This window comes from Bacillus tequilensis KCTC 13622, from assembly GCF_000507145.1.
In the GTDB taxonomy this organism is placed as follows: Bacteria; Bacillota; Bacilli; order Bacillales; family Bacillaceae; genus Bacillus; species Bacillus tequilensis.
Map to the genome: position 1 here is coordinate 1 of NZ_AYTO01000005.1, position 57,671 is coordinate 57,671.

Annotated in this window: 56 protein-coding genes, 1 tRNA gene, 4 pseudogenes and 1 riboswitch (1 of these 62 running past the window's edge); of the genes and pseudogenes, 38 read left to right on the plus strand and 23 right to left on the minus strand. The window is 43.6% G+C overall.

From position 1 onward, the window contains the following. Positions 1-92: 92 nt before the first annotated feature. From maeN to maeL, 4 genes and pseudogenes are all read right to left on the minus strand, one after another. Positions 93-1,439 carry a sodium/malate symporter MaeN gene (gene maeN / locus V756_RS0100920; protein ID WP_024712991.1) on the minus strand — a complete coding sequence of 449 codons (1,347 nt, stop codon included), beginning with the start codon at positions 1,437-1,439 and terminating at the stop codon, positions 93-95. 153 nt (positions 1,440-1,592) lie between these two features. Next, positions 1,593-1,836: pseudogene (locus V756_RS1000000123170) on the minus strand (ABC transporter permease); the annotation flags it as partial. A 104-nt stretch (positions 1,837-1,940) separates the two neighbouring features. After that, a complete protein-coding gene (maeM, locus tag V756_RS0100925; RefSeq protein WP_024712992.1) occupies positions 1,941-2,648 on the minus strand; it encodes a two-component system response regulator MaeM in 708 nt (235 codons plus the stop codon). Next, positions 2,641-4,242, minus strand: coding sequence for a two-component system sensor histidine kinase MaeL (gene maeL / locus V756_RS0100930; protein ID WP_024712993.1), 1,602 nt, complete (start codon positions 4,240-4,242; stop codon positions 2,641-2,643). The genes maeM and maeL overlap by 8 nt, the downstream gene beginning before the upstream one ends. A 177-nt stretch (positions 4,243-4,419) precedes the next feature. On the opposite strand from maeL, the gene V756_RS0100935 reads away from it, so the two are divergent. Next, on the plus strand, positions 4,420-4,977 hold the full coding sequence (locus tag V756_RS0100935) for a YufK family protein (protein WP_024712994.1): 558 nt from the start codon (positions 4,420-4,422) through the stop codon (positions 4,975-4,977). Positions 4,978-4,994: 17 nt separating this feature from the next. On the opposite strand, the gene V756_RS0100940 is transcribed toward V756_RS0100935, so the two are convergent. From V756_RS0100940 to V756_RS0100950, 3 genes are all read right to left on the minus strand, one after another. After that, positions 4,995-5,408 carry a thiol-disulfide oxidoreductase DCC family protein gene (locus V756_RS0100940; protein ID WP_024712995.1) on the minus strand — a complete coding sequence of 138 codons (414 nt, stop codon included), beginning with the start codon at positions 5,406-5,408 and terminating at the stop codon, positions 4,995-4,997. 18 nt (positions 5,409-5,426) lie between these two features. Further along, entirely contained in the window at positions 5,427-7,301 is a 1,875-nt protein-coding gene (locus tag V756_RS0100945; protein ID WP_081719741.1) for a transglycosylase domain-containing protein, read from the minus strand. 91 nt (positions 7,302-7,392) lie between these two features. Then, positions 7,393-8,601: a multidrug efflux MFS transporter gene (locus V756_RS0100950; protein ID WP_370444913.1), complete on the minus strand. Its 1,209-nt coding sequence runs from the start codon at positions 8,599-8,601 to the stop codon at positions 7,393-7,395. Between V756_RS0100950 and V756_RS1000000124210 the strand changes: the two genes are divergently transcribed. Together V756_RS1000000124210 and kapD are read left to right on the plus strand one after the other, a co-directional pair. Continuing rightward, complete coding sequence (locus V756_RS1000000124210) at positions 8,504-8,707, plus strand: hypothetical protein (RefSeq protein WP_024712998.1); 204 nt, start codon at positions 8,504-8,506, stop codon at positions 8,705-8,707. The two genes, V756_RS0100950 and V756_RS1000000124210, sit on opposite strands and share 98 nt — an antisense overlap. A 75-nt stretch (positions 8,708-8,782) precedes the next feature. Next, positions 8,783-9,400: a 3'-5' exonuclease KapD gene (gene kapD, locus V756_RS0100960; RefSeq protein WP_024712999.1), complete on the plus strand. Its 618-nt coding sequence runs from the start codon at positions 8,783-8,785 to the stop codon at positions 9,398-9,400. A gap of 26 nt (positions 9,401-9,426) precedes the next feature. On the opposite strand, the gene kapB is transcribed toward kapD, so the two are convergent. From kapB to patB, 3 genes are all read right to left on the minus strand, one after another. Next, entirely contained in the window at positions 9,427-9,813 is a 387-nt protein-coding gene (gene kapB, locus V756_RS0100965) for a kinase-associated lipoprotein KapB (protein ID WP_024713000.1), read from the minus strand. Between the two features lie 45 nt (positions 9,814-9,858). Then, positions 9,859-11,145: an ATP-binding protein gene (locus tag V756_RS0100970; protein ID WP_024713001.1), complete on the minus strand. Its 1,287-nt coding sequence runs from the start codon at positions 11,143-11,145 to the stop codon at positions 9,859-9,861. Positions 11,146-11,270: 125 nt separating this feature from the next. Then, positions 11,271-12,434, minus strand: coding sequence for a cystathionine beta-lyase PatB (gene patB / locus V756_RS0100975; RefSeq protein ID WP_024713002.1), 1,164 nt, complete (start codon positions 12,432-12,434; stop codon positions 11,271-11,273). Between the two features lie 86 nt (positions 12,435-12,520). On the opposite strand from patB, the gene V756_RS0100980 reads away from it, so the two are divergent. Beyond that, entirely contained in the window at positions 12,521-12,781 is a 261-nt protein-coding gene (locus V756_RS0100980; protein WP_024713003.1) for a YugE family protein, read from the plus strand. Between the two features lie 24 nt (positions 12,782-12,805). Here V756_RS0100980 and V756_RS0100985 read toward each other — a convergent pair whose 3' ends face one another. Then, positions 12,806-13,627, minus strand: a complete 822-nt coding sequence (locus tag V756_RS0100985) for an alpha/beta fold hydrolase (RefSeq protein WP_024713004.1) — start codon at positions 13,625-13,627, stop codon at positions 12,806-12,808. Between the two features lie 148 nt (positions 13,628-13,775). Between V756_RS0100985 and V756_RS0100990 the strand changes: the two genes are divergently transcribed. From V756_RS0100990 to yugI, 3 genes are all read left to right on the plus strand, one after another. Further along, positions 13,776-14,276 (plus strand): Lrp/AsnC family transcriptional regulator, encoded by a 501-nt coding sequence (locus tag V756_RS0100990; RefSeq protein ID WP_003220765.1) that lies wholly within the window; start codon positions 13,776-13,778, stop codon positions 14,274-14,276. Further along, on the plus strand, positions 14,277-15,437 hold the full coding sequence (locus tag V756_RS0100995) for an aminotransferase (protein ID WP_024713005.1): 1,161 nt from the start codon (positions 14,277-14,279) through the stop codon (positions 15,435-15,437). A 203-nt stretch (positions 15,438-15,640) separates the two neighbouring features. Beyond that, entirely contained in the window at positions 15,641-16,033 is a 393-nt protein-coding gene (yugI, locus tag V756_RS0101000) for a S1 domain-containing post-transcriptional regulator GSP13 (protein ID WP_003228864.1), read from the plus strand. Positions 16,034-16,281: 248 nt separating this feature from the next. Here the strand turns inward: yugI and V756_RS0101005 are convergent, their stop codons facing one another. Then, a complete protein-coding gene (locus tag V756_RS0101005) occupies positions 16,282-16,518 on the minus strand; it encodes a DUF378 domain-containing protein (protein WP_003220771.1) in 237 nt (78 codons plus the stop codon). A gap of 221 nt (positions 16,519-16,739) precedes the next feature. On the opposite strand from V756_RS0101005, the gene V756_RS0101010 reads away from it, so the two are divergent. The 5 genes from V756_RS0101010 (at position 16,740) to V756_RS0101030 (ending at position 21,538) form a co-directional block, all read left to right on the plus strand. Beyond that, positions 16,740-17,903: an iron-containing alcohol dehydrogenase gene (locus tag V756_RS0101010; RefSeq protein WP_024713006.1), complete on the plus strand. Its 1,164-nt coding sequence runs from the start codon at positions 16,740-16,742 to the stop codon at positions 17,901-17,903. A gap of 103 nt (positions 17,904-18,006) precedes the next feature. Further along, on the plus strand, positions 18,007-19,179 hold the full coding sequence (locus V756_RS0101015; RefSeq protein WP_024713007.1) for an iron-containing alcohol dehydrogenase: 1,173 nt from the start codon (positions 18,007-18,009) through the stop codon (positions 19,177-19,179). Between the two features lie 111 nt (positions 19,180-19,290). Continuing rightward, a complete protein-coding gene (locus V756_RS0101020) occupies positions 19,291-20,643 on the plus strand; it encodes a glucose-6-phosphate isomerase (protein WP_024713008.1) in 1,353 nt (450 codons plus the stop codon). A gap of 65 nt (positions 20,644-20,708) precedes the next feature. Further along, positions 20,709-21,074 (plus strand): hypothetical protein, encoded by a 366-nt coding sequence (locus tag V756_RS01000000121660; protein ID WP_032681569.1) that lies wholly within the window; start codon positions 20,709-20,711, stop codon positions 21,072-21,074. 59 nt (positions 21,075-21,133) lie between these two features. Further along, positions 21,134-21,538 (plus strand): YugN-like family protein, encoded by a 405-nt coding sequence (locus V756_RS0101030; protein ID WP_024713009.1) that lies wholly within the window; start codon positions 21,134-21,136, stop codon positions 21,536-21,538. Here the strand turns inward: V756_RS0101030 and kbfO are convergent. After that, positions 21,535-22,521, minus strand: coding sequence for a potassium channel protein KbfO (gene kbfO, locus V756_RS0101035; protein ID WP_024713010.1), 987 nt, complete (start codon positions 22,519-22,521; stop codon positions 21,535-21,537). The genes V756_RS0101030 and kbfO overlap by 4 nt on opposite strands. Continuing rightward, complete coding sequence (locus tag V756_RS01000000121665; protein WP_032681571.1) at positions 22,518-22,772, minus strand: protein mistic; 255 nt, start codon at positions 22,770-22,772, stop codon at positions 22,518-22,520. Before V756_RS01000000121665 ends, kbfO begins: the two co-directional genes overlap by 4 nt. A 123-nt stretch (positions 22,773-22,895) precedes the next feature. On the opposite strand from V756_RS01000000121665, the gene V756_RS0101045 reads away from it, so the two are divergent. The 8 genes and pseudogenes from V756_RS0101045 (at position 22,896) to V756_RS0101075 (ending at position 28,837) form a co-directional block, all read left to right on the plus strand. After that, positions 22,896-23,159, plus strand: a complete 264-nt coding sequence (locus V756_RS0101045) for a YuzI family membrane protein (RefSeq protein ID WP_024713011.1) — start codon at positions 22,896-22,898, stop codon at positions 23,157-23,159. A gap of 38 nt (positions 23,160-23,197) precedes the next feature. Then, positions 23,198-23,875 carry a zinc metallopeptidase gene (locus tag V756_RS0101050; protein ID WP_024713012.1) on the plus strand — a complete coding sequence of 226 codons (678 nt, stop codon included), beginning with the start codon at positions 23,198-23,200 and terminating at the stop codon, positions 23,873-23,875. Between the two features lie 43 nt (positions 23,876-23,918). Beyond that, positions 23,919-25,208: a hemolysin family protein gene (locus V756_RS0101055; RefSeq protein WP_024713013.1), complete on the plus strand. Its 1,290-nt coding sequence runs from the start codon at positions 23,919-23,921 to the stop codon at positions 25,206-25,208. A gap of 124 nt (positions 25,209-25,332) precedes the next feature. Beyond that, positions 25,333-26,997: a glycoside hydrolase family 13 protein gene (locus V756_RS0101060; protein WP_024713014.1), complete on the plus strand. Its 1,665-nt coding sequence runs from the start codon at positions 25,333-25,335 to the stop codon at positions 26,995-26,997. Positions 26,998-27,040: 43 nt separating this feature from the next. Then, positions 27,041-27,155 (plus strand): annotated as a pseudogene (locus tag V756_RS1000000124775) (hypothetical protein). After that, positions 27,115-27,513 carry a secondary thiamine-phosphate synthase enzyme YjbQ gene (locus V756_RS0101065; RefSeq protein ID WP_024713015.1) on the plus strand — a complete coding sequence of 133 codons (399 nt, stop codon included), beginning with the start codon at positions 27,115-27,117 and terminating at the stop codon, positions 27,511-27,513. Before V756_RS1000000124775 ends, V756_RS0101065 begins: the two are co-directional and overlap by 41 nt. Positions 27,514-27,526: 13 nt before the next feature. Beyond that, positions 27,527-28,552, plus strand: a complete 1,026-nt coding sequence (locus V756_RS0101070) for a nitronate monooxygenase (RefSeq protein ID WP_024713016.1) — start codon at positions 27,527-27,529, stop codon at positions 28,550-28,552. A 30-nt stretch (positions 28,553-28,582) separates the two neighbouring features. Beyond that, a complete protein-coding gene (locus tag V756_RS0101075; RefSeq protein ID WP_024713017.1) occupies positions 28,583-28,837 on the plus strand; it encodes a protein YuzH in 255 nt (84 codons plus the stop codon). 13 nt (positions 28,838-28,850) lie between these two features. On the opposite strand, the gene V756_RS0101080 is transcribed toward V756_RS0101075, so the two are convergent. Continuing rightward, the gene (locus tag V756_RS0101080; protein WP_024713018.1) at positions 28,851-29,588 is read right to left on the minus strand and encodes a protein-glutamine gamma-glutamyltransferase; all 738 of its coding nucleotides are present in this window, start codon (positions 29,586-29,588) and stop codon (positions 28,851-28,853) included. A 157-nt stretch (positions 29,589-29,745) separates the two neighbouring features. On the opposite strand from V756_RS0101080, the gene mcpB reads away from it, so the two are divergent. From mcpB to V756_RS0101100, 5 genes and pseudogenes are all read left to right on the plus strand, one after another. Then, positions 29,746-31,734, plus strand: coding sequence for a methyl-accepting chemotaxis protein McpB (gene mcpB / locus V756_RS0101085; RefSeq protein WP_024713019.1), 1,989 nt, complete (start codon positions 29,746-29,748; stop codon positions 31,732-31,734). Positions 31,735-31,911: 177 nt separating this feature from the next. Next, positions 31,912-33,900: a methyl-accepting chemotaxis protein gene (locus V756_RS0101090; protein ID WP_024713020.1), complete on the plus strand. Its 1,989-nt coding sequence runs from the start codon at positions 31,912-31,914 to the stop codon at positions 33,898-33,900. A gap of 125 nt (positions 33,901-34,025) precedes the next feature. After that, positions 34,026-35,063: pseudogene (locus V756_RS1000000124845) on the plus strand (cache domain-containing protein); the annotation flags it as partial. Next, positions 35,058-36,008 (plus strand): methyl-accepting chemotaxis protein, encoded by a 951-nt coding sequence (locus V756_RS1000000124850; RefSeq protein WP_370444912.1) that lies wholly within the window; start codon positions 35,058-35,060, stop codon positions 36,006-36,008. The pseudogene V756_RS1000000124845 and the gene V756_RS1000000124850, both read left to right, overlap by 6 nt. Positions 36,009-36,120: 112 nt before the next feature. Then, positions 36,121-38,106, plus strand: a complete 1,986-nt coding sequence (locus V756_RS0101100; RefSeq protein ID WP_024713022.1) for a methyl-accepting chemotaxis protein — start codon at positions 36,121-36,123, stop codon at positions 38,104-38,106. 143 nt (positions 38,107-38,249) lie between these two features. Here the strand turns inward: V756_RS0101100 and iolU are convergent, their stop codons facing one another. Then, the gene (gene iolU / locus V756_RS0101110) at positions 38,250-39,236 is read right to left on the minus strand and encodes a scyllo-inositol 2-dehydrogenase (RefSeq protein WP_024713023.1); all 987 of its coding nucleotides are present in this window, start codon (positions 39,234-39,236) and stop codon (positions 38,250-38,252) included. A gap of 183 nt (positions 39,237-39,419) precedes the next feature. Here iolU and V756_RS0101115 point away from each other — a divergent pair, with 183 nt between their 5' ends. The 3 genes from V756_RS0101115 to V756_RS0101125 all read left to right on the plus strand — a co-directional run bounded on the left by V756_RS0101115 (position 39,420) and on the right by V756_RS0101125 (position 41,689). Continuing rightward, a complete protein-coding gene (locus V756_RS0101115) occupies positions 39,420-40,586 on the plus strand; it encodes an AI-2E family transporter (RefSeq protein ID WP_024713024.1) in 1,167 nt (388 codons plus the stop codon). 91 nt (positions 40,587-40,677) lie between these two features. Beyond that, positions 40,678-41,508 (plus strand): undecaprenyl-diphosphate phosphatase, encoded by an 831-nt coding sequence (locus tag V756_RS0101120; protein WP_024713025.1) that lies wholly within the window; start codon positions 40,678-40,680, stop codon positions 41,506-41,508. Positions 41,509-41,616: 108 nt separating this feature from the next. Beyond that, positions 41,617-41,689, plus strand: a tRNA-Ala gene (locus V756_RS0101125). 337 nt (positions 41,690-42,026) lie between these two features. On the opposite strand, the gene V756_RS1000000123800 is transcribed toward V756_RS0101125, so the two are convergent. Continuing rightward, a complete protein-coding gene (locus V756_RS1000000123800; protein WP_024713026.1) occupies positions 42,027-42,683 on the minus strand; it encodes a hypothetical protein in 657 nt (218 codons plus the stop codon). A 200-nt stretch (positions 42,684-42,883) separates the two neighbouring features. Between V756_RS1000000123800 and V756_RS0101135 the strand changes: the two genes are divergently transcribed. Both V756_RS0101135 and V756_RS1000000124215 read left to right on the plus strand, forming a co-directional pair. Beyond that, positions 42,884-43,282, plus strand: a complete 399-nt coding sequence (locus tag V756_RS0101135) for a hypothetical protein (RefSeq protein ID WP_024713027.1) — start codon at positions 42,884-42,886, stop codon at positions 43,280-43,282. A gap of 27 nt (positions 43,283-43,309) precedes the next feature. Then, positions 43,310-43,612: pseudogene (locus V756_RS1000000124215) on the plus strand (aspartate phosphatase); the annotation flags it as partial. Between the two features lie 404 nt (positions 43,613-44,016). Here V756_RS1000000124215 and cdoA read toward each other — a convergent pair. Beyond that, the gene (gene cdoA, locus V756_RS0101145) at positions 44,017-44,502 is read right to left on the minus strand and encodes a cysteine dioxygenase (RefSeq protein ID WP_024713029.1); all 486 of its coding nucleotides are present in this window, start codon (positions 44,500-44,502) and stop codon (positions 44,017-44,019) included. Between the two features lie 495 nt (positions 44,503-44,997). Between cdoA and V756_RS0101150 the strand changes: the two genes are divergently transcribed. The 3 genes from V756_RS0101150 (at position 44,998) to V756_RS0101160 (ending at position 47,898) form a co-directional block, all read left to right on the plus strand. Beyond that, positions 44,998-46,527 (plus strand): MFS transporter, encoded by a 1,530-nt coding sequence (locus tag V756_RS0101150; RefSeq protein ID WP_024713030.1) that lies wholly within the window; start codon positions 44,998-45,000, stop codon positions 46,525-46,527. Between the two features lie 152 nt (positions 46,528-46,679). Beyond that, positions 46,680-47,528, plus strand: a complete 849-nt coding sequence (locus tag V756_RS0101155; protein WP_024713031.1) for a glucosaminidase domain-containing protein — start codon at positions 46,680-46,682, stop codon at positions 47,526-47,528. A gap of 106 nt (positions 47,529-47,634) precedes the next feature. After that, entirely contained in the window at positions 47,635-47,898 is a 264-nt protein-coding gene (locus V756_RS0101160) for a YiaA/YiaB family inner membrane protein (RefSeq protein WP_024713032.1), read from the plus strand. Between the two features lie 34 nt (positions 47,899-47,932). Here the strand turns inward: V756_RS0101160 and ktrB are convergent, their stop codons facing one another. The 4 genes from ktrB to gbsR form a co-directional block, all read right to left on the minus strand. Further along, a complete protein-coding gene (gene ktrB, locus V756_RS0101165; RefSeq protein WP_024713033.1) occupies positions 47,933-49,270 on the minus strand; it encodes a Ktr system potassium transporter KtrB in 1,338 nt (445 codons plus the stop codon). A 6-nt stretch (positions 49,271-49,276) separates the two neighbouring features. Then, positions 49,277-49,945, minus strand: a complete 669-nt coding sequence (ktrA, locus tag V756_RS0101170; protein ID WP_024713034.1) for a potassium uptake protein KtrA — start codon at positions 49,943-49,945, stop codon at positions 49,277-49,279. 72 nt (positions 49,946-50,017) lie between these two features. Beyond that, a riboswitch (cyclic di-AMP (ydaO/yuaA leader) is annotated at positions 50,018-50,166 on the minus strand. A gap of 140 nt (positions 50,167-50,306) precedes the next feature. Next, positions 50,307-50,852, minus strand: coding sequence for a biofilm surface layer hydrophobin BslA (gene bslA / locus V756_RS0101175; protein WP_024713035.1), 546 nt, complete (start codon positions 50,850-50,852; stop codon positions 50,307-50,309). A 208-nt stretch (positions 50,853-51,060) separates the two neighbouring features. Then, positions 51,061-51,603 carry a transcriptional regulator GbsR gene (gene gbsR / locus V756_RS0101180; protein ID WP_024713036.1) on the minus strand — a complete coding sequence of 181 codons (543 nt, stop codon included), beginning with the start codon at positions 51,601-51,603 and terminating at the stop codon, positions 51,061-51,063. Between the two features lie 198 nt (positions 51,604-51,801). Between gbsR and betB the strand changes: the two genes are divergently transcribed. The 3 genes from betB to V756_RS0101195 all read left to right on the plus strand — a co-directional run bounded on the left by betB (position 51,802) and on the right by V756_RS0101195 (position 55,164). Then, positions 51,802-53,274, plus strand: a complete 1,473-nt coding sequence (betB, locus tag V756_RS0101185) for a betaine-aldehyde dehydrogenase (RefSeq protein WP_024713037.1) — start codon at positions 51,802-51,804, stop codon at positions 53,272-53,274. Positions 53,275-53,290: 16 nt separating this feature from the next. Beyond that, entirely contained in the window at positions 53,291-54,499 is a 1,209-nt protein-coding gene (gene gbsB / locus V756_RS0101190) for a choline dehydrogenase (RefSeq protein ID WP_024713038.1), read from the plus strand. Between the two features lie 86 nt (positions 54,500-54,585). Then, positions 54,586-55,164 (plus strand): MOSC domain-containing protein, encoded by a 579-nt coding sequence (locus V756_RS0101195; protein ID WP_024713039.1) that lies wholly within the window; start codon positions 54,586-54,588, stop codon positions 55,162-55,164. Positions 55,165-55,169: 5 nt separating this feature from the next. Here the strand turns inward: V756_RS0101195 and V756_RS0101200 are convergent, their stop codons facing one another. Beyond that, positions 55,170-55,658, minus strand: coding sequence for a DinB family protein (locus tag V756_RS0101200; protein ID WP_024713040.1), 489 nt, complete (start codon positions 55,656-55,658; stop codon positions 55,170-55,172). Positions 55,659-55,826: 168 nt separating this feature from the next. Here V756_RS0101200 and V756_RS0101205 point away from each other — a divergent pair, with 168 nt between their 5' ends. Further along, positions 55,827-56,351 carry an NfeD family membrane protein gene (locus V756_RS0101205; protein ID WP_024713041.1) on the plus strand — a complete coding sequence of 175 codons (525 nt, stop codon included), beginning with the start codon at positions 55,827-55,829 and terminating at the stop codon, positions 56,349-56,351. A gap of 18 nt (positions 56,352-56,369) precedes the next feature. Beyond that, a protein-coding gene (gene floT / locus V756_RS0101210) for a flotillin lipid rafts scaffold protein FloT (protein ID WP_024713042.1) crosses the window boundary here: on the plus strand, positions 56,370-57,671 show its 5' portion. Its footprint extends 228 nt past the window's final position; 1,302 of the gene's 1,530 nt are visible here — the first part of the coding sequence; the start codon lies at positions 56,370-56,372; its stop codon lies off the right edge, out of view.

A 57,671-nucleotide genomic window follows, 5' to 3' on the forward strand; every position in this document is an offset into this window, starting at 1 on the left:
TACAGGGGAATTGATATTTTAAGGGAAAAATAAAGGCTGTCGAGATTTTCTCGACAGCCTGAGTTCCGCATATAACGGAACTCTTTTTCTGATTATGAAGTGAAAAAACGAAGCAGAACTGTCGCACAAATGACGGTGCCTGCACCGCCGAGGCGGGTGGAAATTTGAGCGAACGGCATAAGGCCCATTCTTCCGGATGCTGATAAAATCGCAACATCACCAGTTCCGCCAAGACCGCTGTGGCAGCAGGTAACGATTGCGGATTCAACAGGGTACATGTTCATCAGCTTGCCCACAAAATATCCAGAAGCAATCATCGCGACAACAACTGAAATACAAATGACGACAAACGGGATAGAGATCACAGACGCTACGTCATCCAACGGAATAAAGAGGATGCCGAGGCCGACCATCAGCGGCCATGTAAAGCTAGAAGAAATAAACTTATAAAGCTGGTAAGCGCCATCCTCCATTTTTTTCGGAAGAATATTCGCATACTTGACAGCCGCCGCTGAAATAATCATTAAGATCGCGCCCGGAATGAAAATGAATTTCTCCAATAACCCGCCGAAAATAAAGAATGTACAAGCGAGCAGCACACCGGCTCCCATCAGTTTAAAATCAATTTTTGCTTCGGCTTCTTTTTGATTGAAAATCTCATTTGCTTTTTTAGATTTGACGAGACGTCCGTTCCCGTTTAGATCTGGACGCTTATCGCCAAGCTTTTTCATTAAGGCGGCACAGATGATTGCAAAAACGTTTCCGATAATAGCGGCAGGGACCAACTGTGATACAAACACATCAGCGGATGAACCGAGGATTTGTGAATACGCAATTGAGAGCGGCAAAATTCCTTCGCCTATTCCCCCGGCAATAATCGGAACAACAACAAAGAAAAAGGAATCGTAAGCATTGTAGCCAAAAATAAATCCGACAAGGATGCCGGCCGCAACGGCTGCGATCGTTCCGGCAACCAGCGGAACGAACATTCTGATAAATCCCTGTATTAAAACAATTCTGTTCATTCCAAGGATACTTCCCACAACAAGACAAGCAATATAGAAATAAAGGAAGTTAGACGTTTTCATCAAGTTGGTTACAGCGTCTAAAGATGTTGAATTCAGCACATTGTAAAAGACTAAAAATGAAGGAACAAACAACGATAAAATAGCTGGGCCGCCAATATCCTTCAATATTGGAATGCGCTGGCCGATGTCCCCAAGAAACACACCCAGAATCATGATGATGGCAAAACCGCCAAGCATATTTGCGGGCAGTTTATTGTAATAGGCTGCAAGAATAATAATAATAGCCAACACTGTGTATAATGGCAGAGGAATCACACCGATCTCCCAGGACCATATTTTTTGAAACGGATTTTTCTCCTGTGTGACTTTTTGCTCAGGTGAAATTGCCCCCTTTTTTGGAATTGCTCCCATGTCATACACCCCCATGTATTGTTTGTTACAGTCTACAAGAAAGCGTTAACATATTATAGTTTTTTAATTTAAAAAACTAATAAACAATTAAATTAATAGGGTCATTTGGATTAGGAGAATCTCCCCGAGAAGCGTCTTCCCGGGAGGAATATTTTATCGTTTTTCTTTAATATAAGGCACGCCATTTGCTTTCGGCATCTGTGCGTCCGATAAAGCCGTTCAAAACGAAAACGTTAATACACATTTGGCTTGTCTTTAAAAAGAGGGAGCAGTGGACTGATGGTGCTTAAGCAGTGCTCCAATCGGCTGCCCCGAATACAAGCGCTGCATGTATGATAAAACCTTGCCCGGAGATGGCAGAGTGCGTAAAATCAAGTGCAATCGCAGAGGCATACACACACCGCCGCCGAGACATAGCTTTTCACCAATAGAATCAATTATTATCTTGGCAAGAGATGTAATAGAAAAAAATGCACTGCTCGGAGTGAACAGTGCATTTTTTTATAAATATTGCTTAATTCCGTTAAGGTTTCCTGTGTTGACGTTGTATTGAAATACCGGTCTTCCGATTGTTCCGTACGCCATTTCCACATTCAGAACTTGAATATCTTCAAGAAATTTTAAATACTTTCTTATGGATACTTGAGAGATTTCTGTATGCTTTGCCAAGTCTTCTGTTGTAAAAGAGTCATTTTCAAACGACTGGATACTGGACCAAATCAGCTTCAGCGTGCTTTTTGTCAGGCCTTTAGGAAGCTGCACCTTTTCTGTCGCTTCTTTCTTTTGAAAAAGCTCGGCGTCCAGCTCTTTTTGGCTCATGTTGCGATGGGTTGAGTAGACCTTTTGTTTTCGTCTGTAATCAGACAGGGCAGTTTGGAAACGTTCGAATTCAAACGGTTTGATTAAATAATCAACAGCTCCGTAACGAAGTGTTTTCTTGATTACGTCCAGCTCGCTGGCCGCTGAGATGACAATGACGTCAACCGCTTCATTTTGGGCTCTCAATTCCGTCAGCAGTTCCAGCCCGTTTTTCCCCGGCATGTAAATATCGAGCAAAATGAGGTCGATGTGATGCTCTCCTAAAATATGCAGAGCGCTTTGAAAGGAAGAGGCAATGCCTTTCAGCTGAAAGCCATCTATTTGGCTTAAGTATCGTTTATTTAATTCACCCACCATGGGGTCGTCTTCAACTATTAGTACATTAATCATGATTTTCCTCCTTCGGTTCGTACGGGACACGAAGACTGAATGTCGTTCCTTCATTCTCTTCGCTTGTGAGGATCATTTGACCCTTTAAATTTTCGATGCTTTGCTGTGTAAAATAAAGGCCGAATCCCCGGTTTTTGCCCTTCGTTGAATAGCCTTGTTCAAACACCTTGGCTTGATCTTCCTCCGACATGCCGGCTCCGGTATCGGTAATTTCAATATCCAGTATGCCGCTATGAAAACGCATGGACATGGTGATTTGTTTTTTCGGCATATTGGCAACGGCATCCAAGGCATTGTTGATCAGATTTCCGATAATGGTAATGAGTTCATGAATGACTGAAGGGTCTGCCGCATTTGGGATGACACCGCTGCATTCAATATCAAGATTTGCGCCCTGCTCCCGTATGAAGCTCTGCTTTCCGAGCAGAAAACCGGCCAGTACGGAGCTTTTGACATCATTTATAATCTCGCTTGTTTCTGATTTTTGCTGAATCGCAATGTCTTTAATATACTCTCCAAGATCGTCATACTCTTTCAGCTGGACGAGACCTAATATCACATGCAGTTTGTTCATAAATTCATGAGACTGCGCTCTCAGTGCGTTTGCATACATTTTAACACCGGAAAGCTGTTCAGCTAAATGTTTTACCTCGGTTTTGTCCCGGAATGTCGCAATTGCTCCGACAGTTTGTCCTTTTAGATGGATGGGAACTTCGTTAAATACCAGCTCTAATCCGTTAATGCGGACATCTCTGTCTTGAAGCGGTTTTTTTGTCTCGATGACCTTTTTTAAGCGGCTTTTCGGCAAGATGTCATTGACATCCTGATCAACGGGATTTGTGTTGATGCCCATTTTCACGAATAGTCGCTTTGCTTCCGCGTTGGCAAGCTTGATTTTTCCGTGTTCATCAACAGCGAGAATTCCTTCCTTCGTTGATTCCAGCATCGCGCTGCGTTCTTCAAGAAGAGTCGCAATTTCATAAGGCTCAAGTCCGTACATGATATTTTTCACCGTACGGGCGACGATAACAGCTCCGATTACACCGACGAAAATGCTGACGCAGATAATAAAGTAGAGCGGACGTAAGCTATGGCTGATCACTTCATCAATTTCATTTACGGTGATGCCGACAGCGACCGCCCCGACCTGTTTTCCATTCTTCGCGTAGACAGGAACGAATGCTCTCTGCGATTTTCCGAGCGTGCCGGAGGCAGTGCTGATGTGGACATGCCCTTTTAATACTTCGGATTCATCACCGCCCCTGAATTTTTTTCCGATTTTGTTCGGGTCAGGATGTGTTTTGCGAATGCCGTTCATATCTATGACAACAACAAATTCCGTACCGGTGATTTTCTGAACCCGCTTTGTGTAGCTTTGCAGTTCCTTCTGGTTTGTTCCGCTTTCCAAAGCAGAGGCTGTTATCGGCGCTTCGGCTACCATTTCAGCAGTTTGCAGCGCTGTGGCCTTTTCCTGATCTCTAATTCGTTTAGTGGTTTGGGCACCGACTGTAAAAAATGTAATGAGCAGTGCGATTAACACAACGATACAAACAAATATGGTGAGTCTGGTTTGCAGTTTCAATGTTTTTTTCATCGTAAACTTCCTTATGTTTTATGATTCCTGCGTACTACTTTACCCTCAAAATGCTGCTTTGTGAAGATTTGGGACCGTAATTCGTAAAAAGGAGAAAAAATGGAATAATTTATCTTGTCAATGTGTTTTAAGTCCTCCATAATAAATGAGGTAGATTATAGAAAGGGACTTTTTTATATGAAAAATACTTATTTGACAGGATACTTTCCTCTGATTGCGATCCTGCTTTTTAGTTCGTCTTTATCCATTTCAACTTCACTTTATGCAATGAAGATGCTGTCCTCATTTGGAATGTATGATGGAATGCTCGATTATTTTTCAGAGAAAGGGATCAGGCTTGCGTTATTTGCGGCCTTTGCACTTTTATATTTCATGGTTCTGTCCGCTCTGAAATTAATTGCGAATACCGTGACTGAGCTGTCGTTGCTGTTTTTTGCCAATGATCCGGAAGGGAACAATCTGAAAAAAATCAGAATGGGTTCCATGATTTATTTAGGCGGCGGGATTTTATCCTTTGTGCTCTTGCACAATATCGTCTGGATTGTGATCTGGTTTGCGGTCGTCACGCTCGCTTACTTTGTGTTTATCGTATACCGGATTTATTCGACGCTTTCTCTTATGTCATTAGTCGGCTTCATTCTATTGGAACTGCTGTTTTGGTTTACCTTTGTTATCGGTATTCTGTTCATATTTATCAAGCTTTATAATAGCATAATGGCTAGCTTACCTGTGTAAGCTAGCCATTTTTTCGTTTATGGTAAAAACCTTTTTTGAATAGAAGGAGAGGGGAGCATGCATTCATTTTTTTTGCCGAACCACTTATAGCGGTTTTTGGCAATGAAAGAATAGACCATATCTCTGACAGGCTTCGGCACAGCGAAAAACAGGACGGAAAGCCGCCACGGGCCCCGCAGATGCCTGAAAACCTTAATAGCTGCAGTTGACTTTGTGTACACTTGACCGTCTTCAATAAAGACAAAGCTGTCAAACTGATCAGTCGGGAGCCCGCTTTTTTTCAGCAGGCCCTGTCCTGTTTCCGACTGCAGCGATGTAAAAGAGATCAATCCTTCTGGATCACGTGTAATGATAAATTGCACGGCGCCATTGCATAAATTGCACACACCGTCAAAGAGCAAAACGCGATTTGGAATGTGTTCTGGTGCCACCAGATCCCCTCCTATCTTTTAATAAGCCGCTTGCAGCGTTCCTTTCCAGATCGAAAGCTGAGGGCTGATACTGTGAAGATATTCAACGCTGCTCGGTGTATCTTTTCCGACCCAAACCCCCATTGTATACGTATCTGTCAGGCCGACAAACCACATATCGTGATAATCATTTGATGTTCCTGTTTTCCCGCCGATGTAAGGCGCTTTAAAATAGGCTTTTTTCCCTGTTCCGCTTTTCACAACGGAAGACATCAGTTTTTTCAGCTGCATGTTCGTGCGGACACTGAATATTTGAGTCGGCTGATCATTCCATTTATAAATCGTTTTTCCTTTAAGGTCTGTCACCTTTGTAATCGCATGGCTCGGCGTATAACTTCCGCTGTTGCCGAATGTCGTATAGGCCTTTGTCATCTCAAGAGGCGTCATGCCGTTTGTAAATCCGCCAAGGGCCGCCGGGAGAAGATAGTCGCTGTTGACAAGTTTGGCAAAATGATACGGCTCAATATAACTGAATGCTTTTTGGATGCCGACACGGTCCAGCATTCTGATGGCTGGTGTATTATATGAATTTTTAAAGGCCGTATCGACCGTTACTGTGCCGTACGTGCGGTTATTATAGTTTTGCGGACAGTAATCTTTGCTGCAAAACTTGCTGGCATCAATAGTGCTGCTTGTTGTCGCGCCGGTTTGTTCAATATAAGGGCCGTAATCAAGTAGCGGCTTAATGGATGACCCCGGCTGTCTGTATGCCTGGTAGGCGCGGTTAAAGTCATATTTTTGATAGTTTTTCCCGCCGGATAGAGCGATGATTTGATGCGTCTGGTGATTGATCACAGCCGCTCCGCCCTGTACGTCCGCATACGGGAGCTTGGAATTCATTTGTGACACAACTTGATTTTGCATGTACGGATCAAGTGCGGTATAAATTTTCACGCCGTCTTTCGTTAGCGTGCTGACTCTTGCGGACAGCTCGTTTTCGATCTTTTCTTTTTGTTTTCCTGATGCTTTTTGAAGACGTTTATCATAGCCTTCTGATTCAGACACCAGCTGAGTGAATTCATCATTGACATATGAAACGTAGTCTGGATATTTGTCTTCTTTCTTTTCAACATCCAGTTTGATTTTTTGTTTGACGGCTTTTTTCAGCTCTTTATCCGTAATGACCCCGGCATCTTTTAACCCTTTAAGCAAACGTTCTTGACGGCTTTTCGTGTAGTCAAAATGCTTGAGAGGATCATATAATGTAGGGTTATTAGGTATAGCGCAAATAAAAGCCATTTCTCCCGCTGTGAGAGATTTCAGCGGTTTGCTGAAATAGAATTCAGCCGCTGAACCGACGCCGTAAACGCCATTGTTGAAATAAATCGTATTTAAGTAAGCTTCAAGAATTTCATTTTTCGTATACTTTTTCTCTAGCTGATAAGAATACGCGAGCTCAGTCAGCTTGCGGCTGAAGGAGCGTTCGTGGCTTAAATACAAGTTTCTTGAAAGCTGCTGTGTGATGGTGCTGGCACCCTGATCAATTTTCTTGTCTTTTACGTTGGAAGCGGCTGCCCGCACCATTCCCATAAAGTCAAAGCCTTTATGCTCGTAAAAATGGCGGTCCTCAGATGTTAAGAAAATCTGTTTGACTTCCTCGGGAATCTTGTCAAATGGAACGATCACGCGGTTTTCGTGATTGCTGACGATTTCCGAGACAAGGGAGCCGTCCCTGTCATACATGTAGCTGTTTTGAACAAGGCTGATATCTTCCAGATTAATATTTTTATCAAGCACCTGATCCAGAGACTTCATTTGTTTAACTTCTTTTCCGGAAGCGATAACTGTAAATGCAAACAATGGGATTATGCAAAGGAGCAAAATCCATCCGATTATTTTTCGTAACATGGTCACTCTCTTTTCTCCTAAATTCTAGCCATATCGTACCACTCTTTTGAGTTTACGAGAAGGTTAAATTTAGAAGATTCCTCAGTTTTTCTGAGAATCAGCTTGCTTTGGCATAAGAATCCTTCCGGAATTTCTGCATGACCCAAAGCATGCAGGCGCCGGCGAAAAAGAGAAACGCTGTGACATAAAAGGCGGCCGAAATGGTAAAATGGCTCGATATGACTCCGCCGAGAAGAGGCCCGAGCACGTTTCCTAAAAAGCGGAAGCTCACATTATAGCCGAGTACTTCTCCTTGAATGCTGCCGGGAGCCTGAACGCGGATCGCTGCCGTGATGCATGGCAGCAAGCCGCCCATCGCCATTCCGAATAAAAATCTGAAAACAAGGAGCACGCTTAGTGAGGACGCGAGCGCCTGCGGAATAAAAAAGAAAGACGCGGCGAGCAAAAGTCCGATTAAAATGCGGCGGTGGCCGTAGCGGTCGCCCAGATCACCCCATTTTCTAGCCAGCAGCAAACTTCCGAGTCCCGTTGCTGAAAATGCCATACCAGAGAAAAAGGCCAGATTGACAGGTCCGTGCAGCTCATTTACATATAAAGCGAGCAGCGGCTGGATACTGAAATTGCCTGTTTGAATCAGCATGGTTAACAGCATCATGACCCAAAGCGCCGGCTGGTGAAAAATATAGGAGAGCACTTCTTTTCTCGTGTAAGACGCACGTTTGGCTGACTTCTCTGCAAGAGGCTTTTCCTTAACGCCGAATAACACGAGAAGAACAGATGAGAAAATCACAAAGGATGTGATAAAAAAGGTATACGTAAAGCCGAAACGATCAGCGAGCATGCCGCCCAATAGCGGACCGAACAAGCTTCCGGACACCTGCCCCATTTGCAGCGTCCCGAGTGTTTTGCCGGCTGAACTTTTTGGAGTCTGCGCCGAGATCATCGCTAGAGATGTCGGGATGAATCCGGTTACAAGGCCCATTGCCATACGCAGAAAAAACAATTGGTATACCGATGTAACAAAGCCCATGAATAAAATGCTGAGGGCAATGCCTGTTCCGGTTGCCATAAGGATTTTCTTGTATCCGCGTTTGTCTCCGAACCGTCCCCAAAACGGGGACACCAAAAACGCCATGAGAAATGTAATGCCGAACACATAGCCGCTCCACCTTTGCACAAAGCCGTTTGAAAAAGTGCTGAGCGTCTCAATGTATAGGGAGAGAAAAGGAACGATCATCGTTGTGCTGGCAGAGACAAAAAAGTTCGCCAGCCACACAATGACAAAGTTTTTTTTGCGGATAGAAATAACATCACCTTCTTATTATTTCGGGTTCCTTACTAATTATAAAGAAACGATGCATCATTTAAAAGAAACAAAGCGGCTGGGGAAATTCATTATTTTTAGAAAATGAAGAAAGGTCGAGAGGGTGAATTGATATACTATAAAGATAGCATTTTCTGATCGGAGGAAAGGCAGGTGTAAAGAGGTGACGACAAACAGCATACTCATTATTGATTTCGAATTTACGATGCCGGAAGGAAAGTACAGGCCGCAAAACTTTTTCCCTGAAATCATTGAAGCCGGAATTGTAAAGTCGGTTGATGATGAAGTAGTTGAGACGTTTTCTAGCTATGTCAGACCGAAAAAATTTCCGAAGCTGACAAAGCGCTGCAAATCATTTTTGAAAATAACCCAAAAGCAGGTAGACGAGGGAATGAGATTCGAAGATTTCATCCGTAAACTAAACGAGCTGGACCCTGAGAAAAACAGCACGATTATTACGTGGGGAAACATGGACATGAAAGTGCTGAAGCAAAACTGTATGTTTAACCATATTTCTTTTCCTTTTAAGGGAGAAATGAGAGATTTGTCGCTTGAATACAAAAACTTTTTTGGAGACCGGACACTGACGGGTTTATGGAAAGCTGCCGAAGAGTATGGCGATTCCGGAACCGGCACTCATCATAAAGCGCTTGATGATGCTCTAACAGCACATAAGCTTTTTAAGCTTGTTGAACAGGATAAGCAGTATCTCGAAAAACCAAAACCGCCGACAATCGGTGAAAGAATTGATTTATCCGAACTGCTCAAGCGCGCGACGTAAAAAACCCAATCTTTTGTCAGACTGGGTTATGTCCGGTTGAAATATTCCTTTTCTAACACGTCCAGATTGTGAAGGGAGCGCTTTGCCCACTCCGAACCATCCTCATTTAATTTGGCTCTCAGCTGTGCTGCCGCTTCCCGCAGAGACGCGGTATAATCCGGCACTTCACCGTCATAAGGCTTCACCATATGATGGGGGATATTGGTCTGTTCGCCGTATGCAAGCGCTTTTCTCTCATGAAAAAAAGGCACATCCGCCTGTTTTGGATGATGAAGGTCTCCTTGAGCGGGATGGGTGAGAACCGCTTTGATTTTCACTAAATAATGCTGCGGCCTGCAAGCCGTGATTTCTCCTATGTATACACCTGTTTTGTAAAATCCTTTAACGATAGAGCCTGTTTCAAACGTACTCATCTGTCATCACCTCGCATTTATTCTATAAAAGTTCCGTTCGATTTGCTAGTGAGGAAGATCAGCGGGAAGCTTAATTGTTACAGTGGTGCCTCTTTGGAAGCTGCTGTTAAATGAAATGGTCCCATGATGATGCTCAATAATTGAAAAGGTTACGGTAAGACCGAGCCCCGTTCCGTTTGTTTTTAATGAATAATAAGGTTCGCCGAGTTTTTGCATTTGATTGTCTGTCATGCCGACTCCATTATCTGAGATGTTGGTTATGATCGTATGGCCGCTTCTTTTCGCCGATATGTGGATGATCCCCTTTCCGTGGGGAACAGCTTCAATGCTGTTTTTTATCAGGTTGATGACAGCCTGCTTCAGCTTTGTTGCGTCACCATATACAAGAAGGCCCGGCTCCGCTTCGGCCTCGATGGTGACAGACTTGTAATTGGCATACGACACCATAAGGGAGCTTGTCTCTTTGATAAGAGTTGATAAATCAAAAACTTCTTTTTCGTACAATTGCTGTTTAGCCATATCAAGATAGTTTGTAATGATGCCTTGCGCCCGGTCAAGCTCTGACAGTACAAGCTTTTTGTAGTCTGCACTTGATTTGGTCTGAAGGGTTTCGTCATTAAACAGAAGCTGGACAAACCCGCGGACAACTGTCAGCGGATTCCTGACTTCGTGAGCGACGCTCGCTGCCAGCTCACTGACAATCGTCATTTTTTCTGAATGGATAAGCTGTGAACGCAGGGCGATATTTTCGGCGATGCTTTCGATTATATAGATGCTTAATAGAAGAACGATGGAGCGGAACAGCCCTGAGACAGCTGCCTCATAAAATAAAAGTGCTGATTTTTGAAAATTTAAAATATTGAGAGCGAAAAAAATCCAGCTGGAGGCGAAAAATAAGAAGATCTCCAAGCAGCTGATCAATAATGCCAGCAGCAGTTTTTTCGCTTTGGACATGAATGGCCATTTTTTTTGAAATAGGATGGGGATGATAGTAAGAAAAGGAAGCAAAGTGAAAACAAAGATGGCGGAAGGTTCGTAAAACAGCAGTTCAAAACATAAGACAGATGCGGCGACTGTAAGCCCTGAAGCAGTCCCGATGTAAAATAAACAAATGATAACGGGAATCATCTGAAGGCCGTATTGTATGTATTCCATTTCATGGATAGGAAATATAATGCATAAAACGGAGGCGCCGCAGGCGAATAACGTGACCAGCCCGCTGTTTATTTTGGGCACAAGGATCGTCGGCTTTCCAAGCCAAAACACTTGGTAAAGAAGAATAGGAAACAAAATAAAGCAGATATGCAGGAGATAGTCTTTTAGAATTTCCATTCGCGTGAAATCCTTTCGTATAAAATATGAATCCATTATAACACTAAATATGACAAGGGAAATATAAAATTCCTTTATTAAGAACGCCTTTACAAATGATATGTAAAGGCGTTTAACAGCTATATTTACACTAAAGCGGCTTTAATGCGGCGCAGTCCGTCCTGTAAGGTTGCGAGAGAGCAGCCCGCGTTCAGGCGCATAAATCCTTCTCCGCCGGGGCCATATTTCGTTCCGGGCTCTAAAATAATTTTCCCTTTCTTCAGCATCCTTTGCTGAAGCTCTTTGTCAGACAAGCCGTAGGCGCTGAAATCGAGCCAGATCAGGTACGATGCATCCGGCTTCATCATGTTGACTTTCGGCAGCTCGGCGCTCAAAAAGGCTTCAGCTTCGTTCATGTTTCTCTCAAGGTATGAGATTAATTCGTCAAGCCACGGTCCGCCTTTTGAATAAGCGGCTTCGATCGCAGTGACGGCAAACGAGTTCAGTCCGCCTAAACCGTTGCGCTGCAGGCTTGCGTTAAACTTGGCACGCTTCAGCCGATCCGGAATCATGATTGCAGAAGCCTGCAGCCCTGCGATATTAAATGTTTTGCTTGGTGCAGCACACGTTATGGAAATATCCGCCAATTCATCTGAGAGAGCTGCTAATGGCGTGTGTTTGTTTCCGTACAGCATTAAGTCGGAATGGATTTCATCCGATACAACTGTGACGCCGTGCTCAAGACACAATTCGCCGAGCTTCAATAAATCCTCTCGGCTCCATGAACGTCCAGAAGGGTTATGGGGATTGCATAAAATAAATAATTTGACGCCTGGGTCACTGAGCTTCGACTCCAAATCTTCAAAATCCATTGCATATGCGCCGTCTTTTTCCTGCAGCGGATTATGTAAAATCCGGCGGCCGTTTTTCTCAACCATATGATAAAAAGGCGTATAAACAGGAGGCTGGACAACCACTTGATCACCGGGCTCCGTGAAAGCCTGTACCGCCATGCTCAATGCAGTGACAACTCCCGGGCTGAATGTAATGCTCTCCGGATTCACCTTCCAGCCGTGCCTGTTTTGCATCCATCCGCACACGGCATCTTTCGTTTTTTGATCTGGAGCCGTATAACCGAAAATTCCGTGATCGAGGCGCTCTTTTAATGCTTCAGTTATCGCTTCCGGTGCGCGGAAATCCATATCCGCCACCCACATCGGGAGTGCGTCTGTCACGCCGAACAATTCGCCTGTTTTGTCCCATTTGACTGATTGGGTGCCAAGGCGTTCTTCTCGTTTATCAAAGTTCATTTTGTTACCCCCTCATGTCTGTTTCTTCTTCTGAACGCGACTATGATAAAATAGAACTGCAAATTTTATTATAAGCGGTGATGAATATGGAAGAAAGTCAAGCGGTCAGGGAAATGATCAAGATTATTTCCAAATGGGACCCGTTTCAATATGGAGAAGAGTTTTACGAAACGGAGGCTGTTGATGTCGTCCAAGCCGTTTACGATGAAGACGACCCCAACGTCCTGGCGAAACGCATTCAGCAGATATTTGAAACCTCTTTTGAACAAACGCTGCCGATTGACAGCTGCCGGGAAGTGGCTGGCCGGCTATTATTCATGAAAGACAGCAGCTCCTGCACGCCTTAAAAAAACCGGTTCGCACCGGTTTTTTTATTTGATAAACTCCGCAATTTGTTCGGAAACGAATTCAGGCCGTTCCTCAGGCACAAGATGCCCTGTCTGGCCAAGTGAGTACAGCACAGAATCGGGCAAATCTCCGTGCAGGCGTTTACCGATCTCAACAGGGACGATTCGGTCCTCCTCGCCCCAAATCAATAAAGCAGGTTTGGTCATTTTCTTTAATTGCTCAGGTTCTAAGTCTCCTTCTCTATGGCGGATAAATCTTGCCATGGCTTTGAAAATCTGCTTGTCTTGAAACGGCCTGCCATAGCCGTCAATCATCTCCTCATCAATCAGCGCTTTGTCATGCACCACATTTAATAAATTTTTCATCACGCCGTCTTTCGAGAGCCAGCGCTTGATATAAAGGTGAAAATACGGGAGGTGGGTCCCGAGTATGATCGTCGGGTGCGAGCGTTTTAAATACCCTGAACTGCAAAGCAGCACAACCTTTGAGACAAGCTCCGGCTTTTGGAGAGCAGCAGACAGTGCTATTTGCCCGCCCATAGAATGGCCGACAAGCGCAGCCTGTTTCACTTGCAGGTGATCCAGCATTCCAATGACAAGCTTTGCGAGGTTTTGATAGGTATAGATAAACGTTCTTGATTTTTCAGATTGGCCGAAAGGAGGCAAATCTAGCGCGATGATGTCGTACTTGTCCCGAAGAAGAGGGATAACTTTTCTGAAACTGAAAGCAGACGATAAAAAACCGTGCACGCAGACAAGCGTTTGCCTGCCGGGGTTTTGATAATGTTCGTAGTATACATTTACGCCATCGACCGTAAGCCGCCTTATTGGTGAAACCGCCTCCATTCTGTGTCACTTCCTTTCATGTGATGTCTGTATTGTGCCCTGAAATTGTCAATTCTAGCGGAAGTTTCTCCTTGTTTTTTCTTAGCATTCGTCAAAAAACGTGATATAATGTCATGAGATTTCTTGACATTGCAAAGGTGTGAATCGAATGAAATTGACAGAAAAAGAAACAGAAATATTAGAAATTTTAGACGAAAACAGCCGCGCCGATTTAGAAACCATTGCAAAGATGGCGGGCATCCCTGTAAATGAAGTACAAACAATTATTGATAAACTGGAAAAAGAAAAGGTTATCATCGATTATTCCGCTATGATTGACTGGCGAAAAGTCGACGGACATGAAGGCGTCACAGCCATGATTGACGTCAAAGTAACGCCGAAACGGGGAGTCGGTTTTGATGAAGTGGCGGAACGAATTTACCGATTTCAAGAGGTTGAATCAGTTTACCTGATGTCAGGCGTATACGATTTGTCTGTCGTGATTCGCGGCAATTCGATGTCTGACGTAGCGCGTTTTGTTTCAGATAAGCTGTCCACACTTGATTCAGTTGTATCTACGACAACCCATTTTATCCTGAAAAAATACAAGCATGACGGCAAAGTGTTTGAAACAGGAGACGACGACAAAAGAATCGTGGTGTCACCGTAAATGACTTCGTATTTATCTGACTATGTACAACAAATAAAACCGTCAGGCATCCGCAAATTCTTTGATTTGGCGGCAACGATGGAAGGCGTCATTTCTTTAGGCGTCGGCGAACCTGATTTTGTTACTGCATGGAATGTCCGCGAAGCAAGCATTCTTTCCCTTGAACAAGGATATACGTCCTATACTGCCAATGCCGGTTTATACTCACTGCGTGAGGAGATCAGCCGTTATTTAAGCAGCAGGTTTGACCTTCGCTACTCGCCGGATAATGAGCTGATTGTGACAGTAGGGGCAAGCCAGGCTTTGGATATTGCCATCCGCGCGATCGTGAATCCAGGGGAGGAAGTCATCATTCCTGAGCCTTGTTTTGTGGCATACGATGCGCTTGTTTCTTTGGCAGGCGGCATCCCTGTTCACGTCCATACAACAGCGGAAAAAGGATTTAAAGCAACGGCTGCGGATTTTGAAGCAAAAGTCACTGAAAAAACAAAAGCCATTCTCATCTGCTCGCCATCGAATCCGACAGGTTCTGTATATTCGAAGGAAGAGCTGAATGAAATTGCTGAGTTTGCCAAAAAACATGATGTCATCGTTTTAACCGACGAGATCTACGCGGAGCTGACATATGATGAGGAATTTACAAGCATAGCGGCATTACCGGACATGAAGGAACGGACTGTTGTCATCTCAGGCTTTTCAAAAGCGTTTGCGATGACGGGCTGGAGGCTCGGTTTTGCCGCGGCACCAGCCGTGCTTCGTGATGCCATGCTTAAAATTCATCAGTATGCGATGATGTGCGCACCTTCAATGGCTCAGTTTGCCGCCCTTGAAGGCTTGAAGAACGGCATGGAAGACGTAGAAAAAATGAAAAAAAGCTACCGAAGAAGACGGAATTTGTTTGTGGAAACGCTCAATGAAATCGGCCTCAGCTGTCATCATCCGGGCGGTGCTTTCTATGCTTTCCCATCCATCAAAAGCACGGGAATGAGCTCGGAGCAGTTTGCCGAGGAGCTTCTGACACAGGAAAAAGTCGCTGTTGTTCCGGGAAGTGTATTTGGCCCGAGCGGTGAAGGATATATCCGCTGTTCATACGCAACCTCGATTGAGCAGCTTCAAGAAGCGTTAGTCAGAATGAAACGATTCCTGCACAAAACAACATAAAAAAAGATACGAACCTTTTGTCCGCATCCTATAAAAAGGGGGGGAATACTAGAAAGCCTTTGGTATTTTCAGTTTACCCCCTTTTTGCTGTGCATAAACCTGATTTTTGATAAAAAAGTTTTCTTTGCGGAAATTAGACATGTATGATATAATTTTTAATTGCGTATAAACAGATATTTAATTTAACTTAGGAGTTGTTATGAATGGCAGCAAAATTTGAAGTGGGCAGTGTTTACACTGGTAAAGTTACAGGATTACAAGCGTATGGTGCGTTTGTTGCATTAGATGAAGAAACTCAAGGTTTAGTACACATTTCTGAAGTGACTCACGGTTTCGTAAAAGATATCAACGAGCACCTTTCAGTTGGCGACGAAGTACAAGTAAAAGTACTTGCTGTTGATGAAGAAAAAGGAAAAATCAGCCTTTCAATTCGTGCGACACAAGCTGCGCCTGAGAAAAAAGAAAGCAAACCAAGAAAACCTAAAGCTGCGCAAGTAAGCGAAGAAGCTTCTACACCACAAGGTTTCAACACATTAAAAGATAAGCTTGAAGAGTGGATTGAAATGTCCAACCGCAAAGACCTTATCAAAAAATAAGCATCAAAAAAGCACCGGACAGGAATGTTCGGTGCTTTTGATTTAATGCAAAATCCCAAAACACTATGTTTTAGGATTTTGTCTCCTTTTGTCAGCGTGATTGCAAACCTTTGAAGTCTAGGAAGGGCGAGCATTGAAGCACAGCGAATGTACAATTCGTGAGCACCGACGCGCAGACCCGACAACGAATGCGAAGGTTTGTCAACTCGCTGAAGCACCGGACAGGAATGTTCGGTGCTTTTGTGATCCTATCGCATTTCAGGATTTGCTGCCTCTTCGCGTGATCTTTCCTCGTTTGGCTTAAACAGCAGACCGAGGTTGATTAAGCCGGCAATTCCGACAAGACCGTAAATGATGCGAGAAAGGGCTGAGCCTTGGCCTCCAAAGATGGCCGCTACTAAGTCAAATTGGAAAAATCCGATCAGCCCCCAGTTAATAGCGCCAATGATCGTTAAAACAAGACAAATTCTTTGAATGGTGCTCATGTTTTGCAACCTCCTCCATGAATTATTAAAACAGTTATAGATTGTGACATTTTGGAGAATCTATACATGCATTCCCCATATTGAAGGAAACTGGCTTGCCCTCACTTATATCAGCTTTTTCCCAGCATCCTTCCATACGAAACCATTCGATACGGTGAGAGCTGATTGCTTTACATGTAGTGAAGGCATTCTGCATAATAAAAAAACAAGGAGGAGATGTCATGCAAAACTTTACATACTGGAATCCGACCAAATTAATTTTCGGGCGCGGAGAAGTGGAAAGACTGCCGGAGGAACTCAAACCTTACGGAAAAAACGTATTGCTCGTCTACGGAGGCGGAAGCATTAAACGGAGCGGCTTGTATGATCAAGTGATTGAACAGCTGAATAAAGCCGGAGTGAACGTGCATGAATTAGCAGGTGTAGAACCGAACCCGCGTGTGGCGACTGTTAATAAAGGTGTTGCGATCTGCAAAGAACAAAACATTGATTTCTTGCTTGCTGTCGGAGGCGGAAGTGTCATCGACTGTACAAAAGCGATTGCCGCAGGAGCGAAGTATGATGGTGATGCGTGGGACATCGTCACGAAAAAACATCAGCCAAAGGATGCCCTGCCTTTCGGAACGGTATTGACTCTCGCTGCGACTGGATCTGAAATGAACTCAGGCTCGGTGATTACAAACTGGGAAACAAAAGAAAAATACGGCTGGGGCAGTCCGCTCGTATTCCCTAAATTCTCAATTCTAGATCCGGTGAATACGTTCACCGTTCCTAAAAATCACACGATTTACGGAATGGTTGACATGATGAGCCACGTATTCGAACAATACTTCCATCACGTATCAAACACGCCGTATCAGGACCGTATGTGTGAATCTCTTCTGCGTACAGTCATTGAAACAGCGCCTAAGCTGATCAACGATCTCGAAAATTACGAATTGCGTGAGACGATCCTGTATACCGGAACAATCGCATTAAACGGCATGCTCTCTATGGGTGCAAGAGGGGATTGGGCTACTCATAATATTGAACATGCAGTATCAGCCGTTTATGATATTCCTCATGCCGGCGGACTGGCGATTCTGTTCCCGAACTGGATGAGACACACATTGTCTGAAAATCCTGCCCGCATGAAACAGCTTGCAGTTCGCGTGTTTGATGTTGAAGAAGCAGGTAAAACAGATGAAGAAATCGCCCTAGAAGGCATCGATAAGCTGTCTGCATTCTGGACAAGTCTTGGTGCTCCAAACCGTCTTGCTGATTACGATATTAATGACGAGCAGCTTGACACAATTGCTGACAAGGCAATGGCGAACGGGACATTCGGCCAGTTTAAATCACTCAATAAGGAAGATGTGCTTGCCATTTTAAAAGCATCTCTATAAACAAAGGGGGAAATAGCCGTTCGGCTGCTTCCCTTTTTCTTTTTGTCAGCTTATGTTACAATTGAAAACCTGTTTTTCATCAGTATCATTTGGAGGTTGTTACATGGAAAATTTCACTTATTATAATCCGACAAAGTTAATCTTTGGAAAAGGCCAGATTGAACAATTAAGAAAAGAATTAAAACAATACGGCAAGAATGTCCTGCTTGTTTACGGAGGAGGAAGCATTAAACGCAACGGCCTCTACGATCAAGTCACAGGTCTTCTAAAAGAAGAAGGCGCTGTGGTTCGTGAGCTGTCAGGTGTAGAGCCGAATCCGCGTCTTGCGACTGTTGAAAAAGGCATTGCTCTATGCAGAGAGCATGACATTGATTTTCTGCTTGCTGTGGGCGGCGGAAGCGTTATTGACTGCACAAAAGCGATTGCTGCCGGTGTCAAATATGACGGCGACGCTTGGGATATTTTCAGCAAAAAAACAACAGCAAAGGATGCGCTGCCGTTCGGCACTGTTTTAACTCTTGCTGCGACAGGCTCTGAAATGAACCCTGATTCCGTGATTACAAACTGGGAAACAAACGAGAAATATGTGTGGGGCAGCAATGTGACTCATCCGCGTTTCTCTATTTTAGATCCCGAAAATACATTCACTGTTCCGGAAAATCAAACAGTGTACGGCATGGTTGATATGATGAGCCACGTATTCGAGCAGTACTTCCATAATGTCGAAAACACACCGCTTCAAGACAGAATGTGCTTTGCGGTTCTGCAGACCGTCATCGAAACAGCGCCTAAGCTTCTAGAAGATCTGGAAAACTACGAGCTTCGCGAAACGATTTTATATGCGGGCACAATCGCTCTGAACGGCACGCTGCAAATGGGCTACTTCGGCGACTGGGCTTCACATACAATGGAGCATGCTGTTTCAGCTGTATATGATATTCCTCATGCGGGCGGACTGGCCATTCTGTTCCCGAACTGGATGAGATACACGCTTGATACAAATGTCGGCCGTTTTAAAAACCTCATGCTAAACATGTTTGATATTGATACCGAAGGCAAAACAGATAAAGAAATTGCGCTTGAGGGCATCGACAAGCTGTCTGCCTTCTGGACAAGCCTCGGCGCGCCTTCCCGTCTTGCCGATTACGATATCGGGGAAGAAAAGCTTGAGCTGATTGCTGATATCGCAGCCAAAGAAATGGAGCACGGCGGTTTCGGCAACTTCCAAAAACTAAACAAAGATGACGTGCTTGCCATCCTTCGCGCGTCTCTATAATCCCTTAGGGCGGAATCCAGTCATTCCGCCCTTTTTTCTTCACTTGATTTCACAGATAAGTTCATATAAAGTGAAAGATGAAAACATTCTACCGTTATGGAGGGACAAGCAATGACGCATGTACGCTTTGACTACTCAAAAGCGTTGACTTTCTTCAACGAACATGAACTTACATATCTGCGAGACTTCGTAAAAACAGCACACCATAATATTCATGAAAAAACAGGCGCTGGCAGCGATTTTCTAGGCTGGGTTGACCTCCCTGAACATTATGATAAAGAAGAATTCGCGCGCATCAAAAAAAGCGCGGAAAAAATCAAATCTGACTCTGATATATTGCTTGTTGTCGGAATCGGCGGCTCTTACCTCGGCGCGCGGGCTGCGATTGAAGCGCTTAATCACGCGTTTTATAACACATTGCCAAAAGCAAAACGCGGCAATCCGCAAGTTATTTTCATCGGAAACAACATCAGTTCATCTTATATGAGAGATGTCATGGACCTTCTTGAAGATGCTGACTTCTCTATTAATGTGATTTCTAAATCGGGTACAACAACTGAACCTGCAATCGCTTTCCGTATTTTCCGCAAGCTTCTTGAAGAGAAATACGGCAAAGAAGAAGCGAAAGCGCGGATTTACGCAACAACTGATAAAGAGCGCGGCGCATTAAAAACGCTCTCGAACGAAGAAGGCTTCGAGTCATTTGTCATTCCTGATGACGTCGGCGGCCGTTATTCTGTATTAACAGCTGTAGGCCTTTTGCCGATTGCTGTGAGCGGCGTCAACATTGACGACATGATGAAAGGCGCACTTGATGCGAGCAAAGATTTTGCAACATCTGAATTGGAAGAAAACCCTGCATACCAATATGCGGTTGTTCGCAATGCGCTTTACAACAAGGGCAAAACAATTGAAATGCTCATCAACTACGAACCGGCGCTGCAATACTTTGCAGAATGGTGGAAGCAGCTGTTCGGAGAAAGTGAAGGGAAAGATGAGAAGGGCATTTATCCTTCCTCAGCTAACTATTCAACAGACCTTCATTCATTAGGCCAGTACGTACAAGAAGGCCGCAGAGATTTATTCGAAACAGTACTGAATGTAGAGAAACCTAAACATGAGCTGACAATCGAAGAAGCGGATAGCGATCTTGACGGCTTAAACTATTTAGCCGGAAAAACGGTTGATTTCGTTAACAAAAAAGCGTTCCAGGGTACGATGCTTGCGCATACAGACGGAAATGTCCCGAACTTAATTGTCAACATTCCTGAGCTGAATGCATATACTTTTGGATACCTTGTGTATTTCTTCGAAAAAGCCTGCGCGATGAGCGGCTATCTCCTTGGCGTCAATCCATTTGACCAGCCTGGAGTAGAGGCGTATAAAGTCAATATGTTTGCATTGCTTGGCAAACCTGGCTTTGAAGAGAAAAAAGCAGAGCTTGAAAAACGTCTGGAAGATTAATGTAAGGAAGCTGACTGGCATGTGCCGGTCAGCTTTTTATAAAATCAGAAGGGTGCTGATGGTTCATGAAACAATTGGTTAAGCATCTCATCATTGCCATTTTTTCTGCTGCTGTTCTATGCATTCTTTTTTCCTTCGACGCCGTGCACACAGAGTTTTCCTCAAGCTTCGGCGGTACGATGTTATACTTTTTCATCCTCGTCTTTCTTCCTATTGGTTTGCCGCTTGCGCTTTTTATCGATGCGGTACACCGGATGTTGCATGTAAAACGATCTCATACTCTTTTCACTAAATTAGGGCTCTATGCCGCGGTTGTTTATCTTTCATGGGAATCGGCCGCAGGGCTTGCCCCGGCGATGGCTGTTTACTTTTTATTTGAATGCGCTTTCTTTTCTGTCGGACGATCGAAAGAAACAACGATTTCCATGTAGTTTGCCTCTGAATGAAGTCTTGCCCGGAAGGACAGGATAAGTAAAAAAGGGGCATTTTGATGATACCAATACCTTCTGTGATAGATGGGCAGTCTTTTCTGCTTCAAGAACTGGAACAAGTGATGAAGCCGCTCGGTTATGTGATAAACGGCGGCTGGGAATACCATCACGGCTATTTTGATTATAAAATTGATGATAGAGACGGCTATTTGTTTTTAAGGATTCCCATCAATGCGGTACAGGGCAGTCTCGATGAACGCGGCGCGGCTGTCCGGATCGGAACGCCGTTTATGCTAAGGCAGGTGTTTCAGACTGATCTTGACGACCACGCCGAGGGAGGGCCGTTCCAATCATTGTTTAATCAATTTTCCGAACCGGAAAGGCGGGACGCGGAAATTGATCCGGCGTATTTAGATATCGGCGCCTCCCTTGTGAAGGAACTGGAGGATGTTTTGCTGCATTAGATGGCAAGAAATTGGTCTGTTTCGAGCACTTTGTATGTAAGAGGAGGAGAAATCATCGGCCCCTCCTCTTTTTGTACGCCTATAATTGTCGTGTTGTGATCAAGGAAATAGAGGATGCACGTTTTGTAAGCCGCTCCCTTTAGTTCATCAGGGACAGCAAGAAGCTCCACATGCTGATCAAGTGTCAGCTTGATTCCGTTCTGCTGTTTAGATGGCCGTAGCTTGACTTGGTAATGATGCAGGATCGCCCGGCTGATAAATTCTGAAGTTCCGATAATTTGATTAGCGCCTGCCCGCTCAGCGTTTGTGACAAACCGGTCAGTCAAAATCTCAGCAATGCAGTAAGCAAGAGGATTAAGGCCTTTAACTGATAAAAGAATAAGCACCGACAGCATATCTGCTTCCGTTTCACTTTTATACTGATCGGCTGTAATGATCACTGATTCAGCTTCAGTAATATTGGCTCGTTTCAATGTCTCATCATCAGCAGCGTACCCTCGTATGAAATGGACATTTTCGATAAGCGGGCCTTCTTTTAAAGATTCATCGATCAGCACAACCGTCTTAGAAGGAGCCGCAAGCTGCAGCTCCTTCAGCAGGCGGTTTGTTTTTTCATTCCACCCGATGATAATAATGTGGCCGCGGCCTTTGTAAGCGACTTTTCCTTCGATGTAGCGGTGCTGTCTGTTGAATGCAGCCGCTGATAATGTGGCGAAATACGCGGTGACAAAGCTTGCTCCGCTCAAAATCAGCAGAATCCCGGCAGCCTGTCCCAGCGGCGTGTGCGGCACATAATCTCCATAACCGACTGTCGAAACAGTAACGACAGCCCACCAAATGCCTTCAAATACCGAAGTGAACTGCTTTGGCTCAAGTATATAAATGATTTGGCCGAATAAAAGAATCAGACATAAAATAATAACCCCAATTCGGATAAATAACGGCCACCGGAGCCATGAAATAAATATCCGGTTTGATTTCATTCGTTTTCTCCTTCTTCAGATACTGAAATGGATAAAATCTGTTTTATGATTGTATTTAATTTCTTATTTAGCTTTTCCTGGCCGTACATATCCCGAGCCTGCTTCATTAAATCGGCAGTATCATCATCAAACTGGATCAGCGGCTCATCGATTTCCGATTCATTATAAAGCTGGATAAACGCGTCCAGCCCTTCATTCATTCGGTCAATTGCCGTGCTCAGCCGTTCCTTTTCCTCGCTCGTCACTTTCATGGCTTATACCACCCGTACTTTTTACTAACAGTATGTCCCACTTCCGGTGATGTTTTTCAAAAAATGAACAAAACATATAAAAACGGATTTCTCCATAAACTAAAACAAAAAGGATGAAAAAAGATGACGATCATTCAAAGAACGATCGTGGTTTTGATCGGTACACAGCTGGCTGCATCCGCAGTCATATTGTTTATTTTCGATTTGAATTCATATAATCACTTTTCAGGCAGCTTCTCATGGCTTCACTTTCTGAAACAGCTGGCCGGCAGTTTTTCCTTTTATTTGTTTTTAACAGGACTGTTCTTTCTGCTGATTGGAATCTGTGCTCCGAGCCGGAAGAAGAAGCGCATTTCTGTACACGGGAAAGAAAACTCATTAAAATAATCGTAATAGAAATGATCATGAAAAAAGGATGATGAAAAATGCTGTTTATATTTTTAACAATAGCCGCATTGGGATTGTCGTTTTGGGCACAATTTAAAGTGAAGAGCAACTTTGAAAAATATTCAAAAGTGGAAGCCTCAAGCGGACGTACAGGGGCAGAAACGGCAAGACGGATTTTAGATATAAACGGTCTTTACGACGTGCCGGTCGAACCGGTAAGAGGCACTTTAACAGACCATTACGACCCGACAAGACGGGTGGTGCGTTTATCTGAGCCGGTCTATTACGGCCGCTCGATTTCCGCCATATCTGTAGCTTCCCATGAAGTCGGACATGCCTTGCAGCATCAGGAGTCATATGGTGCGCTTGTGCTGAGACATAAAATCTTCCCAGTCGTGAATTTCGCATCCGGTGTAGCGCCTTTGCTTTTCTTAGGAGGCATGCTTCTCGGCAGCCTGAATTTGATCGGGCTCGGCATCATTTTGTTTTCAGCCGCTGTCTTTTTCCAGCTGGTCACATTGCCGGTTGAATTCAATGCAAGTTCACGCGCGAAGCAGATTATAGTGTCAGAAGGATTCATCCGAAACAATGAAGAGAATGGGGTAAATAAAGTACTGAGCGCCGCCGCCTTAACGTATGTGGCCGCCGCCCTGGTTTCCCTGTTTGAGCTTCTTCGCTTTGTGATGATCTTCTTAAACGGTCGTAATGAGAATTAACGTTAAGGAGGTGGCCCCTTACCATTTAAGGTAAGGGCTTTTTTTGCTTATTTTACAATTGATCGCCCTATTTGTTTTGATTGGCATTACGGCTGTGTTTGTCGCAGCTGAATTTGCGATCGTCAAACTCAGAGGCTCAAAAATCAATCAGCTCATCGAAAGCGGTGACAGCCGGGCGCTTGCCGCACATAAAATTATCTCCAACCTTGACGAGTATTTATCAGCCTGCCAGCTCGGGATTACGATTACAGCACTCGGCCTTGGATGGCTTGGCGAACCGACATTTGAACGCATTCTTCATCCCTTATTTACAATGACAGGCATGCCGGAACCGTTTAACCACATCGTCACATTTGTAGTTGCATTTATCATCGTCACTTTTTTGCATGTGGTGATGGGAGAGCTTGCCCCGAAAACGGTTTCTATTCAAAAGGCTGAGGCTGTCAGTTTATGGATTGCAAAGCCGCTGATCTGGTTTTATAAAATCACATATCCTTTTATTAAAGCATTGAACGGCTCTGCAAGCTTTCTTGTCAAATTGTTTGGCTTTCATTCGGTGAAGGAGCATGAGGTCGTCATCAGTGAAGAGGAGCTGAGGCTGATCCTTTCAGAAAGCTATGAAAAGGGAGAAATCAATCAGTCTGAATTCCGCTATGTGAATAAGATTTTTGAATTCGACAACCGGGTAGCGAGAGAGATTATGATTCCGCGGACAGAAATTGCGGTCATCTCTCTGGAGCAGTCGCTTGAAGAAGCGATTCATCACATCATTAATGAACGGTATACACGCTATCCCGTCATTAAAGAAGACAAGGATCATATTTTAGGGATCATCAACAGCAAAGATATGTTTAAAGCTTATTTTCTCGGCCAGCCGATCGAGCTGGAGCAGATCATGAGACCCGTCATCAGGGTTATTGAAAGCATCCCTGTACAGCAGCTTTTAATCCGCATGCAGAAGGAGAGGATTCACATGGCGATTCTCGTTGATGAATACGGAGGAACGGCGGGTCTCGTCACTGTCGAGGATATTATCGAGGAGATCGTCGGGGAAATCCGTGATGAATATGATCAGGATGAAACGCCGCACATTTTGAAAAAAGGCGAGCACCATTATGTCATGGATGGAAAAGCGCTAATAGATGAAGTGAACGATCTGCTCGATATTGCCATTGAAAATGAAGAAATCGATACGATTGCAGGATGGCTGCTGGCGCAAAAAATGGAGCTGAAAGCAGGAGAGGTGATACACGCTGAGGGCTGTGAATTTAAAATTCTCGATGCCGAAGATCATCATATCCGTTTTGTGGAAATTAAAAAAACTGACTTTTGATCAAAAACAGCCGAAGATTGAGCGGCTGTTTTTTTGATGGCTGACGGTTTTCTAAAAAACAATGCTGTAAAGCCTTTTTTCTACATAAGATATATAGACCGCACACTTAGGAAGGAGTGCTCGTATGAAAAAGGCTTGGTGGAAGGAAGCGGTTGTCTATCAAATTTACCCCCGCAGTTTTAAAGATTCAAATGGCGATGGAATCGGCGACATTCAAGGGATTAGATCCAAGCTTCACTACATAAAAGAGCTGGGTGCTGACGTCATCTGGATTTGCCCGCTGTATGATTCGCCCAATGCCGATAACGGCTATGATATCAGGGATTATCAAAACATATTAAGCGATTTTGGCACAATGGGGGATTTTGATCAGCTGCTTGATGACATTCACGAGCTGGGGATGAAGCTGATTATGGATCTTGTCGTGAACCATACAAGCGACGAGCATCCATGGTTTATTGAATCACGTTCATCCATATACTCCGAAAAACGCGACTGGTATATTTGGAAGGACGGCAAAAACGGAAAAGCGCCGAACAATTGGGAAAGCATTTTCGGCGGGCCGGCATGGCAGTATGACCAAAAGACAAGCCAGTATTACCTGCACCTTTTTGATCAAAAACAGCCGGATTTGAATTGGGAAAATGAAAAAGTGAGAACTGCCGTTTATGACATGATAAATTGGTGGCTTGATAAAGGAATTGATGGCTTTCGGGTAGATGCCATTACGCATATTAAGAAAAAAGAAGGGCTTCCTGATCTGCCGAATCCAAAGGGGCTGGATTACGTACCTTCCTTTCCGTATCATATGAACGCTGACGGTATAATGGATTTGTTAACAGAGCTGAAGGAACACACATTTTCCCGCTATCCGATCATGACAGTCGGAGAGGCGAACGGTGTCGCTGCGAAGGAAGCGGCTGAATGGGCTGGAGAAAAAAACGGCATCTTCAATATGATTTTTCAATTTGAGCATCTCGGCCTGTGGGATGTAGAGATCAATGAAAGCATCGACATCGTCTCCTTCAAACGAATGTTAACTGACTGGCAGGACAGTCTTGAAGGGATCGGCTGGAATGCTTTGTTTATGGAAAATCACGACCAGCCCCGTTCGGTTTCTGTGTGGGGAGACGACGAAGTGTACCTGAAAGAAAGTGCAAAAGCGCTTGCCGCTGTCTATTTTCTCATGAAAGGCACACCGTTTATTTATCAGGGACAGGAACTCGGCATGACAAACGTAGCATTTCCGTCTATTCAGGATTATGATGACGTCGCAATGAAACGCATGTATGAAACAGAAATGGCGAAAGGCGCATCACACGAGGATGTGATGAAGATTGTCTGGAAAAAGGGAAGGGACAATTCACGAACGCCGATGCAATGGACTGCTGATCGATACGCCGGATTCTCTGAAGCCAAACCGTGGATCGGAATCAATGAAAATTACAAATGGCTGAATGCCGAAGCGCAAGAAAACGATCAAACATCCGTATACCACTTTTACAAAAGCTTGATCAAACTGCGACAAACATCCGATGTTTTTATCCACGGGACATACGAGCTCATCTTACCGGAGGATCAGCAAATCTTTGCGTATCTTCGGAAAAACGAGAACCATACTGCATTGGTGATGGCTAATCTGACAAGAACACCGGCTTTATTTAAGCACTCCAGGCTGCCCTTGTCATCGGACAGACTCGCATTGGCGAATGTGGAAACAGAGCCTCATAAGCACATGACATCATTGCTGTTAAAGCCGTATGAAGCAAGAATATATGTATGGCGCTAAACTCCAGCCAGAGACTGGAGTTTTTTGTTTTTATCAGGTTTATATGAGCGGTGTAACAGGAAAAAAAGAACACAGAACGAAATAGCAAATAGAGCGGACAAATGAAAGGAGAAACAAATGCTGAAAACACTGCAAATCAAAACGGCCAAACGAGATGAAATGATTGAGATTACGCGTGAGGTGGAAGCCTTTCTTCAAGAAACAGGTGTGACGAGCGGCGCGGTGCTGATTTATTGTCCGCATACGACAGCGGGCATTACAATTAATGAAAATGCCGATCCAGACGTCAAAACAGATATGCTCAGAAGATTTGATGAGGTGTATCCGTGGGAACACGAGCTGGACCGCCATATGGAGGGCAATACAGCTGCGCACATGAAGTCGAGTACGGTCGGAGCTTCACAGCATGTTATGATCGAAAACGGCCGCCTCATTCTTGGGACATGGCAGGGCATTTATTTCTGCGAATTTGACGGCCCTCGCACTCGGACATGCTATATCAAAATCATGGAGTAACAGGAGGTTTTTTATGACGGAATGGATGAAAGCATTATCACTGACAAAACCTGTCATCCAGGCGCCAATGGCCGGCGGGCTTGTCACGCCCAGCCTGGCATCCGCTGTGTCGAACGAAGGCGCGCTTGGCAGCCTGGCGTCAGGATATCTCAGTCCCGACATGCTTGAAAAGCAAATCATTGAAATGCAGCAGCTGACTGATCGGGTATTTCAAGTGAATGTGTTTGTTCCGGAAAGCAGAAATGAACCGGATGAGGACACCGTTCGAATTTGGAAAAACAAAATCCCGTTTGCCGAACAGGCTCCTCCATTCTCTTCAGAGGAAGAAGAATGGGAGGATTTCCATGAAAAAATAAATATCATTCTCAAACACAATGTAAAAGCCTGCTCGTTTACGTTCGGCATTCCGCCGGGCGAAAGCATTCAAGCGTTAAAGAAAAATGGCTGCTCTCTCATCGGGACAGCTACAACTCCGGAGGAAGCCGTCCTGCTTGAAAAACGCGGAATGGACATCATCGTACTGCAAGGAAGCGAAGCGGGCGGGCACCGCGGGTCTTTTCTGCCGGTCAGCGGGGAATCCGCACTTGGCCTCATGTCACTGATCCCCCAAGCGGCAGATTCTGTTTCCGTTCCAGTCATCGCGGCAGGCGGGATTGCCGACCGGCGCGGCGTCCAGGCCGCTCATTGTCTAGGCGCGCACGGCGTACAGGTCGGGACGCCGTTTCTCATGTGTGAGGAATGCGAAGTTTCGGAAACGTACAGACGAGAATTAAAAAAGGCACAGGGAACAGACACACGCCTCACCTCATTGTTTTCAGGTAAGCCTGCAAGGGGTATAGTCAATCAATGGATGAAAGAGCAGCAGGCTGAGGAAGCAAACGCACTTCCGTATCCATTGCAAAACACATTAACAAAGCCGATGAGAAAACACGCAGCCAAAGAAAAAGATTCCGGGTACATGTCTCTGTGGGCGGGGCAATCCATCGGAATGCTGAACGGTCCCATTGACGTGAAGACACTGTTAGCCGAACTTTGCTGAACGTAACTTGATCAACAGAGGTGACAGATGATGAACATTCTTCAATATTCGTATAAAAAGAGAGGGAAAATTGAGTTTGTATTTGAAGGCTGGCCTCATTCAAAAGTTACAATGGCTCCTATAAAAGGCTACTATTTTGTCCGCTTTATTAAATGGAGCAGCCAAGATCCTATCGTGACAAGAAATGACCTTGAAAAAATGGAATGGACTGCGAACCAGTATTTTGGCACAGCCCCTTTTTATCGAAAACGAAGAGTGTTTGAAACCCCATCGTCGCAGAAGTAGACGATGGGGCTTTTTAGCGGACGATGCGGTAAAGAGACGGAACATCCAGTCTGGTCGCCTGAGGCATAAGGTAGGCCTGCTGGACGGCGCCCATTCTTCTAAAAGAATTCAGCTTATCGATAATTTGCTTTCCGCTTAAGATTCCAAGGCCGTGGGCAAAATATTTATCCTCTCCCAATACAATCACATTTTCGCCTCTCCACTGCGCTTTTTGCGGATCAAACTCTGGATTTTTAAAATACAAGCAATCTCCGAGGAAATAATGATGTCCTGTTTCCGTATATATCGGCAATTTCTCATAATGCCAATCATATAAAATAATGTTGTCAAAGCTGGCATCAAATTTTTCTTCCCCGATTGTATCAATCAAAGCCAAGTAATAAATGACAACAATTGCGGTCGCGCATTCAAACGCGTAAAACGGGCCGTTTTTTGCAATGTCCCGAATTGCTTTTGAAGGCGACATTCGATACTTCAGCTCCAAGGCGCCTTCCGGTGAAACCCTCCAATACGCTGTATTCCCGTACGTTTTTAAAAAAGTGGCAAACTTTGCTCCGCTTTTGTACAGCGCTTTTGCCGCTGCAACAATATTCATCCGCAGTTTAAGCTCAAATATCAGTTCAGCGATTGAATGATAATCAAACTGAACAGGCGTCTCGATCATCTCTTTTAACAGCGGTTTCAAATGCTGTTCAATCTGCCAGTTCTCAATATCTTGGGGACGGAGCCATTGTCCGGATACAATAATCATCTTAATCCCCCCTTGTTTTTTATAAGATATGCAAAGAGCTTGGGCAATGAAAGCTAAAAGGCAGAAGGCAGCCAAAAAAGAACTTCTTCTTTTTTTATTTTAAAACTTTTTTAAGCAGCCGATATATACTGTATTAAACCTGAAGGAGCAACTGTGCATGAAGACTTTTATCAACTGGCTGAAGAAACCGTCTATCTCAAGGAAATTAATCGTCTCATTTATTGCGATTCTCATGATCCCTATTCTTATTTTGGAATTTAGTTCTTACCGAAGCGCCAGCGGAAAGCTGGATCAAGAAATTATGGGGAATGCGAAAAACAGTGTCAATACATTTAATACAACCGTTACAAATGATCTGGGAGCAAAAGCGAAAGCAGTCACCTTTTTCAGTGAATCTCTTAAAAGCTCCGCGTTCAAAGGAAAATCTAATCAAGAAGAGCTTAAGGCCAAGTTTTTACAATATGTTTCGATCAATCAAGGGGTAGCCAGAATTTATGGAGGCTCAGAAAACGGTACTTATGTACAAGCACCAAAGGAACAATTGCCGGATGGATACGATCCGAGACAGCGCCCTTGGTATCAAGATGCGATGAAGGCCGGCGGTGAAATTGTAGTGACAGATCCTTACGTGGCAGCGAGTGACGGAAGCATGGTCATTACTATTGCCCAGGAGCTGAAGGACAAATCCGGTGTTGTCGCCATGGATATTACCATAGATAAATTGTTAGAACAGATGAAACAAATCAAGGTCGGTAAAGAAGGCTATGTTTTCATTGCGACGAAAAACAAAACCTATGTCGCCCACCAGGACCATAAGGCTGGAGAAAAGCTGTCAGGAGACTGGGTAGCCAACATGTATGCCAATGACAGCGGTGAACTCCAGTATACTTCGGAGCATGCAGATAAAAAGATGACATATACAACAAATGAACTGACGGGCTGGAAAATAGCCGGCGCAATGTACATGAGTGAAATCAAGGATGCCTCAAAATCTGTGTTGATAACAGGTATGATCGTGCTGATCGCTTCCATTGTTATAGGCGGGGTTTTAATTCTGTTTATCGTCCGTTCGATTACAAAACCGTTAAAACGACTCGTTCAGTCATCGAAAACAATCAGCAGCGGGGATCTGACAGAAACGATCGAAATCCGTTCGAAGGATGAGCTTGGAGAGCTTGGGGAAAGCTTCAATGAAATGGGACAATCTCTCCGCTCACTGATCAGCGCAATTCAGGACTCGGTGAACAATGTGGCCGCATCATCCGAACAGCTGACTGCATCTGCCGGACAGACAAGCAAAGCCACCGAGCATATCACGATGGCGATTGAGCAGTTCTCCAACGGAAACGAAGAACAAAGCGAAAAGGTTGATTCCAGCTCTCATCAGCTGAACTTAATGAATGAAGGGCTCCAAAAAGTCTCACAAACATCATCAGATATTACAAAGGCGTCTATCCAATCAACGGAAATCGCCGGAACGGGTGAAAAGTTTGTACAGGAGACAGTCGGACAAATGAACTCGATTAACCAGTCGGTTCAGCAGGCTGAGGCTGTAGTTAAAGGCTTAGAAGGAAAATCAAAAGACATCACAAGCATTCTGAGAGTCATCAATGGCATCGCTGATCAAACAAACCTGCTGGCATTAAACGCAGCTATTGAAGCGGCGCGTGCCGGAGAATCAGGACGCGGCTTCTCTGTCGTAGCGGAGGAAGTGCGCAAACTGGCAGTTCAATCAGCTGGTTCAGCAAAAGAGATCGAAAAGCTGATTCAAGAAATCGTAGCAGAAATCGATACCTCTCTTCACATGTTTAAAGAGGTCAATCAGGAAGTGCAGTCCGGACTTGTTGTGACAGATCATACAAAAGAGAGCTTCCAGAGCATTTTCGGCATGACAAACGAAATCGCGGGCAAATTGCAGACGATGAATTCGACCGTCGAACAGCTGTCAGACCGTTCACAGCATGTTTCCACAGCAGTCAGCGGCATTGCCGATGTCTCGAAAGAAAGTTCGGCAAGTATCCAGGACATTGCCGCATCAGCTGAGGAGCAGCTTGCCTCAATGGAAGAAATCAGTTCATCAGCGACCACTCTTGCACAAATGGCAGAAGAGCTCCGTGATCTGACAAAGCAATTTAAAATTGAATAAAAACAGAAAAACAGCGCTTATCAAGGCGCTGTTTTTTTATACCGGAAATAATAACAAAGTCCTAGTACGTTCGGTGATTTTAGAACTATTTTTCATTTTTTCCTTCATTTTCAATGTAATATAAAGGAATATCATCCGATATAATTTGTAAATTATTGAAAGAAGGTTCAAAAGGAAATGAAAAAAACACTTACCACTATTCGCAGGTCATCAATTGCCAGGAGACTTATCATTTCTTTCCTGCTGATCTTAATTGTTCCGATAACCGCCCTTTCGGCAAGCGCTTATCAATCAGCAGTTGCTTCTCTAGATATCCAGATGACGCAAAGCGCAAAGGAAAACGTTCAAATATTAGACAACATTATTGATGGTAAAATCAGCACAACTGAAAAAAGCCTCGCGTTTTTCAGCGATTGGGTTACAGCAGATAAGTTAAACGATAAAAAGAAAACAGAGCTGAAACAGAGATTTAAACAATTTATCCAAATGAATGACAATGTCGCTGCAGTATTTTCCAGCAGCAAAGGCGGGGAATTCACATATTTTCCATACACAGAAATGCCGAGTGACTTTAATCCTTTGGAACGAGATTGGTACAAAGAAGCAATGGCCCATAAAGGCAAAACAATTGTTACTGAACCCTATGAATCTGTTTCTTCAGGAAAAATGGTCGTCACCCTCGCCCGTCAGACGGAGGATGGATCAGGTGTCGTCGCCATTGATATGAAGATTGATGACCTGGTCTCGACCGCGGAAGGAATCAATATCGGAAAAGAAGGCTATGCTTTTATCTTAAGCCAAAACAAAAAAGTTATTGCCTTTGCCGGAGAAAAAGCGGGAGCTGAATTAAAAGGGGACTGGGTTGATAAGCTCTACAAAGATAAAAACGGCGATTTTGAATACACGTACGAAGGCAAAGAGAAGAAAATGATCTTTGCCACAAGTGAAACAACGGGCTGGAAAATCAGCGGCACGATGTATGCGGATGAGATCCGCGATGCTGCAAGCAAAGTGCTGACCGTGGCATCAATCGTACTGGCAATTGCCATTGCAGCTGGAATAACGGCGATTTATTTTGTGATTCGATCGATTACAAAGCCATTAAGACGCATTGTCGCATCGGCTGAAAAAATCAGTGAAGGCGATCTAACGGAAACAATTGAAATCAAATCAAAAGATGAACTCGGCGTTCTGAGCCAGAGCTTCAATCATATGGCCCACTCGCTCCGATCGCTCATTCACGGCATCAAAGATTCAGTAGAACATGTCGCTTCATCGTCCGAAGAACTGACTGCATCCGCCGATCAGACAAGCAGAGCCACTGAGCATATTACGATGGCCATTGAGCAATTTTCAAACGGAAGCGAAAGCCAAAACGACAAAATTGAGACGACTACCGAACAAATTAATGAAATGAACGACGGATTGGCTGAACTGGCGCGGGCTGCTGTAGTCATTACAGAAACATCTGCAGATTCAACAGAGTTATCAAGCAAGGGTGAGACACTCGTACAGAAAACAGCCGACCAGATGAATACGATTGATCATTCCGTAAAGAAAGCAGAACAAGTCGTGAAGGGACTTGAGATCAAATCAAAGGATATCACGAATATTTTGCGTGTCATCAACGGCATTGCAGATCAAACCAATCTTTTAGCGTTAAATGCGGCCATCGAAGCCGCCAGAGCGGGAGAATATGGGCGGGGCTTCTCCGTCGTCGCTGAGGAAGTGAGAAAACTCGCGGTGCAGTCCGCTGACTCGGCAAAAGAGATTGAATCGCTGATCAGCGAAATTGTAAAAGAAATTCATACATCATTGAACGTACTCCAGTCTGTGAATAATGAAGTTGAAACAGGGCTTGTCATGACGGATGAAACCAAACAGAGCTTCAAACATATTTCGAACATGACCAAAGGAATTGCTTCAACTCTGCAAAACATGAATGCGACGGTTGAGGAGCTGTCAGCGGGAGCTCAGGAAATTTCCGCTGCTTCAAATGATATCACAGCTATTTCTAAAGAAAGCTCGGACGGCATCCAGGATATCGCCGCTTCAGCCGAGGAACAGCTGGCATCCATGGAGGAGATCAGTTCTTCCGCACAGACGCTTGAAAAAATGTCTGAAGAACTTCGTGATCTGACAAAACGATTTAAGGTGGATGAGTAATAGGTCTAAAAAACTATCTTTTTATAGGAAAATAGTTTCTTTTTCTAAAATTCTTCTTTTTTACTGTATATATTTACCCATTTCCGGCCGATATGAAGGGTAGCATAAAAAAGGAGAAATGAATGATGAAAAAAATACTCCAACTGATAAAACAAAGATCAATTACACGAAAGCTTCTTGTTTCCTTTCTGTCGATCCTCATCATACCGGTTGTCATATTGGCGATCTTCGCGTATCAATCGGCCAGCAGCTCACTCGACAAACAGATGATGGGGAGCGCATCAGAAAATGTACAGCAATTAAACGAAATCATTAACACCAGCATTGGTGAAAAAGAAAACAGTGCAGCTTACTTCAGCGAATGGCTGACAAAAGAAAGATATAATGCAAAAAGCAATGCAAGCATTAAAGAGAAATTTTCACAATATATCGGCATTAATAAAGATGTAGAATCCATTTATACTAGTGATGAAAACGGACGCTTTACCCGTTACCCGGATATTCCGATGCCAAGCGATTATAACCCGGTTGAACGGGACTGGTACCAAAAAGCGGTTGCGAATAAAGGGAAAGTCGTAATCACAGATCCTTATAAAACCGCTTCTACAAATACGATGGTTGTGACAATCGCCCAGCAGACAAAAGATGGTTCAGGCGTTATCGCAATCAACATGACGATTGAAAACCTGCTGAAAACAACCAAAAAAGTCAGCATCGGCAAACAAGGCTATGCTTTTATCATGACAAAGGACAAAAAAGTGGTCGCCCATCCTAAGGAAACTTCAGGAACTGAATTAAAAGGCGCAGTCGATAAGATGTTAAATGCGGATAAAGGTGATTATCAATACGAAAAAGATGGCGAAAGTAAAAAGCTGGCCTTTGACACAAACAAGTTAACAGGGTGGAAAATTGCCGGCACGATGTCATTGGATGAAATACACGATGCTGCGCAGCCTGTCCTGCATCTCGCTTTAATTGTGCTGGCAGCTGCCATTATTATCGGGATCATCGTCATGACACTGATCATTCGATCTATCACATTGCCATTGAAACAGCTTGTCGGTTCCTCTAAGCGGATCAGCGAGGGAGATTTGACGGAAACCATTGATATCCGTTCAAAAGATGAATTGGGCGAGCTTGGCAAAAGCTTCAACAATATGGCGTCGTCACTTCGGTCTCTCATACAAGCGATTCAGGACTCCGTGGACAACGTTGCGGCTTCCTCTGAGGAGCTGACCGCATCAGCCGCGCAAACAAGCAAGGCAACAGAGCACATTACATTGGCGATTGAACAATTCTCAAACGGCAATGAAAAACAGAATGAAAACATTGAAACCGCAGCAGAGCATATTTCTCAAATGAATGACGGATTGACGAATATGGCACAAGCTTCTGAAGTCATCACAGATTCATCCGTTCAATCAACAGAAATCGCAAGTGAAGGCGGAAAGCTTGTTCACCAAACCGTCGGCCAAATGAACGTTATTGACAAGTCCGTTAAAGAAGCTGAACAAGTCGTACGCGGATTGGAAACGAAATCGAAAGACATCACCAATATTTTACGTGTGATTAACGGTATCGCAGATCAGACGAACCTGCTGGCGTTAAATGCTGCAATTGAAGCGGCACGCGCAGGCGAATACGGCCGCGGCTTCTCCGTTGTAGCGGAAGAAGTGAGAAAACTGGCAGTTCAGTCAGCGGATTCAGCAAAAGAGATCGAAGGATTAATCATCGAAATTGTGAAGGAAATCAATACATCACTCGGCATGTTCCAATCTGTCAATCAAGAGGTTCAGACAGGCCTTGACATTACAGATAAAACAGAAATAAGCTTTAGACGCATTTCTGAAATGACGAATCAAATCGCCGGCGAACTGCAAAATATGAGTGCGACGGTTCAGCAGCTTTCTGCCAGCTCTGAGGAAGTTTCTGGGGCCTCAGATCACATTGCATCAATTTCAAAAGAAAGCTCAGATCATATACAAGATATCGCGGCGTCAGCCGAAGAGCAGCTTGCTTCTATGGAAGAAATCAGCTCGTCAGCGGAAACCCTTTCGTCTATGGCGGAAGAGCTTCGCGATATGACAAAACGATTCAAAATCGAATAATAAGCCAAAACACCCAATCCTATACGTTTGGGTGTTTTTTTTAGTTTTTTTATTAAAGCTTTTATCCTGGTTTGACGATATTAGATTTAGCTTAAAGGAGGAATCAACAAGAATGGGGAAATTTATAAAATGGATTAAACAGCCATCAATCAGCAAACCGCTTATTGCTGCTTTTCTGGCGGTGCTTATTTTGCCGGTTGGGGTTTTAGCATATTTCAGTTATCAATCAGCTTGGAATGCACTGGACAGAGAACTTACGAATAGTGCAATGGGAAATGTTGAAGAACTTAACAGCACCCTGCAAAACAAATTGAATAATAAAGTAAAAGCACTTAATTATTACAGCGAGTCACTCGATAAAGGTGTTTTACAAGAAAAAAACAAAACGTTGTTGAATGAAAAATTTAAGCAGTATACCGAGCTGAATGCTGATGTAGCGTCTGTTTACATTGCTTCAAATGATAAGAAAATGGTCCAGTATCCAAAAACGACTAATCCAAAAAACTTTGATCCGACAGAACGTGATTGGTTTAAGGATGCAACAAGTAAAAGCGGAACAGCTGTTTTTTCAGAGCCTTACACTGATGTTTCAACAAATAAAACAGTTATCACAATTTCCGAACAACTTAAAGACGGCTCAGGAGTTGTGGCAATTGATTTAAACCTGGATGAAGTGCTTGCGGCTTCACAAAGAATCAAAATCGGTAAAGAAGGCTTCGCATTCATCACAACAGGCAGCAAAAAATACATCGCCCATCCGACGATTAAGCCAGGGACAATCGGATCCGGCGATTGGACAAACGAAGTATATTCCAAAGAAGGCGGCACATTTGAATATACGTTTGAAGGCAAAGAAAAGAAAATGGCCTTCACAACAAATAAACTGACTGGCTGGAAAATTGGGGGCACATACTTTGTCAGTGAATTGCAAGATGCTTCAAGCCCGGTACTGAACACGGCACTTATCATTCTATGCGTGTCCATTGTGATCGGCGGCATACTTATTCTCTTTATTATCAGTGCCATTACCAAGCCGTTAAGAAAACTGGTCACAACGTCTGCGAAAATCAGCAGCGGGGATCTTACAGAAGTTATTGACATCCACTCGAAAAACGAGCTTGGCCAGCTCGGAGAAAGCTTTAACGAAATGTCTGCATCCTTACGTTCTGTGATCGGCGTGATCCAAACGTCTGTAGAAAACGTGGCATCATCTTCTGAAGAGCTGACAGCAAGCGCAGCCCAAACGAGCAAGGCAACTGAACACATTACACTTGCCATTGAACAATTTTCAGATGGCAATGAGGCGCAAAGCGAAAAGCTGGAAACAAGCTCAAACCACCTTTCTCAAATGAACGAGGGAATTTCAAAAGTGGCACAGACGTCTTCAACCATTACGAAGTCATCGATCAAGTCCTCTGAGGCAGCAGGCAGCGGTGAAAAACTGGTGGAACACACAGTCGGCCAAATGAAAACAATCGATCAATCTGTTCAAAAAGCAGAGGCTGTTGTGAAGGGTCTTGAAACAAAATCGCAAGACATCACAAGCATCTTAAATGTGATTAACGGCATTGCTGATCAAACCAACCTGCTGGCATTAAATGCTGCGATTGAAGCGGCAAGAGCGGGAGAATACGGAAGAGGCTTCTCTGTTGTAGCGGAAGAGGTCAGAAAACTTGCCGTACAATCAGCAGACTCTGCCAAGGAAATTGAAGGGTTGATTCAAGAGATTGTCAGAGAAATCAGCACTTCCCTTTCGATGTTCCAATCTGTGAATCATGAAGTGAAGGAAGGCTTGCAGATTACGGACAAAACAGCGGAAAGCTTTAAACAAATCTATGAAATGACAAGCCAAATTTCCGGCGAACTGCAAAACCTGAACGCGACAGTTGAACAGCTGTCAGCCGGGTCACAGGAAGTGTCAAGTGCGGTTGAGGATATTTCTGAAGTGTCGAAAGAAAGCTCAGCAGGCATTCAAGACATCGCAGCTTCAGCGGAAGAACAGCTTGCGTCAATGGAAGAAATCAGTTCTTCAGCTGAAACGCTGGCAAACATGGCGGAAGAACTTCAGGACATCACGAAGAAATTTATCATTGAATGATAATGGAAAAGAAAGCGGCATTTTGCTGCTTTCTTTTTTTGTGGGAAAAAAGAAACAAAGATCACTTATAATGAAGCGGCTGACGGACTGGACTTGCTTCTAATAAAAAATCCGCCGCGGCTTTTGCACGCGGGCGGATGTTTTCAGGCTTGATCAGCAGGGTAGATAATCCTCATTTGCTTTCTTGCTTCTTCCATGATTTTCGCGGTGATTAAAGACCGTTCAAATGTATTTTCTTCAGATTCCTGCTTTTTCTCTTTTATGAGTGTGACAAATTCTTCTGCTTCGTAGAACATCGCCGGTTTAGGATCATGAATTGAGATGTTTTCCAAACGGCCGTCACGATAGCGGATTTCCACTCGTTCAGGACGGTGAATCGCATCGATTACAATTGTCCCGTCTTCACCTTGGATTTCCGCAGGGGCGTAGGAAGTAGAGATTTTAGAATGCATCAGAACGGCTTCAAAACCGTCGTAAGACAGAATGACGGTGCCTTCTCCATCCACTCCGGAAGATAAAGCATATCCGTTCGCTTTCACATCCTGCGGCTCACCAAACAGCACGACAGCAGGATAAATACAATAGACGCCGATATCCATTAATGATCCATTGGAAAGCTCAGGCTGAAACGCATTCAAGACGGTTCCGTTTCTAAACGCGTCATAGCGTGAGGAGTACTGGCAGTAGCTTGCGGTAAATCTGCGGACAGTTCCGATTTTATGTAAGTGTTTTTTCAGCTCTTTGAAATTCGGCAGGAAAGTGGTCTTCATCGCTTCCATAAGCACAACGCCGTTTTCCTTAGCCGCTGAAATCATCTCTTCTGTTTCTTTTGTATTCGAAGCAAACGGCTTCTCGCAAAGCACATGCTTGCCATGGTTCATAAAGAGAACGGCTTGTTCTTTGTGAAGAGCGTTCGGGCTGGCTATATATACGGCATCAAAGCAATTGCTTGCCGCCATTTCCTGAAGGTCTGAGAAGATGTGATCAGCACTGTGTTTAGCGGCAAACTCGGCAGCGCGTTCAGCCGATCTTGAATAAACAGCTGTCAGCTGAAAATCTTCTATCTCTGCTGCTGATTCAAGAAAGCGGTCTGTAATCCAGTTGGTTCCTATTATTGCAAAACGTATCACTGTTATCGCTCCTTTTACATGATATAGCTAAATTATAGCTTAAAAAGAACAAAATCACATGATAGATATGACTACGAATGCAAATAGGCTTGAAAGCTTTTCCAGCAATTAACGGTTATTGTTTTTCATTATAGGGACGATAGTGTACAATTTAATTAAACTAAGTATGACGGAGGAACGATAGTGGAGACGTTGCAAACGTGGAGCGGCAGATTCAAGCGATTCTTCTTGGACAATAAGTTTGTTTTATTTTTGCTTGTGCTGCTGTTGATTGGTTTAAATATTCTTGTTTTTACAAAAACATCATTCATTTTCACCCCGATTATTGTTCTGCTCAAAACGATATCACTGCCGATCATTTTAACAGGCATTGTGTTCTATCTGTTAAATCCAGTGGTCGATTTCCTTGAGAGAAGAAGAATCAGAAGAATCTATTCTATTTTGCTGTTATATCTGTTGATTATCGGGCTGATCACGATCACGATCGTGTCCATCATCCCCTTTTTAAAAGAACAAATTATGAGTTTGATTGACAACATCCCGAGATATGTGGATGTCGTAGAAGACCAGACGAAACAGCTGATTGGCAGCAACTTCGTCAATCAGGCCCAGCAAACGATGAACATCAATATATCCGATCTCGCGACAAAGGTTTCAGACCAGGCAGCGACGATTGTGAACAGCACCTTTACCGGCGTTGGGAATTTTATCGGCGCGCTGACTGAGATTATTATTTCGATCGTCACGGTTCCGTTTATTCTTTTCTATTTATTAAAAGATGGAAGAAAATTGCCGGTCTACATACTGAAGTTTGTGCCGACTCGATTGAAAGAACAGACATATACAGTCTTAAGCGAAATGAATCATCGGCTAAGCTCTTATATCAGAGGCCAGATCATTGTCAGCTTCTGTATCGGCTTTTTGCTGTTTATCGGTTATTTGATTATCGGGCTGGATTATGCTTCATTGCTGGCCGTCATTGCGGCTTGTACAAGCATCGTTCCGTATTTAGGACCGACGATTGCCATTACGCCGGCGATTATCATCGCAATAGTGACATCGCCGCTCATGCTGCTCAAGCTGGTTATCGTATGGACTATTGTTCAGCTGATTGAAGGGAAATTGATCTCTCCGCAAATTATGGGGAAAAACCTTCACATCCACCCGATTACGATTATTTTTCTGCTATTAACAGCCGGCAAGCTGTTTGGCGTTGTTGGAATCATTCTGGCCATTCCGGGCTATGCGGTTGCCAAAGTCATTACAACACATTTATTTGACTGGTTTAAAATGCAATCACACCTGTACGATGAAGAGAAAAAAGAAAATACGCCGGGTCATAAAGTGTGATTTTCGTTTATAGTTATATAAGACGGGCTTTCCATTTATGGAAAGCTCCCATTATGTAAAAAATAAATGTCTAATGGGGAGAATCAAAATCATGACTCTATGGGAATTGTTTGTAGCTGCCATTTTAGGAATCGTAGAAGGCTTAACAGAATACGCTCCGGTTTCTTCGACAGGACATATGATCATAGTAGACGATCTCTGGCTGAAATCAAGCGCTCTGATGTCAGAAGAAGCTGCCAATTCATTCAAAGTTGTTATTCAGCTAGGCTCCATTTTAGCAGTAGCCATCGTGTTTAAAGACCGGATTTTGAATTTGCTCGGCTTAAAAAAGAATATTACAAACGACCAGAAACAGGGACATAAATTAAGCATCGCTCAAATTGCCGTCGGGCTTGTGCCTGCAGCTGTTCTCGGCTTTTTGTTTGAGGATTACATTGATGAATATTTATTTTCCGTTAAAACGGTTGCCTTCGGTTTAATCGCCGGGGCAATCCTGATGCTTTTTGCTGATTGGGTCAATAAACGGAAAGCAGCGACAGACACACTCGACCGCATTTCCTATAAGCAGGCGATAGGCGTCGGCTTATTCCAATGTCTTGCGCTTTGGCCTGGCTTCTCACGTTCCGGTTCAACCATTTCCGGAGGTGTTATTCTCGGATTAAACCATAGAGCGGCGGCCGACTTTACCTTTATTATGGCGATGCCGATCATGATGGGCGCCAGCTTTTTAAGCCTTGTGAAGCATTGGGACAGCTTAAGCTCGGATATGATGCCGTTTTTCATCGTCGGCTTCGTCTTTGCCTTTGTTGTCGCGCTATTTGTTGTCCGTTTCTTCCTAAAACTCATTAACAAAATCAAACTCGTCCCATTTGCAATCTATCGAATCATTCTCGGTGTGATTTTACTTTTGATCATGATGTAAAACTGAAAAATAAGGCTCCTTCCAGAGCCTTATTTTTTCTGTCCATTCAAGAGGAAACAGCTTGTTTTTCAAAAAAAAATCATCTATAATAAACATGATGTTACATACGGGGCCATAGCTCAGCTGGGAGAGCGCTACGCTGGCAGCGTAGAGGTCAGGGGTTCGAGCCCCCTTGGCTCCATACCTGTAAACCCTTATTCTATAAGGGTTTTTTTGTTTGTAAGGAACAGAGCCAATTACCCAAAAAAGCAATTGGGGACAAATTGGGGACGAAAATTTTATTTTGGGGTCGTTTAGTTGCTTTTCACCTTCAAATTAGGGTTAAATTGGTCAAACTACGACCGCCATCGTAGAACGCACTGTCAAAGAATACATTTATTATGATAACAATATTCGTAGCCAAACAAAAAAACCAATCACCGATAAAACCATCGGCAATTGGTTTTTGATAAAGGTGTTTTGATCCCTGTCTCACCTGTTTCAAAAACGGGAGGTTAGTCCCTAGTGAGAGGGCTTTTTTATTTGATAGAAACGTGATGTGTGTACCAGTTTCCCGTTGCTGTGAATCGTAATTCCATATGGCCGTGGCGGTTACCGCCATACTTTACAAACGTGTAATCAGAATTGGCGATTGCATCCTTGGCCGTTTTGTCAATGTTTGCAATTTTTTTGGAAGTGATTTTACCATTCCAACCAGCGAAACCTGAAGCGGAGGCGCTCGGCGGGTTTTCCCACTTCGTTATTTTCTTTCCATATTCGTATGAATAGTTGTCGCTTACTCGAATATCGTATAATTTTAGCCCTGCAAATTTTACAGCGTAATAGCCACTTGCTGTTTTATTTTGAGTGGCTTGTGTTTTTATCTTCTCCATTCCCATATCTGTACTGACGCCCATTTCCACAGTGAAACCATTGCCGAGATCGATTTTTTGATATGGGTGATTTTTGCTGACATGCATACTGTTTAAAGCCTTATTTACTTCTTTTACAGTTGGGATTTTCTCAGATGAAAGAGTTCTCAAGTTTTTTTGTTTTGTTACCTCGTGAAGGGTTCCCTTATCAATAATCAAATCTGATTCCTTGTCCACTTTTTCGGCAGCATTAGCATGAAGACTGAACAGGGGTGAAAAACTCAAAGCCAGAGTGAATAAAATACCAACGGCAAATTTTTTCATTCTATCTCCTCCCTTAAGTATTCGTTTCCCATGGTAACGCAATGTTTAATTTTGGTAAACGAGACTAAAGTAACAAAAGTGTGAAATATGCAGGGGATTAGGTTCTGTTCTGGCAATCGTGGTATAAAAGTAAATGATGGTATTTTCCCATTTAAACAACCTTTTGGCAGGTGTATATTAAATGAAAGGGAGGGATGTTTTTGGTCAAGGTTATATTATCATTTGTTTATTTACTTGGCTTTATCTTTTTGAGTAGATGGTCTTTTGATGGTTTTTTTCATGAAAATTATTTTTCGATTTTTGGCTTTTTGTGGTCTATTATTTTTACGTTTTTCGTCGGCATTTACACTGGAAGCCCATTGCTTTTTAAAAAGATAACACGATCGAAACGGTTAACTTTTAAAAACAAAAAAGCATTTTACGTTTTAAGCGGAACGGCAGTTATCTTTTTTGCTCTATATTTCATCTTCTCTAAATCTCTCATAAACGAAATTGCGCCCTACACTGTCTTGAGCGGGTATATACTGACTTGGGCATCAGGGATAACTCTTACCATATTATTAAAGCCACAAAACGATGGGGATGCGCAAACAACATAAACGTAATAATTAGACCGCAGACAAACTGCGGTTATTTTTTGTGGAATGTATGAGTTTGATAAAAGGGAATATGTCAAAGCAATCGGCTTTTATCGAGAAGCAGAAAAACATCTTACTCATGTAAATGATGATATTGAGAAGGCGGAGTTTCATTTTAAGTTGGCTGAAGCCTACTATATTATGAAGCAAAATCTTATCTCGGTGCACCATGTTAAACAAGCGATGGACATTTATAATCAGTATGATCTTTATAAAGTGCGAAAAATCCAGTGTCATTTCGTTATATCTGTAAATTATGTTGATTTTAAACATATTGAGAAACGCTTTCCGCCATTCATTCCGACCACTCCTTAAACAATATTATATTCGAGCAAATGTTCTTTTAGTAACTGTATTGGAATAATTTAGGTTTTGTTTAAAATAGTTAATTAAATTAACTCCGGACAGGGACGTAAATGGAGTATGATATAATCCCATTTGGGGACAGTGAGGATTTTTAATCAGAAGCTTATGTAAGAAAACCCTATAAAATTAGGGTTTGAATATAATATAAACCTTCTGTTTGTATCAGAAACCCATCTCAAAACGCTGGCAGCGTAGAGGTCAGGGGTTCGAGCCCCCTTGGCTCCATACCTGTAAACCCTTATTCTATAAGGGTTTTTTGTTTTGAAGAATAGGTTCATTTGCTGAATCCTCTAGTTGAGCGCAGTCAAAGTGAGCAGTTCATCTGTAAATCATGAATTTTCCATTACGCCTCTTTGTTCTTCAAAGACCGCCATGTCTTCCAAAGGTGGGGAGTAGACATGAAGAGACACCATTCGTTCGGACGTGGGATTAGACATTTTGTGAATTAAGCCTTTGGTTGAAATAAGGCATTCTCCTTCGTGGACAAAGTATGAATTGGAGAGTTCCGCGTGTTCGCCGGTTGAGCGATAAATAGAATTGAGAAGTTTTCCTTCCAATACCATTGCACAACCAATGGATTGGCCATGATCGTGGACTGCTGTCTCCTTGTTTGGCGGAATGTGAATCACGATGACTTCCAATTCATTGTTTCGATAGATGGCATTCCGGCCGTAAGCATAGTGGTCTGGTTCCTGAATATACGGCTGACTCAATTTTGCTGCGTTTGGAATTTGTTTTAAAGCAGTTGCCAAATCCTTAACCGATGGGTTTTTCAAGCCGTTAAATATGTCGTGAATATACTCATACAGTTCCATTCGTTTTGCCTCCCTGGGTATTTAAAATGAAGCAGCATTGATATTTTGCAGATTAATTCATGGTATTTACCCATATACAATTTAGAGGCGGCAAACGCCCAGTGTACATAAAAAATTTGTGCGGTCAAAATGTTGTTTTTATTCCGATTTATTCGAGTTGGTTAGTTATATTCAAAACCGCTTGATTAAAATCGATTGAGGAAGCAAGCAGGGGCTCATCATTGTAAAGTGCCAGACACCTTAGCTCAAATCATGATATCAGATGAAAGTTGTTCAGGTTCTGTATTAGAAATTTACGCCATTGACAAAACAAAACCGATTTGAAATAATATTTGATTATATGCTCATTTGTTCACATATAGATAATAGATTATATCATTTCCCATGTTAGGGATAGGATTAGAAGTAAAGCTAATGGCATCTAAAAACTATTAGCTTCTTTTGTTTTCAAAAAATAATGTGTTTCTTATGAATGATATAGGAAGGAATGACAACATGAAGACAAAACACTATTGGGTGATTTCTTTGCTCGCTGTTTTAGCGGTCGGGCCGGGATTGATGTCCAACACGGCATTGTCGTCAGTTCAAGGCCTTGTTCAGAAGACGGTTGGAACAAGTGACTTCACATCAGTGAATCCGATATTGATCGGCAATATGGCCTTTGCTTTATTGGTGCCGGCAGGACCGCTGTTGAGGAAAAAATTCGGAGCCCGTCAGATCTATCTGGCTTCATTACCTGTTTTTATACTTGGCTCACTGCTTTTCGCATGTTCCAGCGATATTGCATGGATGGCGGCAGGACGCTTTTTACAGGGTGCGGCTACAGGCGTTATGCTGATGGTTATGATTCCAATGCTTGTTTTGTCATTTCCGATTGAACGCAGAAACTATGCGCTGCTGGTGCTGATCGGCGGATTTTATGGCTCTGTGATCATCGGCACGATCCTTGGAACAATTGCATCAGGATGCGGCCACTGGAGATGGCTGTTTTACACCTTTGGTGCACTGTCACTGCTCGGTGTGTTAGTGAGCTATTTCTTTCTTCATGATGAGCATCATGGGGCGGCAGATCAAGAACAGCCGCTCGATAGTGCAGGGATCATTTTATCTGTTTGCCTCGCTGCAGCCTCAGCGATTGCATTTATTTTTCTGCAAAAATGGGGGCTTTCATCAGGTTATGTATGGACTGGTTTTGGCGTTACGTTATGCTTGCTTCTCATTCTATTGATTGTGGAATATAAAGCGAAAAACCCCTTTATTTCTATTAAACAGATGCTGCTGCCAAAACCGGTGCTCGGCTTATTTATTATAGCTGCGGGAACGATAACGGTAGCTGTCAGCCTTTCTGCTTTTCAGGGCTTGCTCCGTCAAATGTATGGCATTTCTCAGGAGCATCTCATTCTTTTAAACTTGACGCTTTTAATCGGAGTGGCGATCGCCGCTGTTGTGAGCGCTTTGTTTTATGATAAAGTCGGGCCCGGGATGCTCGGTATTATAGGCGCCCTCATTCTCGTATTTGTGAATTTTCAATGGCTGCATATGCAGGATCATTCGTCTCTTTATATGTTCGCAGTGCTGTTTATCATGCTTGCGGCTGGAACGGGGCTGACAGTCGCCGCAGGACTGATGGGAGCTGCTATGGGCGGCCCGCTGCCCGATTTGGTCAAGAGAATGACAGCCGTTCAGTTTTTAAGGTTATTTGTCTATATGGGAGTTCCAATCCTCATCGGCTTTTTCACGAAAAAAGATGCTGCTAGACAGAGCGGTTCGATGCAGGATTCTATGATGACTGCTTATCATGATCTCTTTTTCATTTCATTTATCCTGAGCGTGCTGCTCGTTTGCCTGTCATTCTGTATGAACGCTACAGGCATGGGGCACAAGCTGGCGCATAAACCCCATGATAAAGCGAAACCGACTCCGGAAAAACCAGCTGTTTCAGCACATAGATTGTCACATAAGGTGATACATGATAGAGAATATCGTGATGCACTCAGAAAGCTTAAACAGAAATATGATATGTGATCAAAGCCTTTTCCTTGAGGAAAAAGGTTTTTTGTTTGCAATCTTTTCCTAACTTTATCCTTAAAGAATTGAAAAATATTAGAAGTGCAAGTAAAATTCTAAAAGGTAGATTCTTTTACATTCGTAATCTTTTAACTTGAAGGAAGGTTTTCATGGCTCGTAAAAAACTAAAAAAACGCAGACTCTTCATTACACTATTTTTCATCGTATCTATTCCGCTAGCCCTGTTTGTATTGGCGACAACTTTATCAAAACCGATTGAAACATCCAAAGAACCTGAAGAAGTTGATGAACAGCAAGTATTCATTGACAGCCTGTCAGGACATGCACAAATTTTGTATGAGAAATATCATGTTCTTCCCAGCATCACGATCGCTCAGGCTATTCTCGAATCTGACTGGGGGAACAGCGAGCTTGCTGCTAAAGCCAACAACCTCTTTGGTGTAAAAGGAAACTATAAAGGACATCACGTCACGATGGAAACAGACGAAGTGGAAAAAGGGAAGAGAAAAACCATTCGCGCAAAGTTTCGAAAATACAGCACGTTTTTTGAATCGATGGATGACCACGCCCAATTGTTTGTCCGCGGCACAACATGGAATAAAAAGAAGTATAAACCGGTGCTTGAGGCTGGAGATTATAAGGAAGCGGCAACTGCCTTGCAAACAGCAGGATATGCTACAGACCCTGACTACGCTGACAAAATTAGCGATATTGTGGAAAAATACGATTTAGCTGAGTACGATAAGGTAAATCTATCTCTCAAATCAGTGAATTTAAACGCCTCCATTAAAGACAGTGCCGTTCAAGACGTATGGTCCAAGCCTTCTACTGACGATCGGTCCATAAAGCTCGCTTCTGTCCAATCTTACGTCGGAAAAGACATAAAGGTCGTATCTAAAAAGCAGAAAGGCCAATCGGTATGGTACCAATTTCAAATCAATGATAAACTCATCGGCTGGATTGACGATTCTGCTGTTGAAATAAAGGAAGCAACCTAAACCCTTCTTACTGGTATTTTTAATTCTTTGTTCCATTCAGGGGAATTTGAGGTATAATATTCCACGGAAGTTATCACTTATTGACTATGTTTAGGAGGGGATAAAGATGCAGAAATATAGACGGAGAAACACGGTTGCCTTTACAGTATTGGCTTATTTCACTTTTTTTGCGGGAGTATTTTTGTTTAGTATCGGACTCTATAATGCTGATAACCTGGCACTCAATGAAAAAGGCTATTACATTGCAGTTATGATACTTGTAGCAGTCGGTGCGATTCTTACACAAAAAGTGACCCGTGATAACGCAGAAGATAACGAAATGATCGCGGAACAGGAAAAAAGACAGAATCAATCTCATATCGAATCATAAAAAATCCGGCGCCTGCGCGCCGGATTTTTTCATTTCACCCTGTAAACACCTCGCCGTCAGGGTAACGGATATTTGATTTCTCTGTTTTCGCGAATGAAAACACGAACGTCAAAGGACCAATTCTTCCAATGAACATGATGATGATAATGATGCATTTTCCCGCTGTTGTCAGTTCAGGAGTAAGGCCCATCGTAAGTCCAACAGTTCCAAAAGCGGAAAAGGTTTCAAACACAACTTGAATAAATGGCGCTTTTTCTGTGATCGTCAGGGCGAATATTCCTAAAAACACGATGAACAAACTGGTGACGCTCACGGCTAAAGCTTTAATGATAATTGGATATTTGATGGAGCGACGGAAAATAACCGTTTCTTTTTTACCTCGCAAATAAGCGATAACAGACGTTAAAATCACGATGAACGTAGTCAGCTTAATGCCGCTCGCCGTTGAGGCGCTGCCAGCTCCGATAAACATCAATAATAAAATAAATACAATGGTTCCTTCTCGCATACTTCCGAAATCGAGGGAATTGAAGCCCGCGGTTCTCGGGGTCACTGCCTGAAAATAGGAAGCCCACAGTTTATCTGCTAGATGCAGGTGGCCGAGGGTGCCGGGGTTGCTGTACTCTAATATAAAAATCACAAGCATCGCAATCGCATTCAGAATCAACGTTCCTGTCAGCATGAGCTTTGTATGTAAAGAAAAGGTTTTAAATCGCCGATTTTTCAAAATGTCATACAGAACCGTAAATCCGATGCCTCCTGTGATAAATAAGAACGTAATCACAAGATTTACGGTAGGGTCCCCAACGTAGCTCATCAAATTATCCGGCCACAACGAAAACCCGGCATTGTTAAAAGCAGATATGGCGTGAAACAGACTGGCAAACAAGCCGGCCGCCCAGCCATACTGGGGTATAAGCCTGATGGATAAAATGAGTGCTGCCATCAATTCAATGCTGATGGAAAACAGAAACAGGACTTTGACAAGTCGTATGACGCCGCCGATTGTCGGCTGGTTTAAGGCTTCCTGAACCAGCATTCGTTCTTTTAATCCGATTTTTTTCCCTAATATCATCACGATCAAAACAGCGAAAGTCATAAAGCCAAGCCCGCCGACCTGAATCAGCCCCATGATAACCGTTTGCCCGAATACCGTAAATTGAGTGCCTGTATCGACAACAGCAAGTCCTGTAACGGTGGTAGCAGAAGCCGCCGTAAAAAGGGCATCTATCCATGACAATGGCTTTGTTGTGGAAATCGGAAGCATCAAGAGCGCAGACCCGATCATAATCGTAAGGAAAAAACCGATTGCAAGCACTTGAGGCGGTGTCAACCGAACCCATTTGATGACTTTATCCTTTTGAAGTGTCACCTTTGTCTACATCCCTTCGTTTTCAAAACGCTTAATATCCTTTTTATGCCCCATGATCACAAGGCAATCCTGTTCGTGAATGGTGTCTTCAGGTGCGGGAGAAAGACGGATATCTCCATGATGTTTAATAGCCAGGATCGTGCAGCCGTACTTCGCTCTTACATCCAAATCAACAATCGATTTTGAATCAAGCTTGCGTGTTGCCAGCAGTTCAACAATACTGTAATCATCTGATAAATCAATGTAATTCAAAACATTCTCGTCAGAAAGACTGTGTGCGATTTTGACGCCCATATCCTTTTCAGGATGAATGATGCGGTCAGCGCCGATCTTTTCAAGCACCTTGTGATGATAATAGTTTTGAGCTTTTACCCAAATATTCGGAATGTCCAATTCCTTCAATAATAGCGTAGTCAAGGTGCTCGCTTGAATATTCGCTCCGATGGCAACAATCACATATTCAAAATTGCGTATTCCTAACGAAAGCAATTCGTTTTCTTCGGTGGCGTTGGCAATCACCGCATGTGTCGCATAAGAAGCGTATGCATTTACCTTTTCCTCGTTGATATCAATCGCAAGGACCTCATGGCCCATTCTGTGCAGCTCTTTGCAAATGCTTCCGCCAAACCGGCCCAGACCGATCACGGCAAATTGCTTATTTTTTATTCTTCCCAATGTTCATAACTCCCTTAGTAAAGTAACGTTTTTGAACCCAAAAAGACCATTTCGAAGAATGGCCGCTAATAGACCTCCTCTCTGCATACGCCTACGAGGTTAGCTGTCGGATTAGGGATTCAGAGTACCCCTTCTTACTAAGTAAGATTCACCCCAAGGCTGGTAAAAAAACAGCCAATCGTTGGTTCCCCCGTTCGTGTTTGATTAAGCGATAAAAGAGACTGTATGAAATTGAACACTCAAGAATTTACTCCTGTTTCTAGTGTTTGTCAATTTAAATTTTAAACCGGAAAGAAGACACTGGGAATAGAGGAAAAAGGGGGAAAACGCAAAAAAGACCGGCGTTAACCGGTCTTTCAGATTATTTGGAGTCGCATGGCTGAGTCGGAGGAGTGCTGCGTTTAGCGACGTCAATGCTGGCTTCTGCGTAAAATCTATCTCCGACGCTCAATGATCTATTCTCCGCACGGAAAGTATATGTACCAGCGGCAGGAAGTGTTTTGTTATTCAGTCTTAATTTGAACTCACCAGCTCCTAACAAATCAAGTGCCAAAGGAATTCTTACTGTTTTGCCGTTATTGAGGATCTGTGTTGTACGCAAAGCATGTCCGTTCATTGTGTCTTTTGTATTTGCAGTAAATCCGCTTGGCAATGTAAATTCCATCACACCAAGGCTCAGAAGCGTGTTTGGACGATACGTCAATTCGATATCTGAGAAAGACCATTCCGTTTTGCTGGCCCCTGTGATAGTTGCAAACAACGAAGCTGTTGCCTGTGTTTTCATCGTTGATTCAGTATGAGCTTTAGTTGCTGTGGATTCAGCCGCAAAAGAAGCTGTAGGCGCAGAAACGAGTAAACCAAGACTTAATGCGCTGATTGCCAAAGAAGATAATAATTTGCGTTTCATAATAAATTCCCCCTAATTAAGTTGATAAAAATACACAGGCCTGCCGTTTTTCACCTCCCCCTTAAACGGCCAAATACAAATTTTACCTACATAAAAATTATCATCATTTTTTTTGGGAGTAAATGGTATGTTTTTCCCGTATTTTTCAAATTTTTAATAATTTCATATAAAAGAACAAAAAACGCCCGGTTTCCCAGGCGTTTTCTGTTTACTTTGTTTCGATCGGTATAAACTTAAAAATTTCTCCGCTTTGCACCGCATCAGCGAGCCGCTTCAGCCAGTCATAGTAAGCTTTAGAGCTTTCCAGCTGTTCGAATAGCTGCAACGCTTCATTTTTAATGTCCTCATTAAGACCTTCCTTGTTTAAAACGTCTTGTAAATCAGCCTGAGCTTCCTCAATTGCTGCTACATTCACTTGAACTTCCCGCTCCCATTTAGGCGGAAAGAAATTCGTGAAAAATTTGAAGAAATCTTTTTCAGCGACAAATGTATGCTTGCGGATGCCCCGGTGAAATGTTTTTTTCACTACATTTAAGTCTTGAAGCTTTTTGACGCCTGTGCTCATGCTTGGTTTGCTCATTTGCAATTCCTCACGCATTTCGTCAAGCGTCATCTCATCTCTCATATACATCGTTCCATATAAAATCCCGACACTGCGGGTGATTCCGTAAAGATCCATCGTTTCAGCAATGGAGTCGATAACAAGATCGCGTGCCTGTTCTATAGCTGCAAATTCTGGACTTTCATCCATACTGACCCTCTTTTCCTTTAGAAAGTTAAATTCGTTAAGTTATTTCTTTATGTTCTTTATCTTAACGAAACATAAGGAAAAGTCAAAAAGAAAAAACAAAAAGGGGCTTTGACAGTTTAAAATTCGTATGTTAGATTAAGGTTGTTAAAAACGTTAAATTTTTATTTAACAAACTTTATTTACGTCAAGGAGGCTTATATGAGTCAAACATTATACATTGACGGAGAATGGATCAGTGCCGAAAAAGGACAGATCCGCACCATTATCAATCCATTTAATCAAGAAGAAATTGCAGCAGTAAGCGAAGGAGGGCGAGAGGACGCCATCAAGGCAATCGCAGCCGCGCGCAGAGCATTTGATAAAGGGGAGTGGTCATCGCTATCCGGGCTTGAACGCGGAAACATTGTTCTGAAAATTGCGGAATTAATCAGGCGTGATCTTGATGAGCTGGCTGAGCTTGAATCCCTTGATACGGGAAAAACACTCGAAGAAAGCAAGGCCGATATGAATGATATCGCCAATGTTTTTCAATATTACGCCGGATTGGCAGATAAAGATGGCGGAGAGATCATTTCATCTCCGATCCCTGATTCAGAAAGCAAAATCATCAGAGAGCCAATTGGGGTGTGCGGCCAGATCACTCCGTGGAATTATCCGCTCCTGCAAGCAAGCTGGAAAATCGCACCCGCACTTGCTGCAGGTAATACGATTGTTATGAAACCGAGTGAGATCACGCCGCTGACGACAATTAAGGTCTTTAAGCTGATGGAAGAAGCCGGTGTTCCAAAAGGTGTCGCGAATCTTGTCCTTGGACCGGGAGCCACAGTAGGCGATGAGCTTGCCGTAAATAAAGACGTCGATTTGATTTCGTTTACGGGCGGAATTGAAACAGGCAAAAACATCATGCGTGCGGCAAGCGGAAACGTCAAAAAAATCGCGCTTGAATTGGGAGGCAAAAATCCAAATATCGTTTTTAGGGACGCGGATTTAGAAGTCGCGGTCGATCAGGCATTAAACGCTGTATTCTTCCACGCCGGCCAAGTGTGCTCTACCGGTTCCCGCTTGCTTGTTGAAGAAGCCGTTCACGATCAGTTTCTAGCAGAGCTTGTCAAACGGACGAAACGCATTAAACTCGGAAATGGTTTTCACGCCGAGACAGAAAGCGGCCCGCTTATTTCAGCGGAGCACAGGGCAAAGGTCGAAAAATATGTAGAGATTGGAATAGAAGAAGGGGCCAAGCTGGAGACAGGAGGCAAACGTCCGGAGGACCCTGAGCTGCAAAACGGCTTTTTCTATGAACCTACTATTTTCTCAAACTGCAAATCTGATATGAGAATCGTTCAGGAAGAGATTTTCGGCCCTGTATTGACAGTCGAAACCTTCAGCTCTGAAGAAGAGGTCATCGCGCTTGCGAACGATACCATCTATGGCTTGGCTGGAGCGGTATGGTCAAAAGATATTGAGAAGTGTGAACGTGTAGCAGCCCGTTTGAGAATGGGCACAGTCTGGATTAACGATTTCCATCCTTACTTCGCACAGGCGCCGTGGGGCGGCTATAAGCAATCCGGATTCGGACGCGAGCTTGGAAAAATAGGCCTTGAAGAATACACAGAAGTCAAGCACGTGTATCGCAATACAAAACCGGCAGCGGTTAATTGGTTCAATTCATAAGAGGGGGAGATTGATGATGACATTAAATATGAAAGTAGAAAGCATGCACAAATTCCACACATTTGAAATTCCAACTGTGATTAAGCACGGAATCGGGGCTGTCAAGCATACGGGTGAAGAAGTAGCTGCGCTGGGCGTGTCAAAGGCGCTCCTTGTCACAGACCCTGGGATTTATAAAGCCGGTGTCGCTGATCCTGTTATTGAGTCGCTAAAAGAAGCGGGCATTGAAGTAGTGCTCTTTCATAAAGTAGAGCCAAACCCGCCCGTCCGTCTGGTGAATGAAGGGTCTGAGCTATACAAAAAAGAGAACTGTAATGGTTTAGTGGCAGTCGGAGGCGGAAGCTCCATGGATACAGCAAAAGCAATCGGAGTAGAAGCGACTCACGAAGGAAGCGTGCTTGATTATGAAGCTGCAGATGGGAAAAAACCGCTGGAAAATCGTATTCCTCCGCTGACGACAATTCCGACAACGGCCGGAACAGGATCAGAAGTCACTCAATGGGCGGTTATCACAGATGAAGCAAGGGAATTCAAATTCAACACGGGCGGCTCGCTGATCGCGGCGCACCTGACCATCATTGATCCTGAGCTTCATATTTCAATGCCTCCGCATGTAACGGCCATGACAGGAATCGATGCGCTTGCTCATGCCATTGAGTGCTATACAATGAAATTTGCACAGCCAATCACGGATGCAGTTGCCTTGATGGCGATTGAATATGCCGCTCATTACATTAAAAGAGCATTTGCTGACGGAGAGGATCTGGAAGCAAGATACGGAATGGCGCAGGCTGCGATGCTTGCCGGTCTTTCTTACGGCAGTGAATCAGCGGGCGCCGCTCATGCGATGAGCCAAACGCTTGGCGGTATCATTCCAGTTGCTCACGGTCAATGTGTGGCCGCGATGATGGGCCCTGTCATGGAGTATAACTGGAAGGGCTATCCTGAGAAATTTGCACGCATTGCAAAAGCATTCGGAATTGATACAAGCAAGATGACAACAGAAGAAGCTGCGAAAGCATCTGTCAATTGGATGTATGACCTTGTCGAAGACTTAGAAGTACCGACTTTAGAAGAGCAGGGAGTCTCACCTGATATGATCGAACGCTTGTCAAAAGAAGCGATGAAAGATCCGCAAACCTTTGGAAACCCTAGAGATTTAAATGAAAAAGCATATCATTGGATCTACAAGCGCTGCTTTAACCTGATACCGAAAACAGTATAACTACATGTCCCGCTCCTTTACAGAGCGGGCTTTTTTTTAGATAATGAAGCACAGATGGAAATTTCAGAGAAAGAAGGTGCCGGCTGATGTGGAAGCGCATGAGTGCAAAAACGGAAGGACTATATATCGCAGATACAGAAAGTTTCGTAACAAAGCAAATGGACAAGCTTGATTTTGATTATGGCGGCATCCCTGGCGACTTGCATTTTGGCCTGACAAAAAAAGCGGGAGCCAGAGAACCGATGTTTTCTAGAGGGACAGAAATTTTCAACCGAAGACAAATTTCAATTGTATCAGCAGAGGAATGCGACGAAATGGCTTTAAAAATGGGAGTGCCGAGCATTTTCCCGGAGTGGCTCGGCGCGAATGTAGCAGTCAGCGGCATACCTGATTTCACTTCATTAAAAGAAGGAAGCCGGCTCATTTTTCCTAGCGGAGCCGCATTGCTGTGTGAGGGAGAAAATGATCCGTGTATCCAGCCGGGAGAAGTCATTCAGTCCTATTATCCGGACAAGCCGAAGCTGGCACCTGCTTTCGTCCGCCATGCATTGGGCATGAGAGGGATTGTCTGTATTGTTGAGAGACCTGGTGCTGTTTACGCAGGTGATGAAGTCGAAGTTTATTCCTATCAGCGGAAAGTCAAACGAAAAGCAGAAAGGGTCTGATCAAATCAGGCCCTTTCTACCTTTTCTTTAATTTCTTTTATCTGGCTGAGATGCCGTTTTTCATGATGGCCGATAAAATCGATCCACTGCTTGACAGTCAGCTCTTGAAACACAGGATGCGGAAGCACTCTTTCAAAATCCTCTTCTTTCAGAGAGGCAATTACAGCTGTCAGCTGCTCTCTTACTACATCGAGCTCGCGTTTCATTTGGCTGCTTGAAATAAAATCATGCGCAGGCTCAAGATGACTCGGGGCTTTCCGTTTATTATTTCTGTTTTGCGCTGCCTCAAGCGATTTTTCTTCAATTTCTTTAATCGGAGCTTCCTTTACACGTTCCTTCAGCATTTGTTGTGCGGTCATATCGATTTTTTTCAAATGGTCAAGAACTTCCCGAATACTCCATTCCTCAGCAGAAGGCTTTTGATTCAGCTTTTCATCAGAAAGTCCTTTGATTTCGTTCCACGTTTCTAATCTGGCTTCATTAAAGATACTCATCATATCTCCTCCTAAAATGACATTACCATATATATAGGCAATTATCATTCATCAAGCACTTCAAAATAGGTTATTTGTCTTAAAATTTCGAAACCTTTTCGGCAGTGTCTCGTATAAATGGTAACGGCAGCCGTTCATCAATGCATTGATGAAGAAAGGATGAGGAAATTGGAGTTACTTGGAGTTCCTATACAAACGATTTATCTTTATGTGCTGATTATTGCTGGCAGTCTTACGCTGTTATTTTTGTTTTTCGGAGATGTATTTGCAGGGCTGTCAGAAGGCATTCCGTTTCTTAATCCTACATTAGTGCTTGCATTTTTCACATGTTTTTCGGCAGGCGGATACATAGGCGAGCTCGTATTGCCGCTGTCCAGCCTGTTAATAGCGCTTTTCTCTTGCATCCTTTCGATCATGCTGGTGGTATTGCTTCACCTCTTTGTCCTGGTGCCATTATCATCCGCTGAAGAATCATTGGCTTATAAAGAAGATGATCTAAGAGGCAGGGTCGGTAAAGTGATTACAGCTGTTCCTGTTGACGGGTTTGGTGAAGTGGTCATTGAAGGGATAGGCGGAACCATCTCGAAGTCAGCGATCAGCTTTGAAAATCAACAGATCGGTTATGGCACAAGAGTGCTAGTCGTAGATGTCAAAAACGGAGTTCTTTCGGTTATTCCGCATGAACCCATCTAAATCAAGGAGGAATGTAATATGACAATGCCGATTATAATTGTCATCGGAGTTGTATTCTTTTTATTAATTGCACTAATAGCTGTGTTTATTACAAAGTATCGTACGGCAGGGCCTGATGAAGCCTTAATCGTAACCGGGAGCTATTTGGGCAATAAAAATGTTCACGTCGATGAAGGCGGCAACCGTCTTAAAATCGTCCGCGGCGGAGGAACCTTTGTCCTTCCCGTCTTTCAGCAGGCAGAGCCGCTAAGCCTTTTATCAAGCAAACTTGATGTTTCGACACCTGAAGTCTATACAGAACAAGGAGTGCCTGTAATGGCCGATGGAACTGCGATTATTAAAATCGGCGGTTCTATAGGAGAAATTGCTACAGCGGCCGAGCAATTTTTAGGAAAATCAAAAGACGACCGTGAGCAGGAAGCGCGGGAGGTTTTAGAAGGCCACCTTCGTTCCATTCTCGGCTCCATGACAGTAGAAGAAATCTATAAAAACAGAGAAAAGTTCTCTCAAGAGGTGCAGCGTGTCGCTTCACAGGATCTCGCAAAAATGGGACTTGTGATTGTCTCCTTTACCATTAAAGATGTCCGTGATAAAAACGGTTACCTTGAATCATTAGGAAAACCGAGAATTGCCCAAGTAAAACGTGATGCTGATATCGCAACAGCTGAGGCTGATAAAGAGACCCGAATAAAGCGGGCGGAAGCCGCTAAAGATGCAAAAAAATCAGAACTTGAACGGGCGACGGAAATTGCCGAAGCTGAAAAAATCAATCAGCTCAAAATGGCTGAATACCGCAGAGAACAAGATACGGCAAAAGCGAATGCTGACCAGGCTTATGATTTAGAGACTGCCAGAGCTCGCCAGCAGGTCACAGAGCAGGAAATGCAGGTTAAAATTATCGAACGCCAAAAACAAATTGAACTAGAAGAAAAAGAAATTCTCCGCCGTGAACGTCAATACGACTCAGAAGTGAAGAAAAAAGCCGACGCAGACCGTTATTCTGTTGAGCAGTCAGCAGCAGCTGAGAAAGCCAAACAGCTCGCGGAAGCCGATGCCAAGAAGTACAGTATAGAAGCAATGGCGCAAGCTGAGGCCGAAAAAGTCAGAATTGACGGACTGGCAAATGCAGAAGCTGAAAAAGCGAAAGGGGAAACAGAAGCTGAGGTAATCCGCCTAAAAGGTCTTGCGGAAGCGGAAGCCAAAGAGAAAATTGCCAATGCCTTTGAACAGTACGGGCAGGCGGCGATTTTCGATATGATCGTAAAAATGCTTCCGGAATACGCGAAACAAGCAGCTGCTCCTCTTTCAAATATTGATAAA

What these genes read in the sequence shown, in the direction of transcription:
- patB (WP_024713002.1), bottom strand. Translation starts at nt 12,434, where the DNA reads ATGAACTTTGATAAACGAGAAGAACGCCTTGGCACCCAATCAGTCAAA.
- V756_RS0101060 (WP_024713014.1), top strand. Translation starts at nt 25,333, where the DNA reads ATGAAAAAGGCTTGGTGGAAGGAAGCGGTTGTCTATCAAATTTACCCC.
- V756_RS0101065 (WP_024713015.1), top strand. Translation starts at nt 27,115, where the DNA reads ATGCTGAAAACACTGCAAATCAAAACGGCCAAACGAGATGAAATGATT.
- V756_RS0100985 (WP_024713004.1), bottom strand. Translation starts at nt 13,627, where the DNA reads ATGGAGGCGGTTTCACCAATAAGGCGGCTTACGGTCGATGGCGTAAAT.
- V756_RS0101150 (WP_024713030.1), top strand. Translation starts at nt 44,998, where the DNA reads ATGAAGACAAAACACTATTGGGTGATTTCTTTGCTCGCTGTTTTAGCG.
- V756_RS1000000124210 (WP_024712998.1), top strand. Translation starts at nt 8,504, where the DNA reads ATGTATAGGGAGAGAAAAGGAACGATCATCGTTGTGCTGGCAGAGACA.
- V756_RS0101120 (WP_024713025.1), top strand. Translation starts at nt 40,678, where the DNA reads ATGACTCTATGGGAATTGTTTGTAGCTGCCATTTTAGGAATCGTAGAA.
- V756_RS0101100 (WP_024713022.1), top strand. Translation starts at nt 36,121, where the DNA reads ATGGGGAAATTTATAAAATGGATTAAACAGCCATCAATCAGCAAACCG.
- V756_RS0101090 (WP_024713020.1), top strand. Translation starts at nt 31,912, where the DNA reads ATGAAAAAAACACTTACCACTATTCGCAGGTCATCAATTGCCAGGAGA.
- V756_RS0100980 (WP_024713003.1), top strand. Translation starts at nt 12,521, where the DNA reads ATGGAAGAAAGTCAAGCGGTCAGGGAAATGATCAAGATTATTTCCAAA.
- V756_RS0101160 (WP_024713032.1), top strand. Translation starts at nt 47,635, where the DNA reads ATGCAGAAATATAGACGGAGAAACACGGTTGCCTTTACAGTATTGGCT.
- kbfO (WP_024713010.1), bottom strand. Translation starts at nt 22,521, where the DNA reads ATGAAATCAAACCGGATATTTATTTCATGGCTCCGGTGGCCGTTATTT.
- V756_RS0101080 (WP_024713018.1), bottom strand. Translation starts at nt 29,588, where the DNA reads ATGATTATTGTATCCGGACAATGGCTCCGTCCCCAAGATATTGAGAAC.
- V756_RS0100990 (WP_003220765.1), top strand. Translation starts at nt 13,776, where the DNA reads ATGAAATTGACAGAAAAAGAAACAGAAATATTAGAAATTTTAGACGAA.
- V756_RS1000000123800 (WP_024713026.1), bottom strand. Translation starts at nt 42,683, where the DNA reads ATGAAAAAATTTGCCGTTGGTATTTTATTCACTCTGGCTTTGAGTTTT.
- V756_RS0101010 (WP_024713006.1), top strand. Translation starts at nt 16,740, where the DNA reads ATGCAAAACTTTACATACTGGAATCCGACCAAATTAATTTTCGGGCGC.
- V756_RS0101070 (WP_024713016.1), top strand. Translation starts at nt 27,527, where the DNA reads ATGACGGAATGGATGAAAGCATTATCACTGACAAAACCTGTCATCCAG.
- maeM (WP_024712992.1), bottom strand. Translation starts at nt 2,648, where the DNA reads ATGATTAATGTACTAATAGTTGAAGACGACCCCATGGTGGGTGAATTA.
- yugI (WP_003228864.1), top strand. Translation starts at nt 15,641, where the DNA reads ATGGCAGCAAAATTTGAAGTGGGCAGTGTTTACACTGGTAAAGTTACA.
- V756_RS0101195 (WP_024713039.1), top strand. Translation starts at nt 54,586, where the DNA reads ATGTGGAAGCGCATGAGTGCAAAAACGGAAGGACTATATATCGCAGAT.
- maeL (WP_024712993.1), bottom strand. Translation starts at nt 4,242, where the DNA reads ATGAAAAAAACATTGAAACTGCAAACCAGACTCACCATATTTGTTTGT.
- V756_RS0101200 (WP_024713040.1), bottom strand. Translation starts at nt 55,658, where the DNA reads ATGAGTATCTTTAATGAAGCCAGATTAGAAACGTGGAACGAAATCAAA.
- maeN (WP_024712991.1), bottom strand. Translation starts at nt 1,439, where the DNA reads ATGGGAGCAATTCCAAAAAAGGGGGCAATTTCACCTGAGCAAAAAGTC.
- V756_RS0101050 (WP_024713012.1), top strand. Translation starts at nt 23,198, where the DNA reads ATGCTGTTTATATTTTTAACAATAGCCGCATTGGGATTGTCGTTTTGG.
- V756_RS0101015 (WP_024713007.1), top strand. Translation starts at nt 18,007, where the DNA reads ATGGAAAATTTCACTTATTATAATCCGACAAAGTTAATCTTTGGAAAA.
- V756_RS0101030 (WP_024713009.1), top strand. Translation starts at nt 21,134, where the DNA reads ATGATACCAATACCTTCTGTGATAGATGGGCAGTCTTTTCTGCTTCAA.
- cdoA (WP_024713029.1), bottom strand. Translation starts at nt 44,502, where the DNA reads ATGGAACTGTATGAGTATATTCACGACATATTTAACGGCTTGAAAAAC.
- V756_RS0101020 (WP_024713008.1), top strand. Translation starts at nt 19,291, where the DNA reads ATGACGCATGTACGCTTTGACTACTCAAAAGCGTTGACTTTCTTCAAC.
- mcpB (WP_024713019.1), top strand. Translation starts at nt 29,746, where the DNA reads ATGAAGACTTTTATCAACTGGCTGAAGAAACCGTCTATCTCAAGGAAA.
- V756_RS0100935 (WP_024712994.1), top strand. Translation starts at nt 4,420, where the DNA reads ATGAAAAATACTTATTTGACAGGATACTTTCCTCTGATTGCGATCCTG.
- kapB (WP_024713000.1), bottom strand. Translation starts at nt 9,813, where the DNA reads ATGAGTACGTTTGAAACAGGCTCTATCGTTAAAGGATTTTACAAAACA.
- V756_RS01000000121665 (WP_032681571.1), bottom strand. Translation starts at nt 22,772, where the DNA reads ATGAAAGTGACGAGCGAGGAAAAGGAACGGCTGAGCACGGCAATTGAC.
- V756_RS0101005 (WP_003220771.1), bottom strand. Translation starts at nt 16,518, where the DNA reads ATGAGCACCATTCAAAGAATTTGTCTTGTTTTAACGATCATTGGCGCT.
- V756_RS0101045 (WP_024713011.1), top strand. Translation starts at nt 22,896, where the DNA reads ATGACGATCATTCAAAGAACGATCGTGGTTTTGATCGGTACACAGCTG.
- gbsB (WP_024713038.1), top strand. Translation starts at nt 53,291, where the DNA reads ATGACATTAAATATGAAAGTAGAAAGCATGCACAAATTCCACACATTT.
- V756_RS1000000124850 (WP_370444912.1), top strand. Translation starts at nt 35,058, where the DNA reads ATGGCGTCGTCACTTCGGTCTCTCATACAAGCGATTCAGGACTCCGTG.
- gbsR (WP_024713036.1), bottom strand. Translation starts at nt 51,603, where the DNA reads ATGGATGAAAGTCCAGAATTTGCAGCTATAGAACAGGCACGCGATCTT.
- V756_RS0100970 (WP_024713001.1), bottom strand. Translation starts at nt 11,145, where the DNA reads ATGGAAATTCTAAAAGACTATCTCCTGCATATCTGCTTTATTTTGTTT.
- V756_RS0101155 (WP_024713031.1), top strand. Translation starts at nt 46,680, where the DNA reads ATGGCTCGTAAAAAACTAAAAAAACGCAGACTCTTCATTACACTATTT.
- V756_RS0100995 (WP_024713005.1), top strand. Translation starts at nt 14,277, where the DNA reads ATGACTTCGTATTTATCTGACTATGTACAACAAATAAAACCGTCAGGC.
- V756_RS01000000121660 (WP_032681569.1), top strand. Translation starts at nt 20,709, where the DNA reads ATGAAACAATTGGTTAAGCATCTCATCATTGCCATTTTTTCTGCTGCT.
- bslA (WP_024713035.1), bottom strand. Translation starts at nt 50,852, where the DNA reads ATGAAACGCAAATTATTATCTTCTTTGGCAATCAGCGCATTAAGTCTT.
- V756_RS0101075 (WP_024713017.1), top strand. Translation starts at nt 28,583, where the DNA reads ATGAACATTCTTCAATATTCGTATAAAAAGAGAGGGAAAATTGAGTTT.
- betB (WP_024713037.1), top strand. Translation starts at nt 51,802, where the DNA reads ATGAGTCAAACATTATACATTGACGGAGAATGGATCAGTGCCGAAAAA.